This is a genomic window from Janthinobacterium sp. AD80, assembly GCF_002878455.1.
Classification (GTDB): domain Bacteria; phylum Pseudomonadota; class Gammaproteobacteria; order Burkholderiales; family Burkholderiaceae_D; genus Janthinobacterium.
In genome coordinates this window covers 1-56761 of the sequence record NZ_NRDQ01000066.1, presented here as the reverse complement: position 1 = coordinate 56761, position 56761 = coordinate 1, and the positions used below count along the sequence as shown (strand labels likewise).

Below are 56761 nucleotides of genomic sequence, written 5' to 3'. Positions count from 1 at the left end.
GTCGAGGTGGGCTTCGGCCACGTTCACGACCTGCGTGGAAGTGGAGCCGGCAGGAAACGAGGGGAATTGCGTGCTGACGATCTGCGCATCGCCACGCGAGTAGTCGCCCGAAGGGCCCTGTTGCGTGAAATCGTTCTGGCCCTTGGTGACGGCGCCGACGTTGGCGCGCGGCGCGTCCAGCGAACCGGAGCCACCCTGGATGACGCTGACGCCGTTCAACGTTGCCGTGCTGCGCGAAATGGTGGTGCTGTTGGCCACCGTGATCTGGCCCGTTGGTACGGCGATCACCAGGCCGAAGATGTTGTTGTAGGAATAGCCGTAGGCGCCCGCCTGTGCGCTACCGGCCGCGCACAGCATGGCCAGCGCCGCAGCCGCCGGGATCAGTTTTAAATGAGACAGTTTCATTTTGCTTACCTCGTGGTTGAGTGGGACAGGAAGTCTTGCCTGAGCCCTGTGGGCAGGTGCTCATGGCCAGACTTAAGCGACTTCCATGCCAAGACACGAGGTGGCTTATAAATCAAGCACTTGGCGTACTTTTGTTGACGTAATGCAGGTGTTGCCTGGGGCGCTGTAAGAAATGCCGACTTTTCTCAGGGCTGGCCGTCTTGTGGCGTCGTGGCCAGCAGGGCTTGCATGTGGGCGTGCAGGCGCTGTGCCGGAAGAAAGTCGCGGAAGGCGGTGGCCAGTTGGCGTGCCGCCAGGCGGGCTGGGCCATCGTCCAGCAGGCGCGTGGCGGCATGGCGCAGGGCGGTTTCCTGGAAGCGGTCGGCGCGCAGCAGCTGGCCGGCGCCGGCCGCCACGATGCCGTGCATGTTGAGGAACTGGTCGAGGTTGCCGGCGATGCCGATCACAGGCACGCCTGCCGTCAGCGCCTGCTGGCTGGTGGGGCTGCCGCCGTTGCAGATGACCAGGCTGGCGCGCCGGGCAGCCGCGTCACCGGGCAGGAAGGGGGCGACAAAGGCATTCGGCGGCACGGCATCGATGCGGATGGTGCCGGCCGTGGCCGCCAGCACGGTGACGGGCAGGGGCGCCAGCGCGCGCAGTACGCGCGGCAGCAGCGTACCCTGGCCGGAACTGCCCAGGGTGACATAGATGATGGGCCTGCCGCTGCTCAGCTCGGCCCGCTGCCACCAGGGCGGCAGGTCGACCGGCGGCGCCCAGATGACGGCACCCAGGTAGTCGTGCGTGGGCGGCATGGCGTGCGGCGGGAACAGCTGCGGAATATCCGCGTACAGGGTACGGTCCGCATCCGTATAGGTTCGGCGCAGGTCGCTTCCCAGCGATGGCAGGCCGTGACGGCGGCGCACGCGGTTCAGCGGCACGGCGTGCGTCGCAAAGGCCAGCGGGCGGATCAGGCGGAACAGGGGATTGGCCAGCCAGATGGGCAAGACCCCTGTCAGGGGCAGCCTGGGTACCGTGTAGTGCTGGCGCACGTACGGGCTCCAGTAGGCGTTGCTGACGGTGATATACGGGATCTGCCGCAGGCGCGCGCTGACCGACAGCGACAGACGGAAGTCGCCGATCACGAGATCGGGCTTGACGGCCTCGAGCAGGCGCAAGTCGTCTTCCACATACGCTTGCAAAGTGCTTTCCGTGTACAGGGGCTTGCCGCTGGCCAGCGCTTGCAGGAATTGCTGCGTTGACAGACTGTCGATGCGCCAGCGGTGGAATGCTGTTTGCTTGAAGCAAAAGTCATAGCCATCGGCGCAGGCGAAATGGATGTCGTACTGATCTCCCGGCAAGCCAAGCGCCAGGCTCAGGGGGCGGCCGACGTGCGCCAGGGTCACTGCCTCGGCCATGAAAAGAATGCTGGTGCGCGCCATTGGATGGAGTCTTTGGAGTCTTGCGTGGTCTGCGATGATGGACGGCGTTCGCCCGCTGTATGCAGGGTTGGAGTGCGGTCGGCGCATTTGGTTCCCTGTACTTGCGGGCGCCAGGCTTTCCCCGCATCGGCTAAAGTGGCGGCAAAGGAGGTCACCATGCCGCTACAGTCCCGTCATGCCCCGTTGCGTGCGCACAGCACGCCAGAACCCGATATGCCGCCACCGCCGGAAGGCGATCCGCGCATCCCGCCGGCCGAACCGCCGCCACACATCGATCCCGTGCCCGTCGAGGAACCGACGCCGCCACCGCCGCCCGTCAAGATGGCTTGAAGGGGTTGAACGGCAGGCGTGCTGCCAGGCCGCGCGCGCACTTTATTTCCGATTAGAAATGGAATGCGCGGGCGGCGGGATTGCCACGCCATTTAAACAACAAAAAAGCCAATAAATGTTGCCCCTTGGATACAAATCAAAGACTAAGCGCTGAGTGTCATGCGGCTGTCACGATTCTGTTCTTATAATGAGACATCATAAAAATTCTTGTACAGGAGACCATCATGGGCAATTCCTTGCATAACAAAATTTATCTGGGCCGCCGCCCTGTGATTACCAGCAAAAACCTGGTGGCGCTGGCGCTGGCAGGCGCCGTGGCCGGCTGCGGCCTGGCGTGGCTGCTGCTGCGCAGCTACAAATAAGCGCGCTGCGCGCGCCTTTTCAGCGCGCCGTGCGCAGGGCCGGCGGCGACTGAATGACGTTGCCTGTTGCCGATGCGCAGCGGGGCGCGTACCATGGGGGCCGAACACCTGGCCTTTTATGGAAAAGTAATGAAGAACGAGAAATTAACAACCGATGAATATGACGCGCTGGAGCAAGTTGCACGCGGCATCAAGACCGAGCGCCCGAGCGCTTGCGTTGCCCGCAATGCCAAACGCCTGTCCGGCCTGAAGCTGCTCAGCTACGCGCGCGATGGTCGCCTGTCCATCACCGAGAAGGCGCAGCAGATGCTGTTCCTGCGCCGCTGCATCATGGGCTTGCGCGCCGTGGCCGCCGACCCGCTGACCAAGCTGGAGTCGGACGTGGCCTATTTCCTGGGCAAGAAAGCCCATATCGTGGCGCGCGCCGAAGGCGAGGGACACGACATTTCCGACAAGGGCCGCGACTCGCTGGCCGATATCGACACCCTGGGATTGTAACAGCCTGTCCCTGCAACCGGCCCCTGGGGCCGGTTTTCACATCCCCCACTCTTTTATTACTTCCCTCTTGGAGAACACTTTGGACAGCGCGATGAACTGGTCGGCCCACGAACTGACGATGACGGTCCTGATGACGCCCGATATGGCCAACTTTTCCGGTAACGTGCACGGCGGCACCATCTTGAAATATCTCGACAGCGTCGCCTATGCCTGCGCCAGCCGCTACTCGGGCAGCTACGTGGTGACCCTGTCGGTGGACCAGGTGATGTTCCTGCAGCCGATCCACGTGGGCGAGCTGGTGACGTTCCTGGCGTCGATCAACTACACGGGCACGACATCGATGGAAGTGGGTATCCGCGTGGTGACGGAAAACATCCAGCAGCGTCTGGTGCGCCACGCCAACAGCTGCTACTTCACCATGGTGGCGGTGGACGCCAACCGCAAGCCGGTAGCCGTGCCGCCTTTGGTGCTGGAAACGCCGGAGCAGCACGCGCGCTTCGAGCAGGCCAAGCTGCGCAAGCTGTCGCGCCAGAAAGTGTCGAAGAAATAAGCGTGACGGGCATAAAAAAACGGCCACCAGAGTGATCTGGTGGCCGTTTTTCATTGCATGCCGTGAGGCAAGGTCAAACCGCGATTAACGGTCGCCGTAGCTGCGGCGTGCGCCGTCGGTGCTGCGCGGGTTGGAACCCTTGTAGCCGCCGCCGGTGCTTGGCGCGCCGTCTTTGCGTGGTGCGCCCGGCTTGCTGAACGTGCGTTGGCCCGGCTTCGCGCCGCCACGGTTGTCGCCTGGTTTCCAGCCGCCTGGACGGGCGCTCGAACGGGGAGCCGATGCCGTTTTCTTAGGCTCGAAACCTTCGATGACATTGACCGGGATCAATTGCTTGGTGAAACGTTCGATACGCTTGACGTTCATGCCTTCAGCGTGGTTCACCAGCGAGATGGCCAGGCCATTGCGGCCAGCGCGGCCGGTACGGCCGATGCGGTGGACGTAGTCTTCCGGGAACTTCGGCAGATCGTAGTTGAACACGTGGGTGATCGTTGGCACGTCGATACCGCGGGCGGCAACGTCGGTGGCAACCAGCACCTTGACCTGGCCGCGACGCATGCCGTCCAGGGTGCGGTTACGCGCGCCCTGATGCATGTCGCCGTGCAAGGCGGCAGCCGAGAAACCGGCGATGTTCAGGCGGTCGGCGATGGTGTCGGCGTCACGCTTGGTGGCGGTGAACACAACAGCCTGGTCCAGGGTTTCGTCGCGCAGCAGGTGGTCCAGCAGGCGATTCTTGTGCGACAGATCGTCGACGAAGTGCACGCGCTGGGTGATGTTTTCATGCTTGTTGCTCGAGCTTGCCACCTGGATGACCAGCGGGTTTTTCGTGATGCGGCGGGCCATGTTGCCGACCACGCCGTCCAGGGTTGCCGAGAACAGCATGGTTTGACGGCCTTCCGGCGTCGCTTCGACGATTTTTTCGATGTCGTCGATGAAACCCATGTCCAGCATGCGGTCGGCTTCGTCCAGCACCAGGATTTCCAGTTGCGAGAAGTCGATCTTGCCCGAATCCATGTGGTCGATCAGACGGCCAGGGGTAGCGACCAGAATCTCGGGATTCTTGGCCAGCAATTGCATCTGTTTAGGATAAGGCATGCCGCCCAGAATCGACACAGCCTTGATGCGGCGGATGCCGGTGCTGTACTTGTCGGTATTCGTGGTCACTTGCAGGGCCAGTTCGCGCGTCGGCGTCAGCACCAGCATTTTTGGCTGGGCAGCCTTGAAGCGTGGACGCTCGCCACGGGCGCGCGATGCTTGCATTTCCTGGTTTGGCGTCTTGCCGGCGGCGCTTTGTTCGGCGCTGGCCAGTTTGTGCAGCGACGGCAGCATGAAAGCCGCGGTCTTGCCCGAACCGGTCTGCGACGAGACCAGCAGGTCACGGCCTTCGATCGCGGCTGGAATCGCTTGCGACTGTACCGCGGTTGGCGCGGTGTAGCCCGATTCGGTCAGAGCGGCGATGATGGACGGATGCAGGCCTAAGGATTCAAATGTCATTCTTTTCTTTCGTAAAAATCAGCGTTCTTGCAAAAAGCAGAACGCAAAATAGCAACGCCAACCAAAACGAAATGACTCAACTAGAAAGAAATTTCGGCACAAAAGCTTTGCGCCGGGACGGTGTCAGGTGCGACACACAAGGCGGGAGGGCTTTATAAGCGACATCCTGTGGATGTGCTAAGGCTTGCGAAGCTGCTAAGTTTGTAGTGCATCTAACTGCGGTGTTGCCATCGCTTCAAGGGAACATATTGCAGCGCACAACGACACTATACCGTATTTGTCGCCGTTTTGCACTGTCTAAATGGGAAGAAACGAAAGTCCTACCACGTTTTTCGTATGTTTCCTATGTGAAATCAGTAAAGATACGTAGTTTCAGCACGTGCATGCATTGCGTCAGGCGCCGAGCATGGCCGCGATGTCGGCCGGAATTGGCGCTGCCTGCGCCGCTTCTCTGGCGTGGTTGATTTGCCGCGTCGCCTGCGCCAGCTCGATCAGGCTGCGTTCCAGCTGATAGTTGCCCCTGGCGTGCAGCCATGACAGCACATCGGCCAGGTGCCAGATGGTGGCGCTGCCTTCGTGCACGGGCGCGGGAAAACTGTGGCGGTGCTTGTGCATCAGCTTGTGCATGTTTTGCCGGGTCAGGGCGTGATTGCCGGGATTTTTCGGCGTGCTCCAGATGCAGGCGATGCAGAACTCGCCGCAGCGGCAGCCGTCATCGTTGCAGGGGCAATGCATTTTGCCCCAGGCAGGGCTGCCGCCTGTCTCCACGCGCCAGCCCTGGCTTTCCGCGTGGCGTAGCGCCGCTTCGATGTCTTTCTTCGGGTGCGAGAAGCGCCTCGATATCTTGCGGTTGTCAAGTGACAACCGCAAGATAATCGGCCATCATTGGCTCACTCTACTTCGGGATTCACCGCCATCACTTGCGAAAAGCCGCCATCGACGTAGGTAATCTCGCCCGTGATGCCGGACGCCAGGTCGGACAGCAAGAAGGCGGCCGTGTTGCCCACTTCCTCGATGGTGACGTTGCGCCGCAGCGGGGCGTGCTCGGCCACGAAACCCAGCAGCTTGCTGAAATCCTTGATGCCGGAGGCGGCGAGGGTCTTGATGGGACCGGCGGAAATGCCGTTGGCGCGGATGCCGCGCGGACCCAGCGATTCGGCCAGGTAGCGCACGGACGCTTCCAGCGAGGCCTTGGCCAGGCCCATGGTGTTGTAATAGGGCACGGCGCGCACGGCGCCCAGGTAGGTCAGGGTCAGCACCGAAGCGCCCGGGTGCAGCAGGGGCAGGGCGGCCTTGGCCATGGCGGGAAAGCTGTAGGCGGAAATATCGTGGGCGATGCGGAAACTGTCGCGTGACAGGCCGTCGAGGAAGTCGCCGGCGATGGCTTCGCGCGGCGCGAAGCCGATGGCGTGCACCAGGCCATCGAGCTGTTCCCAGTGCTGTGCCAGGTCGCTGAAGACGGCGCTGATCTGCTCGTCGCTGGACACGTCGCAGTCAAACACCAGTTCACTGCCAAATTCCGCCGCGAATTCCGTGATGCGCTCCTTGAAGCGCTCGCCCACATAGGTAAACGCCAGGGTGGCGCCTTCGCGGTGGCAGGCCCTGGCGATGCCGTAGGCGATGGAGCGGTTCGACAGCAAGCCCGTGATGAGGATTTTTTTGCCTTGTAGGAAAGCCATGACGACTCCTGTCTGGGTAGGTGGGCGGGTAAGGCGGATGTGCAACCGGCCGCGACAGCAAAGCTGTGGCGGCCGGTGAGGTGGATCTATATGGATCAGGCGATCAGTGACGGGCCTTGGCGCGATTGCTGCCACCGCCGCGCTGGATGCGCGGTTTTACCAGCGAAATCGGTGCTGCCTGTACCTTGCCGCCCTTGGCGACGCGGCGCACGGCCTTGGCGGCCCGTTCCGGACGGTCCGCTTCCAGCAGCATGGTGGCGCTGTCGGCGATTTCCTGGGTGATGTCCTTGTTCATCGTGGCCGAGGTTTTCGGCACGAGAATGGTGGAGCCGGCGCGCAAACGGGTGCGCTGGGGAATGTTGTTGGCCTGGCGCAGCACGTCGGCCGTGGTGCCGAATTTCGACGCCAGGGTTTCGATGCGTTCACGCGCGTTGGTGATCTTGTGCGTGGTCCAGCTCGACAAGGCATGGCCCCATTGCGCCAGGTTGGTGGTGAACTTGGCGGCGTTTTCCTGCGGCAGCAAAATCTTGGTCTTTTCGCCGCCGATGATGACAGGGCGGTTAAATTGCGGATTCAAGGCCTTGAATTCATCCATCGACAGTTCGGCCAGCTGGGCGGCAACGGTGATGTCGATGTCGCTGGTCTTGTCGATGGCCGTGAAATACGGCTGGTTGTCGACCACCGGCAGTGTCAGGCCGAACTGGGCCGGATTGGCGATGATGTTCTTGACGGCTTGCAGTTTCGGCACGTAGTTGCGCGTTTCGGCCGGCATCAGGTCGGCCAGGCTTTCGAAATCGGTGGGCTTGCCCAGCGCCTGGTTTTTCTTGATGGCGCGCTGTACCGAGCCTTCGCCCCAGTTGTAGGCGGCCAGCGCCAGTTGCCAGTCGCCAAACATGTCATACAGGCGCTGCAGGTACGTCAATGCCGCATCGGTCGAGGCCAGCACGCCGCGGCGCTCGTCCTTGAACATGTTTTGCTTGAGGTTGAAATCGCGTCCCGTGGCGGGCACGAATTGCCACATGCCGGCCGCGTTGGCGCTGGAGAACGCTTGCGGGTTGAAGGCGGACTCGATGAATGGCAGCAAGGCCAGTTCCGTCGGCATGCCGCGCTTTTCCAGTTCCTGCACCACGTGGAAAATATAGCGCGAGGCGCGCGCCGTGGTGCGGGCGATGTAGTCGGGGCGGGTGGCATACCAGTTGACGTGGTTGGCCACCAGCTGGTTGTTGATGTCGGGAATCGCATAGCCGCTGCGGATGCGGCCCCAGACGTCGGCTTCGCGCAGCGGATCGGAACTGTCGCTGAGGTTTTTCAGCAGACGGTCGGTCTTTTGCAGGCGGTTATCGAGGGTGGGGAGTTTCGCCGTGACCTGGGCGGTCATCGGGATCAGGGCAGGCGTGGCGGCGGCGACTGGCGCGTTATCGCTCTCAACACCGGCTTCGTACGCCTGGCTGAGGGCGGGCGCAAGCGCCAGGGCCAACGCCGCCAGGACGGTAGATTTAAAGGAGTTTTCGTGCATAGTGTTCCATTGTTGTCGTCGGAGAAACATCGGACAGACCCATGATTAAGGTGCGAGTGTACGTATATCCACATGCCGGAGTCAAGAATTATGTCAGCATGATGACAGCACATAGGCGGCAATAGCGATGTTTCCATTCGCTAATAGTGCAATTATTGCAAATTTAATTTGCCGGATGCGCGGTTCGGCCGCTGTTATAGCATAGATGGCGCCGACCCTGGCGCAAGCCTGGCAGGCGCCGGGCATGAGGCTGCGCAAAAGTGCGTACAATTTGGCTTTGGCCGGCCATCCAGATTCCGGCTGCCTTATTGATAGAGAGTCATGCATATGAACACCCCGCCGCGTCACGACGACGATAACGCCGTCATCATCGCCAATACCGTTGCCTGGCTGGAAAAGGCCGTGATCGGCCTGAATCTGTGCCCGTTCGCCAAGGCCGTGCACGTCAAGAAGCAGATCCGCTACGTGGTGTGCGAATCGAGCAATCCGGAAGATTTATTGGCGCTGCTGATGGACGAGCTGCAAATCCTCGCCGACACGGACCCCGAGCAGATCGACACGACCCTGCTGATCCACCCGTACACCCTGAACGATTTCCTCGACTACAACGAGTTCCTCGATGTGGCCGACGCGGCAGTGGAAGACATGCACCTGGCCGGCGAATTGCAGGTGGCCAGTTTCCACCCGCACTACCAGTTTGCCGAAACGTTCGAAGACGACATCAGCAACTACACCAACCGTTCGCCGTACCCGACCTTGCATCTGCTGCGCGAAGACAGCATCGAGCGCGCCGTCGAGGCTTTCCCGGAAGCGTCCGAGATCTTCGACAAGAATATCGCCACCCTGGAAAAGCTGGGCATCGAAGGCTGGCAACAACTCGGCTTGCCGAAGGCATCCTGATGGCGGACAAGGAATTGCCGCCGCGTCCCGATACGCCCTGCGTGGCCGTGTGCTCGACCACCTTCGATGAAATCTGCCGCGGCTGCGGCCGTACCGTGGTGGAAGTGGCCCACTGGGTGTCGATGACGGATGAAGAGAAGGAAGTGGTGTGGGTGCGTATTCTGGCGCAGGGGTATCCGCGCAGGAATACTTGATTTAACCCGACTGCAACTGCTGGGGTCAGACGCCCTCACATGTCAGCGATGACTTTTGTGTGAGCGGTATTGAGGGTCTGACCCCGGTACTATTGGCGTCAACTATTAATAGCTGCCGATAAAATCCTTCTTGCCGACTTCGATGCCGTTGTGGCGCAGGATGTCGTAGGCCGTCGTCGCGTGGAAGAAGAAGTGCGGCAGCGCGTAGTGGAACAGATAGGTCTGGCCCGTGAAGTGCTTGGTCTTTTCGCCGCTGCCGGTGGTGATGGCGCGCGTTTCGCTGCCGTCGATGTCCGCTTGCGGCAGGCTTTCCAGGAAGGCGATGGTTTTCACGATGCGCGCTTTCAGTTCGGCAAAGCTCTGCTCGCTATCCTCATAGGGCGGCACGGCCACGCCGGCCAGGCGCGCGCCGCAGCCCTTGGCGAAGTCGGTGGCGATCTGGATCTGGCGCACGAACGGCAGCATGTCCGGGAACAAGCGGAATTGCAGCAGGGCGTTCGGGTCGATTTTCTTGTCTTGCACGTGCGTTTCCGCCTTGTCCAGGATGGCGGCCAGGCTGCCCAGGATCTGTTTGAAGACGGGGATCGATGCGGAATAGATGGAGAAGGTCATGGTGGTTCCTCTAGGTGAAGTGGCGCGATGATAGCAAGCCGCGCGCTTTTCTGCTGGCGCTGGCCGGCTGTGCCATGGAACGTGTGGTTTTTCGGCCCTGTCTATATGACATGAGGTAGCTGCTGGCGTGTGTTTATTGGTGACTTACCCTGCTTTTTCCATGCATAATTGCTTCTGAAAAAGTTTCTTCCCGCCCCGTCCACCCTGATTCCCCCGTAAAGTTCGATGAGCGCTCGCCTGGTCCCTGTTGCCCTGTCCCTGCATGTCTAATTCCCTCTATCAACGCCTGCGTGCCAGCCTGAGCGCCCTGTATGGCTCGTCGATCTATGGCGCCCTGCTGCTGGTGGTGTTTGGCGGCCTGGTCCTGCCCGCCATCATCGGCAGCTATTTGCTGGTGGGCGTGCACGAACGCCAGTCGGCGCGCACCAGCCTGAACGAGGCCCTGCAGCGCAATGTCGACATCCTGGCGCTGGGCATGCAGGAATCGCTGTGGAACATGAATGCGGAATCGGCCCATTCGCTGGTCGAATCGGTGATGCGCGACCGTGCCGTGCTGCTGGTCAAGGTGGTGGGGCAGGGCGACACGGAATTCATCAGCCTGCAGGCGCCGCAGCGCCCGGTGGGCAATCTGTACCGCGCCGAGCGCGATATCCTCGTGCGCGGCGAACGCATCGGCCACGTGGTGGTGGAGATGGACGATGCGCGCAGCCAGCAGGAGTTGCGCGAAAAGCAGGTGTCATATATTTTCGTGCTGGGCGCGCAGCTGGCCATCTCGATGGCGCTGATCGTGCTGTTCCTGAACCGCCGCCTGCTGAAACCGCTGCGCCGCCTGATGCGCTTTTCCGATCGCCTGTCGCATGGCGATTTCGATACGCGCCTGGTGTCGGGCAGCCACGACGAACTGGGACGCCTGGCCGCCCAGCTCGAACAGATGCGCGCGGCCATCCGCCAGCTGTTCGAGGATGTGGGCCAGCGCGAGGAGCGCTTCCGCACCATCGTCACGCAAGTGCCGGGCGCCGTCTTCCGCTATCGGCCCGACGGCCCCATCGATTTCGTCAGCGATGCGATCGAGGAAATCGCCGGCTACTCGGCGCGCCAGTTCATGCGCGGCAGCACGCATGCCTGGGTCGACCTGATCTGCCCTGAAGACCGCCGCGCGCACCGCCGCGCCGTCAAGCAGGCCGTCCTGGAGGTGCAGCCGTATGCGCTCGAGTACCGCATCATCGACTCCTTCGGCACCGAACGCTGGGTGGCCGAGAATGGCCAGCCGCAGGCGGGCGAGCAGGGCGTGACCTGGGTCGACGGCATCATCGCCGACATCAGCCAGCGCAAGCACCACGAAATGCGCATCGAAGCGCTGCTGACCGAGCAGAGCGCCATTCTCGACAACGTGATGTTCGGCGTGATGTTCGTGCGCCACCGCCGCATCATTTCCGTCAACCGCCGCTGCGAAGACCTGTTTGGCTACGATCCGGGCCAGATGATGGGCAAGTCGACGGCCATCGTGTTTACCAGCTCCTACGATTTCGAGGAGGCGGGCGAGCGCCAGTATCCGGCCCTGGCGGCAGGCGGCGACTTCAGCGAGGAGCGCCAGTACCAGCGCCGCGACGGCAGCCTGTTCTGGGCCCTCGTCAGCGGCTGCGCGCTCGATCCGCAGCGGCCCAATGAAGGCAGCATCTGGGTGTACGCCGACATCACGGCGCGCAAGGAAGCCGAGGAAAAGCTGCGCCTGTCGGCCACCGTGCTCGAGCACATCGCCGATGGCGTGATGGTGGTCGACGCGCACGGCATCATCGTCACCGTCAATCCCGCCTTCACGCAGATCACCGGCTATACCGAGGCCGAAGCGGTAGGCCGGCATTCCTCGCTGACGCGTTCGGCGCGCCACGACGCGGGGTTCTACCAGGCCATGTGGGATGAGCTCAAGGCCAGCGGTTTCTGGCGCGGCGAGATCTGGCATCAGCGCAAGAATGGCGAGCTGTACCTGGAGTGGCTGACCATCAGCGCCGTGCGCGACATGCATGCGACCACCACGCACTACGTGGGCGTGTTCAGCGACATCACGCTGATCAAGGAGTCGCAGGAAAAGCTCGACCACATGGCGCACCACGATCCGCTGACGGCGCTGCCGAACCGGCTGCTGTTCCACGACCGCCTGCAGCATGCGCTGCTGCGCGCCGCGCGCGACGACGAGCAGCTGGCCGTGCTGTTCATCGATCTGGACCGCTTCAAGAACGTCAACGATACCCTGGGCCACCACGTGGGCGACGAATTGCTGCAAAAGGTGGCGGGCCAGCTGACGGCGCGCCTGCGCGAAGGCGATACCCTGGCGCGCCTGGGCGGCGACGAATTCATCGTGCTGCTTGAACGCATCGATGGCGAATATGGCGCGACCCAGGTGGCGGAAAAGCTGGTGACCATGTTCGAGCAGCCGTTCACGGTGGCCGGCCATGAATTATTCGTCACCTGCAGCGTGGGCATCAGTCTGTATCCGGATGATGCGCTGGACTTGAACATGCTGATCCGCAATGCCGACGTGGCCATGTACCAGGCCAAGGCGCGCGGGCGCAATGGCTACCGTTTCTATGCGCCGTCGATGACGGGCGAGGGTGTCGAGCGCCTGCGCCTGGAAACCTTTTTGCGCCGCTCGATCGAGAAGCACGAGATTTTCCTCAATTACCAGCCGCAGGTGGAAATCGACACGGGCCGCCTGGTGGGCGTCGAGGCGCTGGTGCGCTGGAACCACCCGGAACTGGGGCTGGTGCCGCCGGCGCGCTTCATTCCGCTGGCCGAGGATAGCGGCTTCATCAACCAGCTGGGGAAATGGGTGCTCGACGAAGCCTGCCGCCAGATGATGCGCTGGCAGGCGCAGGGCTTGCGCGTGCCGAAGATGGCCGTGAACCTGTCCGTGAAACAGTTCGAACGGGGCAGCATCGCCGGCATGGTGGCCGACATCCTGCAGGAAACGGGACTCGAGCCGCAGCGGCTGCAGCTGGAAGTGACGGAATCGGTGATCATGAACACGGGCGACGCGCTCGGTTTCATCAACGACCTGCACGCCATCGGCGTGGGCCTGGCCATCGACGATTTCGGCACCGGCTATTCCTCGCTGGCGTACCTGAAGCAGCTGCCCGTGCAGACCCTGAAGATTGACCGCTCCTTCATCAAGGATATCTCGACCGACGTCAATGATGAAGCCATCGCCATTGCCATCATCCAGCTGGGCAAGAGCATGCAATTGTCCGTGATCGCCGAAGGCGTGGAGACGGAAGAGCAGGCGGCGTTCCTGCTGCGCCACGGCTGCAAGCTGGCGCAGGGTTATTTTTATAGCCGGCCGGTGCTGGCACAGGATATGCTGGAGCGCTGGATCGATCCGCTGGATCCACCATCAACTAATTAAAGGTATGCCATGGCTGGAGAAAAAAACACGTCGCGTCGCCGTTTCCTGCTCGGAGGCCTGGGCCTGGGCGTGGCCGGCGTGGGCGCCCTGGTGCTGGGCTGGGGCGTGCTGCCGCCGCGCCAGCGCCTGAATGGCAGCGCACCGTTGCCCGTGACCGATGGCGCCGTGGCCTTGAATGGCTGGCTGGCCATCGCTACGGACGGCACGGTCACGCTGGCCATGCCGCGCAGCGAGATGGGGCAGGGCGTGCACACGGCCCTGCCGATGCTGGTGGCCGAGGAACTCGACGTGGCTTTGAGCAAGGTGAAGCTGATCCAGGCGCCGATGGACAAGATCTTCGGCAATGTCGCCATGCTTGCCGATGGCTTGCCCTTCCATCCGGACGACCGGGGCCGCGTCAAAGCGCTGGCCCAATGGACGGTGGCCAAGGCGGCGCGCGAACTGGGCGTCATCGTCACGGGCGGCTCGTCGAGCGTGAAGGATGGCTGGGGGCCCATGCGCGAGGCGGGAGCGTCCGCCCGCGCCATGCTGGTGGGGGCTGCTGCCGCGTTGTGGCAGTTGCCGGCCGCGCAGTGCCGCACGGAAAATGGCGAAGTGCTGCACCCGGACGGCCGGCGTGCCAGCTATGGCAGCCTGGCGCAGCGCGCCGCCGCCATCGATCCGGGCACGCCGGTGCTGAAAGCGCCGAAGGATTTCAAATTGATCGGCCAGCCTGCGCCACGCCGCGACACGCCGTCGAAAGTCAATGGCAGCGCGCGCTTCGGCATCGACGCGCGTCCGCCCGGCATGCTGTACGCGGCCCTGCATCTGCCGCCGCGCCTGGGCGATACCCTCGCCGCGTTCGACGCGGCGCCCGTGCTGGCCATGCCCGGCGTGAAAAAGGTCATCGACCTGACGCCGCGGCTGGCGCAGCGCAGTGTGTCATGTGCGGCCGTGGTGGCCGACACCTGGTGGCGCGCGAAACAGGCGGCGGCCGCCTTGCCGACACAATGGCGGGCCGGCCCGCAATCGAATTTGTCCAGCGCCGGCGTCTACGCGGAGTTTGCCCGCCTGCTCGATAGCGAGGCAGGTTATGCCTACCACGCCAGCGGCGAGGTGGAAAGCAAGGACGTGCAGGGCTTGCGCCAGGTGAGCGCCGAATACCGCGCACCCTTCCTCGCGCACGCCGCCATGGAACCCGTCAACTGCACCGCGCAGGTGAAAAATGGCAAGGTGATGCTGTGGGTGTCGACGCAGGCACCCGGCATCGCCGTCGACGTGGCGGCGAAAGTGGCTGGCGTCGATGCGAAGGACGTCGTCATCGAGGTACTGCTGCTGGGTGGCGGTTTTGGCCGCCGCCTGGAAGTGGACATGATCGCGCAAGCCGTGGCCATCGCGCTGCAATGCGATGGCGCGCCGGTGCAACTGGTGTGGACGCGCGAGCAGGATACCCAGCACGATATGTACCGTCCCGCCGCGCTGGCGCGTTTTTCCGCCCGCCTCGATGCGCAGGGCGGCATCGCTTCCTGGGACAACAAATCCGTCAGCGGCTCCATCACGCACCAGTTCTTGCAGCGCAATTTCGGCTTGCCTGGCGCGGGGCCGGACAAGACCACGGCCGAAGGCGAATTCGACATGCCCTACGAAATCGCCAACCAGCGCATCGCCCACGTGATCGCGGACAGTGCCGTGCCGATCGGCTACTGGCGTTCCGTGGGACATTCGCACAACGCGTTTTTCAAGGAAAGCTTCATCGACGAACTGGCGCATGCGGCGGGGCGCGATGGTGTCGCCTTCCGCCGTGGCATGCTGGCGCGGCATCCGCGCCACCTGGCCGTGCTCGATGCGGCGGTTGCCAGGGCGGGCAGCGCGCCGCCCGGCCATGCGCATGGGGTGGCTTTGCACCAGTCGTTCGGCAGCATCGTGGCGCAGGTGGCGCAGGTGGCCGTGGAAAACGGTGAAATCCGCGTGCGGCGCGTGGTGTGCGCCATCGATTGCGGCATCGCCGTCAATCCGAACATCATCGCCCAGCAGATGGAGTCGGCCGTGCTGTTCGGCCTGTCGGCGGCGCTGGGCGGCGAGATCACCTTCAAGGAGGGCAAGGCCCTGCAGGGCAATTTCCACGACTATCCGGTGCTGCGCATGGGGCAGGAGCCGCTGGTCGAGACCATCATCATCGCCAGCGCCGAACATCCGGAAGGCGTGGGCGAGCCGGGCACGCCGCCGATCGCGCCGGCCGTGGCCAATGCCGTGTTCATCCTGACGGGGAAAAGGCTGCGCAGCCTGCCGCTGCGGCTTGGGTAACTACATCAAGCCAAGGTGGCGGCCAGCATGCTGCGCAAGTTGCAGTCGCGCTGCCAGTCGCGCCGCTCCTGGGTGCTGGCCGACAGCGCCGCCAGTTCCGCGGCGCTGAGCGCCTGCTGCGCTTGCAGCATGCGGTGCGCCAGGCCGCCGTCGGGCAGTACGGTGCCGAAGAAGGCGACATCGTCGTCATGCTGGATCAGCAGGGTGGGAAAGTTTTCGATATCGAGGTCGCCCACCACGTCGGCCTGGTCTTCGATGTCGATCCAGACGAAGACCGTGTCCGGGTGGCGCGCGGCCAGTTCCTCGAACGTGGCGCGGTAGGTGCCGCACGTGCCGCACCATAGCGCGCACAGGCAGGCCACCGTCCAGCGCGGGCCGGCCAGGGCTGCCGCGACGTCGCCGCGGTTATCGGTAGTGAGGGTCAGGCTGTGCATGGTTTCTGTATTCTAGGCTGCTGGGCGCCAGGCGCCCGATGCGCGTATTCTACCGCGCCCGGCCACGCCAGTCCCAAGAATGCATGAGCTTGTTTAGCCGGGTTTTTTGATGTAACTCACCTTTCTAGTGGATAATGCTGGTAATTGCGCGCTGATTACGCTGGCCCATGCTGTTTCCTGGCCCCGCAGCCTGACTCCTCCAGTCTGTTTTCATGCCCTGCCCGGTGTCAGCGCTCCCGCCTTTGTTTATTTTTATTATGGAATTAGCCAGCTTATGTTGAGTTACCGCCACGCTTTTCACGCGGGTAATCACGCCGATGTGTTGAAGCATTATGTGCAGATTCAGTTGTTGCAGTACCTGAATCAAAAAGATACCGCCTATAGTTATATCGATACCCACTCCGGCGCGGGCGTGTATGCGCTCGACGGCGGCTATGCCTCGAAAAATGCCGAGTACGAAACGGGTATCGCGCCCCTGTGGGATCGCACGGACCTGCCGGCCTCGCTGGCCGAGTACATGAAGCTGATCAAGGAGATGAATCCGAGCGGCAAGATGCGCTACTACCCGGGTTCGCCGTACTGCGCCGACAAGGTCAGCCGCGAGCAAGACCGTCTGCGCCTGTTCGAGCTGCATCCCGCCGATGCCAAGATTCTGGCCGACAATTTCCGCAAGGTCGAGGCGCATGCGCTGGCCCAGGGCGAGCGTCCGACCGTGCGCGGCAAGCGCGTCATCATCACCAAGGCCGACGGCTTCCAGAGCCTGAAAGCCCTGCTGCCGCCGCCATCGCGCCGCGCGCTGGTGCTGATCGACCCGCCGTACGAAGACAAGATGGATTACCGCAAGGTCAAGGACACCCTGGCCGACGCGCTCGTGCGCTTCCCGTCGGGCATCTACGCCGTCTGGTACCCGGTGCTGCAGCGCATGGAATCGCGGCAGTTCGCCGACAAGCTCAAGCAGTTGCCCAGCTCGGACTGGCTGCACGTGACCCTGACGGTGAACACGCCGTCGCCGGACGGCTTCGGCCTGCACAGCAGCGGCATGTTCATTTTGAACCCGCCATACACGCTCGAGCCGATGCTGCGCGAAGTCATGCCGTATCTGGTAAAAGTGCTGGGCCGCGACGATGGCGCCAAGTTCGTGCTGGAGACGGGCAAAGGCGGACAAAAGAACACGGGCACCCGTCGAGTCTGAAGACACCTGACCAAACCTACTGCGCGTCGGTATAGGCGGCCCGCGATGCTCACCGTACTAGAGTACGGTTGCGCTTCTTAGCCACCTCTCCCTTCCGCTCGCTACGGTTTTGTCAGGTGTCGTAACTATCGTAGTTGAACAAAGTAAATAAACGCCACGGCAAATATTTCCGTGGCGTTTGTCGTTTACTGCCCCAGCAACAGGAACACGGTGGGTTTCTTGTGGAAGTCGGGTGCCTTGCCGGCGGCCAATTGTTTCTTCCACTGTCCGCCATTCCATGTCTGCACGCTTTCCGTGTCCAGGCTCAGGTCGGTGGCGACGCAGATCAGGGTCGATGGCGCGCACTGCGCCACGAGGGCTTCGAGCATGGCGGCGTTGCGGTAGGGCGTCTCGATGAACAGCTGGGTCTGTTTTTCATTGCGCGAACGGCTTTCCAGTTCCTTGATGCGCTTGGCGCGCAGGGCCGCGTCCGTGGGCAGGTAGCCGTTGAAGGCAAAGCTCTGGCCGTTCAGGCCGCTGGCCATCACGGCCAGCAGGATCGACGACGGTCCCACCAGCGGGCGCACGCGGATAGCGTGCTGATGCGCCAGGCGCACCAGGTCGGCGCCGGGATCGGCCACGGCGGGCACGCCCGCTTCCGACACCAGGCCCGCGTCGCGGCCCGCCAGCAGCGGCGCCAGCAGGCCGGCCAGCGCTTGCGCCGGGGTATTCACGTTGAGTTCGGAAATGGTGATTTCCTGCAAGGGCTTGGCCAGCGGATGCTGGTTGCCGATCAGCTTTAAAAAGGCGCGCGCCGTCTTGGCGTTTTCCGCGACGAAATAATCGAGCTGGGACGTGATATGCCTTACTTGTTCGGGAATGATATGGGCCAGCGGGTCGGCCGGGCTGTCGGACAGGCCGAGGTGGTTGGGGATCAGGTACAGGGTGCCGGTCATCTTGTTAGCTTTGTATTGGCCGGGGTCAGTCCCTTCGGGATCGGCGTGCGCTCCACTGGAACGCACTCCCCCGTCGGGTCTGACCCCAGGGTGATTAAAATGTAAAAAACGTCACGCCAGCCTTGCGCAGCATGCCGGTGAGGGCGATCAGCGGCAAGCCGGTGAGGGCGGTCGGGTCGGTGGTGGCTATGCGTTCGAGCAGGGCGATGCCCAGTCCCTCGTTCTTGGCGCTGCCGGCGCAATCGTACGGCTGTTCGATGCGCAGATAGGCGTCCAGTTCGGCGTCGGGCAAGTCGCGCACGGTGACGAGGGTCTGCACGTCTTCCACTTGCGCCACGGGAGGACTCTGGCGGCCATCGAGCAGGCACAGGGCCGTGTGGAAGACGGTCTGGCGCCCGCGCATGGTTTGCAGTTGCAGCAAGGCACGCGCATGGTTGCCCGGCTTGCCGATCTGCGCGCCATCGAGGGTGGCGACCTGGTCGGAACCGATGACGAGGCTGCCAGGATAGCGGTCGAGCACGGCTTGCGCCTTGGCCTGGGCCAGGCGCAGGGCCGTGGTGCTGGGGCTTTCGCCTGGCAGCGGGCTTTCGTCGAGATCGGGCACGGCCACCTCGAAAGGCAGGCGCAGGCGTTGCAGCAGTTCCTTGCGGTAGCTTGAACTCGATGCAAGAATCAAGCGCAATGGGGCGGAAGTTGGTATCATTCGGTAGTGGATGGCGGCCGGCCTGGCCGCGCTGGTCGATGTCAGTGGAATTTCACGCAAATTCCAGGGCGCAGAGCCTATAACTGAGGCTCCATGCGGCATGGCAGTGTTGATGAAATGTCATGTTGATGGCAATGATTGCGTCAAAAAAGATGCTTAGCCTTTGACTCCGTGCTAAAAACCCTGTTATTATCGCAGGTTTTCCGGGGAAATTTTCTACCAATGAATGCTTTTGTGATCGACGCCTTTGATTTTTGTCGTATCAGCGGGAGCCGCGAGGGTGTAACTCCTGTCGCTGAAATGACCCGGTTGACCAAGGATTGTGCAGATGCTTCCGGCGACATCGCCTGGAAGGTCGTTGGCGGCACCAGCAAGCTGGGCTACCCACAACTGACCTTGTCGGTCAACGGCACCGTTCAGCTGGTTTGCCAGCGCTGCCTTGCTCCGTATGCTTACGTAATTGATTCTTCGACTGTTTTGATGCTGGGCAAGGATGACGAGCATGCGGACGAGATCGAAGAAATCATCAACGATGAAACGATCGACGTGATCGTCGGCAGCCGCAACATGGATGCCGCGGCCCTGATCGAAGATGAAGCCTTGCTGGCCCTGCCGCAGGTACCCAAACACGAGGTCTGCCCCGATACGGCGCAGCTCGATGCTCTCAAGACTGAAAAGAAGTCGCCGTTCGCGGCACTGAAGGACTTGAAGCCAGAATAAGTAGTAGTTGCAGTTTATAGGGGGTCTCAAAAACCGCAGGTTGTGAGGTCCCGCTTGAGAACGTGTCAAACGCGTGTTGTAATCGAGTATGGCAAGTGTAGTGAAATGTAGTTGTAATAAACGATGTCGGTCCGGACTATTTTCGGGTAGTCTTTGCCGCTGGGATACTCGATTCGCATGTATTTGCTAATCGAATGTGCTAAAATTTTAGAACTTATGTATTAGGAGTCATCATGGCAGTTCAACAGAACAAGAAAACCCCTTCCAAGCGCGGCATGCACCGTTCGCACGACTTCCTGGTCGCGCCGCAATTGAGCGTTGAGCCAGTTACCGGCGAAACCCACCTGCGTCACCATATCAGCCCTAACGGCTTCTATCGTGGCCGTAAAGTGCTGAAGACCAAAAACGACGAGTAATCGACGTTTTTGTTGGGTAAGATGAAAGCGGTGTTACGTGGTTATTCGGCGTGGCGCCGCTTCTTCTTTTTTATCGGCTGCAATTCATCTTGCACACCCGTCATTTTGAATCAACTTTGCCAGCGCTGTGGTGATATATGCCGCCTTGGTATGCTCCAGTCCGATTCACATCTTGCCGCAAGCCCGCAGCGGTACTGAATCAAACCAAATGACAATCAAAATTTCTATCGACTGCATGGGCGGAGATCATGGTCCCTCAGTCACTATCCCCGCAGCAATTTCCTTCGTAAAACATGAGCCTGAAGCAGAACTGATCCTTGTTGGATTGGAAGACGTGATCCGTGCCGAACTGAAAAAACATAAAGCCGACACGCATCCGCGCCTGTCGGTGCTGCATGCCTCCGAACAAGTTACCATGGACGACCCTCTGGAAGTGGCACTGCGCCGCAAGAAGGACTCGTCCATGCGCGTGGCCATCGAACAGGTCAAGAGCGGCGTGGCGCAAGCCTCCGTCTCCGCCGGTAATACGGCAGCCCTGATGGCCGTGTCGCGCTATGTATTGAAAACCATGTCCGGCGTCGACCGCCCGGCCATCTGCAGCATCTTGCCGAACCAAAAGAACGGCCCGACCTACATGCTGGACCTGGGCGCCAACGTCGATTGCGAACCGCATCACCTGCACCAGTTCGCCATCATGGGTTCCGTGCTCGTGTCCGCCATGGAAGGCATCGCGCGTCCCACGATCGGCTTGCTAAACGTGGGCACGGAAGATATCAAGGGCAATGAAGTGGTGAAACTCACTTCCAAGCTGCTGCAGGCCGACCACGAGCGCGGCGCGCTGAACTTCTACGGCAACGTGGAAGGCAACGACATCTTCAAGGGCACCACCGATATCGTCGTCTGCGACGGCTTTGTCGGCAACGTTACCCTGAAAGCCATCGAAGGCCTGGCGCGCTTCATGAAAGACGTGCTCACTTCCGAATTCAAGCGTAATCCGATTACCATGCTGGGCGCGCTGATCGCCCGCGGCGCACTGAAGGCCATCGGCAACCGCTTGAATCCTTCCCGATATAACGGCGCCAGCCTGCTGGGCTTGCGTGGTCTCGTCTTCAAGAGCCATGGCAGCGCCGATGCCTATTCGTTTGAATGGGCCTTGCGCCGCGCCTTTGATGCGGCAAAAAATGACGTGCAAGCGCACCTGGCCAGCCTGATCGCCGAGCTGATGCCGCGCACGCCAGTACCGGACGAACCTACATCAACAAGCTCTACCATTTAGTGGACGGGTACTTGCATGACTGTTTTTAGCAGAACTTACAGCAAAATTATCGGTACCGGCAGCTACCTGCCGGAGAAGCGCGTCACCAACCAGGATTTGACCGAACAGCTCGCCGCCAAGGGCATCGAGACGTCGGATGAATGGATCGTCTCGCGCAGCGGCATCTCGGCACGCCATTACGCGGCGCCGTCGCAAAATTCCTCGGACCTGGGCGTCGAAGCGGCCAAAAAGGCCCTGGAAATGGCCGGCCTGAACGGCAACGACCTGGACCTGATCATCGTCGCCAGCTCGACCCCGGATTTCTTTGGCAGCTTTCCCAGCACCGCCTGCATCGTGCAAAACAAGCTGGGCATCACGAATAACTGCGCCGCCGTCGACGTGCAAGCCGTCTGCAGCGGCTTCGTGTATGCGGTAGCCACGGCTGACAGCTTCATCCAGTCGGGCATGCATAAAAACGTGCTGGTGATCGGCGCCGAAGTGTTTTCGCGCATCCTCAATTTCGACGACCGCGGCACCTGCGTGCTGTTCGGCGACGGCGCCGGCGCCATCGTCATGACGGCGTCAAAAGAGCCAGGCATCCTGGCCACCAAGCTGCACGCCGATGGTCGCCACTCGAATATCCTCAGCGTCCCTGGCAGCCTGGCCGGCGGCGCGCTCGACGGCAGCGCCTTTTTGTACATGGATGGTCCGGCCGTCTTCAAGCTGGCTGTTTCCGTGCTGGAAAAAGTCGCGCATGAAGCGCTGGAACACGCCAACATGACGCAGGACCAGATCGACTGGCTGATCCCGCACCAGGCGAACATCCGCATCATGAACAGCACGGCCAAGAAACTCGGCTTGCCGTTGGAAAAGATGGTGGTCACGGTGGACCAGCATGGCAACACCTCGGCCGCCTCGATCCCGCTGGCACTCGACATCGCCGTGCGCGATGGCCGTGTGAAGAAGGGCGACAACGTCATGATGGAAGGCGTGGGCGGCGGCTTTACCTGGGGCGCCGTGCTGGCAAGGATGTAAAAACCGAAGGCTGACTTCGGGGTCCGACCTGTCGGGGGAATGCATTCGAGTGGAGTGAATTCCGATCCCGCAGGGACGTACCCCAGCCTTTGCTTTGAGGGTTAAAAGTTACCCTACCCAAATAAAAATTCAAACGGAGTCCCCATGACACAATTTGCATTTGTTTTCCCAGGCCAAGGTTCGCAAGCGATTGCGATGCTCGATGGCTTCGCCGGCAATCCGGTGGTGGCCCAGACCGTGGCCGAAGCGTCGGACGCCCTGCAATTCGACCTGGGCAAGCTGATCGCCGAAGGTCCGAAGGAAGAGCTGGACCTGACCACGAATACGCAGCCCGTGATGCTGACGGCCGCCGTGGCGTTTTACCGCGCCTGGCTGGCAGCCGGCGGCCCCGTGCCGACGGTCGTCGCCGGCCACAGCTTGGGTGAATACTCGGCGCTGGTTGCCGCAGGCGTCATCGACTTCAAGGATGCCGTGCCGCTCGTGCGTTTCCGCGCACAAGCCATGCAGGAAGCCGTGCCCGTCGGGCAGGGCACGATGGCCGTCGTGCTGGGCCTGTCGGACGACGACGTGCGCGCCGTGTGCACGGAAGCGGCGGCGGAAAACCCGGCCCTGGTGGTCGAGCCCGTCAACTTCAATGCGCCTGCGCAAGTCGTCATCGCCGGCCACACGGCTGCGGTCGAGCGCGCCTGCGAGCTGGCGAAAGCCAAGGGCGCCAAGCGCGCCATGAAGCTGCCGGTTTCCGCGCCCTTCCACTCGTCGCTGCTGAAGCCGGCGTCGGACCGTTTGCGCGAATACATGGCCGGCCTGGCCTTCTCGGCGCCGCAGATCGCCCTGATCAACAACGTCGACGTGGCCATCGTCAATGATGTGGCCGGCATCAAGGATGCGCTGGTGCGCCAGGCGGCCAGCCCCGTGCGCTGGGTGGAGACCATGCAGAAGGTCGCTGCCGACGGCATCACGCAAGTGATCGAGTGCGGTCCGGGCAAGGTCCTGATGGGCCTGGCCAAGCGCATCGATCCGGTGCTGGTGGGCGACGCCATCGTCGACCAGGCTACGCTGGAACGCATTTTGACGCAGCTCAAGTAAACAGCGAGCGGCAGGGCAGTGATGCCTGCCGCCAGCCATCTTTAAGGATACTCATGAATTTAGCAAATCAAGTCGTACTGGTCACGGGCGCATCGCGCGGCATCGGCCGCGCCATCGCCACCGAACTGGGCAAGCAGGGTGCCACCGTGGTCGGTACCGCCACCTCGGAAAGCGGCGCGCAAGCCATTACCGATTACCTGGCCGCCGAAGGCGTGACGGGCAAGGGCCTGGTCCTGAACGTGACCGATGCGGCGCGCTGCGCGGCCGTCGTCGACGAAGTGCAGAAAACCTATGGCAGCCTGTCGATCCTCGTCAACAATGCGGGCATCACGCAAGACCAGCTGGCCATGCGCATGAAGGATGAAGAGTGGGACAGCGTCATTTCCACCAACCTGTCGGCCGTCGGCCGCCTGTCGCGCGCCGTACTGCGCGGCATGATGAAAGCCAAAACTGGGCGTATCATTAATATCACGTCGGTAGTTGCCTCGTCGGGCAATCCGGGGCAAATGAATTACGCGGCGGCCAAGGCCGGCGTGGAAGGCATGAGCCGCGCGCTGGCGCGTGAAATCGGCAGCCGCAACATTACCGTGAACTGCATCGCGCCAGGCTTCATCGATACCGACATGACCAAGGCGCTGAGCGAAGAGCAGCACGCGGCGCTGTTGACGCAAATTCCCCTGTCCCGCCTGGGCAAGCCGGAAGATGTGGCCGCCGCCGTGGCCTTCCTGGCGTCGCCGCAAGCGGCATATATCACGGGCACGACCCTGCACGTGAATGGCGGAATGTACATGAATTGATGTGAAAGCTGGACGGGGCGGCCATTTGTGGCATGATTCACTGGCAGTTTTTGTCTATAATCGCATCTTTTAGCAGCAGCTTCGGTCGAATTAGCAGCAGACACCGAAATTAGTATTCGGACGCGCAAACCTGATAAAATGCGCGCACTTTCCGTAACACACACTTTGGAGCCATAACATGTCGGATATCGAACAACGCGTTAAGAAAATCGTCGCTGAGCAACTGGGCGTTGCAGAAGCAGACATCAAAATCGAATCCTCCTTCGTCGACGACCTGGGTGCCGATTCCCTGGACACCGTGGAACTGGTCATGGCCCTGGAAGACGAATTCGAAATGGAAATCCCTGACGAACAAGCTGAAAAAATCACCACCGTGCAACAGGCGATCGACTACGCCACCGCACACGTCAAGGCCTAAGCCTGTCTGACCGACTTCAGGAGAATCGCTTGAGCCGTTCTAAAAACCGTCGCGTTGTTGTCACCGGCCTGGGCTGCGTTTCACCTGTCGGCAATACTATTGCCGACGCATGGGGCGCAATCATTGAAGGTAAATCCGGCATTGCCACGATTACCAAGTTTGATGCACAGCCATTCACCACGCATTTTGCCGGTGAAGTCAAAGGCTTCAATATCGAAGATTACATCTCCGGTAAGGAGGCCCGCCACATGGATACCTTTATCCATTACGGCATGGCTGCGGGCATCCAGGCGATCCAGGACTCCGGTCTGGAAGTCACCGAAGAGAACGCCGAGCGTATCGGTGTCATCATCGGTTCCGGTATTGGTGGCTTGCCGCTGATCGAGGAAACCAAATCCGAGTACGAAAAGCGCGGTCCGCGCCGTATCTCGCCATTTTTCGTGCCTGCCTCGATCATTAACATGATCTCTGGCAACCTTTCGATCAAATATGGTCTGAAGGGCCCGAACCTGGCGATCGTGACGGCGTGTACCACCGGTTTGCACAGCATCGGCGCGGCAGCACGCATGATCGAGTACGGCGATGCCGACGTCATGATTGCCGGCGGTGCCGAATCGACCGTGTCGCCGCTGGGCCTGGGCGGTTTCGCCTCGGCACGCGCCTTGTCGACCCGCAACGACGATCCGGCAACGGCATCGCGTCCGTGGGATACCGACCGCGACGGCTTCGTGCTGGGCGAGGGCGCTGGTGTCATGGTGCTGGAAGAGTACGAGCACGCGGTGGCCCGTGGTGCCAAGATCTATGCCGAAGTGCATGGTTTCGGGATGAGCGCAGATGCTTATCACATGACCTCGCCGCTGGAAGATGGTAGCGGCGGCAGCAAATCGGTGATCGCGGCCCTCAACAACGCAGGCTTGAACCCGGATCAGATTCAGTACCTGAACGCGCACGGCACGTCGACCCCGCAAGGCGACGTGGCGGAAGTGATGGGCATCAAACGCACCTTCGGCGAGCACGCCAAGAATCTGGTAGTCAACTCGACCAAGTCGATGACAGGCCATTTGCTGGGCGGCGCGGGCGGTCTGGAAGCCGTGTTTACGGTCCTGGCGGTACACCATCAGGTGTCGCCACCGACCATCAACATCTTCAACCAGGATCCGGCTTGCGATCTCGATTTCTGTGCCAACACGGCGCGTGAAATGAAGATCGATTATGCAGTGAAAAATTCGTTCGGCTTCGGTGGAACGAACGGCACACTGATTTTCGGCAAAGCGAAATAAGCAGGAACTTTCAAGCGCTCGCTACGGTCAAATCGTAGTGAGCGCTGATTCGCCGCCAACGTTCGTTGGCGGCTGAATTTGCCCGGCATGTTGCCGGCGCGCCTTTTTCTTCCCATGTTGTATGTCCATCGCGATAGCGGCTGTGATTCGTGCGCCTGTCTGTTTGCGTCTGTTGCAAGCGCTGCTGGGCGTGTGCGCCGTGCTGGTCGCCTGGCCTTTGTCCGGCGCGTGGCGCAGTGCGCCTGTGCCCGGTATGGGCGTGGGCGGCTATGCGCTGGGCTGGCTTTGGGCACTGTCGAGTGCGGTTTCGGGCGGCTTTTTACTGGCTTTGCTGCGCTGGCGCAGAAAGCCGTTACGGCTTGATATTTCGCCGGTTGGCCAGTTGCGGCTGGCGGTATATCTGGAGCATGGCGCGGCCCGCTGCGCCGTCACCGGGGCGGTGGCGGCACTGTCCGGGCCGCTGCCTGGGATCTTGCCGCAGGTGCCGCCGGTGCCGACATTGCAGCCGGTAGCGGGCCTGCAGCGCCTGATGCCGGGCTCGACTTTATGGCCGGCGCTGCTGGTGCTGTGCCTGGCCGACGGCGCTGGACGGCGCAGCAGCGTACTGGTGCAGCGCGGACGCGGCTGCGCAATGTTCCGTCCGCTGGCCGTGGCGTGCCGGGCGATCGCGGCGCGGGGAGGGGAAGAATAAAGTGGGGCGAACACTGAACTTCTTGCAGCGGGCCAACTCTATATCCATACAGGCGCCCACGCTGCATGACTACAGGGATAGTGGCCGTGAGGACAGAGCGCGAGTATGACCAGTTACTGGTCGAACGGGTGCAGGCGGGCGACAAGCGCGCATTTGACGTGCTGGTATCGAAGTATCAGCGGCGGCTGATGCGTCTGGTGTCGCGCCTGGTGCATGACCCGGCGGAGGCCGAAGATGTGGTGCAAGAGACCTTTATCAAGGCATATCGGGCGCTGCGCCATTTTCGCGGCGACGCCGCCTTCTATACCTGGTTGTACCGCATCGGCATCAATACGGCCAAGAATTATCTCGTCACCCAGGGGCGGCGTGCCGCCACGTCCAGCGATGCCGACGCCGAGCAGGCGGAGTCCTTCGATGACGGCAATAAATTGCGCGACAACAATACGCCAGAATCGGTGCTGGCCAGCAAGCAGATTGCGGCAACCGTCAATGCGGCCATGGATGTGCTGCCGATCGAGCTGCGCACGGCCATCGTGCTGCGCGAAATCGAAGGGCTGAGCTATGAAGAAATATCGGAGATCATGGCCTGTCCCATCGGCACCGTGCGCAGCCGCATTTTTCGCGCGCGTGAAGTGATCGCGGAAAAGTTGAAGCCTTTGCTGGACATGCCGATTGACAAGCGCTGGTAATCTGACGAGTATGGGGTTGGCATGGCTGCGCCCGCTTTCCGTACCGATCCTCTTTAAATGGCAGGCCTATCATGGATACGCATACACGATTGCACGAGACTATCTCCGCGCTAGCCGACGGCGAACTGGCGGCTGCCGAACTGGAGCTGGCGTTTGCCGCCCTCGATACGGATTCGGGCCGGCAAGTCTGGGACGCCTACCGCCACATCGGCGACGTGCTGCGCTCGGAGCGGCGCGGCCATGTGCTGAGTGCGCAATTCGACGCGCGCCTGGCCGCCCGCCTGGCCCAGGAGGTGCCGCCCCATGCGGAACTGCTGGCATCGCCATCTGCGGCCCTCGTGCCGCCCGGCCTGATCGAACCGCTGGAGGCGGGGCCGCCGGGCCCGCGCTAGCCGGTCTGCCAGCATCCGTTGCCGCGCGCATGCCGGCATCCGGCATGCCCTTCCCGGGGCGCGCCTTACGCGAGGCTTAATGTCGCCGCCATCCTCTTGACACTGGCCTTCGGTACGATTGACACTGTGAACAGGCAATATCTTGCTTTTGCGATATATTGTTGCATGGTTTGCCATGCGTGCTGTCAGGTGTGTCCGCCCTGGGATTTGGCGATGACGGCGAATCATGCACGCAGGCAATCGCCTGATCCGCGTTTTGTTCCGTATATATATTCGAAAAGATCCTCTCCATGAAAAAAAACCTGAGTGCCGCCAGCAAGACGTTTTCAGTGAAGGCGCTTTCCGCCTTATTGTTCGGTACGGCTGGCGTCTTTTTCGCCCCGGCCATGCTGGGCCTGGCGCCGCAGGCGCATGCCGCCGTGCCGGCCGTGAAACTGCCTGATTTTTCGGACCTGGTCGATGCAGTCGGGCCCGCCGTCGTGAATATCCGCACCACCGAGCGCCTGAAAATGGGCGGCGCCGGCGCCGGTGCCGGCATGGGCGGCCAGGACGAGCAGGAAATGCAGGAATTCCTGCGCCGCTTCTTTGGCGGCGCCATGCCCACGCCGCGCCAGCAAGCCCCGCGCGGCGGCCGCCGTGCCGTGCCACAGGAGCAGGAAGTGCAGCGCGGCGTCGGTTCCGGCTTCATCATTTCCGCTGACGGCTATGTGCTGAGCAATGCGCATGTGGTCGATGGCGCCGACGAGGTCTACGTGACCCTGACGGACAAGCGCGAATTCAAGGCCAAGGTGATCGGCGCCGATGCGCGCACCGACGTGGCCCTGCTGAAAATCGAAGGCGGCAACCTGCCGCGCCTGACCATCGGCGACTCGGACAAGATCCGCGTGGGCGAATGGGTGATCGCCATCGGCTCGCCGTTCAACCTGGAAAACACGGTCACGGCGGGCATCATTTCCGCCAAGTCGCGCGACACGGGCGACTACCTGCCCCTGATCCAGAGCGACGTGGCCGTCAATCCCGGCAACTCGGGCGGCCCGCTGATCAACATGCGGGGCGAAGTGATCGGCATCAACTCGCAGATCGCCACCTTGTCGGGCGCGTATAACGGCATTTCGTTTGCCGTGCCCATCGATGAAGCCATGCGCGTGGGCGAGCAGTTGAAGAAGACAGGTAAAGTGGTGCGCGGGCGCATCGGCGTGCAGATTGGCGAAGTGAGCAAGGAAGTGGCGCAATCGCTGGGCTTGCCGAACGCCAAGGGCGCGCAAGTGTCGATGGTGGAAGAGGGCGGTCCGGCCGACAAGGCGGGCATCAAGCCGGGCGACATCATCCTGAAATTCAACGGCACGCAGATCGAACGTTCGTCCGACCTGCCGCGCCTGGTTGGCGGCGCGCCCGTGAATGGCAAGTCCACCGTCACCGTGTGGCGCAAGGGCGCGCAGCAGGACATTCCTGTCACCGTCGTCGAGCTGGAAGGCGACAAGGCGGCCAAGAAAGGTGCCAAGGAGCCGGAAGCGCAAGCCGTCAACGCGCTGGGCCTGAAGGTCAGCGATGTGCCGGCCGCCAAGAAGCAGGAGCTGAAGATCGATGGCGGCGTGCAGGTGGATGATGCCGATGGCGTGGCCGCTCTGGCCGGCCTGCAGCCTGGCGACATCATCTTGCAACTGAATAACGTTGCCGTGAAGGATGCCAAGCAGTTCAACGCGCTGGTGGCCAAGCTCGATCCGAAGAAAACGGCTGCCGTGCTGGTGCGCCGTGGCGACGTGGCGCAGTTCGTTTCCCTGCGTCCGTCGGCGAAGTAACTTTTCAACCCTCACCCAGCAAGGGCTGGGGTCGGTCCCTTCGGGATCGGAATTCAAGCCACGGGCTTGAATTCCCCCGTCGGGACCAGGCGTTCCCGTCTGACCCCAGCCTTCTTCTGCGTCGCGATAAAATATGCACTTCACCCTCTATTCCCGCAGTTATTGCCATCTGTGTCAGGACATGCTGGACGCCTTGCTGCTGCTGCAGCCGCCCGGAAAGCCGTTCACGGTGGATGTGATCGACATTGACGCCGCGCCTGACGCCACCTTGCTGGCGCGCTTTGACGAACTGGTGCCGGTGCTGTTCGGCGATCTGGCGCAGCCGGAGCTATGCCACTATTTCCTCGACGAGGCGGCCGTGCGCCGCCACCTGACATAGCTTAAATATCAATATTGACACCGCATTGCACCATTCTGGTGCTGAAAACAGGCGAAATTGCAGCCTTGCCCCCGTGCCAGCCTCTGAAAGACGGGCTTTCTACTCTGAAATCCGGTAAAATGGGGAGGTCGAAAAAGCTACTGTCCGAGGCAGCAGCTTCTGTCGCTTCAAAAGCGCTCGCCTGGGCATGCAGATGTCCTGCTCGGAGCGCTTTTTTCATCATGAGTGGGGCGCCCGTTTCTGGCCCTGTTTGGCCCGGACATGATCCCCCTGATTCCTGTTAAAGCAGTGTCGTCAACTTCGCACCTATATTAGTTAATGAACAACATACGCAACTTCTCCATCATCGCCCATATTGACCACGGTAAATCGACCCTGGCTGACCGCATCATTCAATTGTGCGGCGGCTTGTCCGACCGCGAGATGGAGGCGCAGGTGCTCGATTCGATGGATCTGGAGCGCGAGCGCGGCATTACCATCAAGGCGCAAACGGCGGCCCTGCACTACAAGGCACGCGATGGCCAGATCTACAACCTGAACCTGATCGATACGCCAGGCCACGTCGACTTCAGCTATGAAGTGTCGCGCTCGCTGTCCGCCTGCGAAGGCGCGCTGCTGGTGGTGGACGCCTCGCAAGGCGTGGAAGCGCAGACGGTCGCCAACTGCTACACGGCGCTGGACCTGGGCGTGGAAGTGGTGCCCGTGCTGAACAAGATCGACTTGCCGAACGCCGATCCGCCGAATGCGATCGCCGAAATCGAAGACGTGATCGGCATCGACGCGGGCGACGCCGTGCATTGCTCGGCCAAGACGGGCCTGGGCGTGCAGGATGTGCTTGAATCGCTGATCGCCAAGGTGCCGCCGCCGAAGGGTGATCCGGACGCGCCGCTGCAAGCGCTGATCGTCGACTCCTGGTACGACTCCTACGTGGGCGTGGTGATGCTGGTGCGCGTGGTCAACGGCACCCTGAAGCCAAAAGACAAGATCCGCCTGATGGCCACCGATTCGGTGCAGCTGGTGGAAGACATCGGCGTATTTTCGCCCCGTTCGCAATCCTTGCCGCAACTCTCCGCTGGCCAGGTGGGTTTCATCATCGCCGGCATCAAGGAACTCAAGGCCGCCAAGGTCGGCGACACCGTCACCCTGGTCAGCCGTCCTGCCGCCGAACCATTGCCTGGCTTCAAGGAAGTGCAGCCGCAAGTGTTCGCCGGCCTGTTCCCCGTGGAAGCGAACCAGTATGACGCCCTGCGCGACTCGCTGGAAAAGCTGAAGCTCAACGACGCCGCCTTGATGTACGAGCCGGAAGTGTCGCAGGCGCTGGGCTTCGGCTTCCGCTGCGGCTTCCTGGGCTTGCTGCACATGGAAATCGTGCAGGAACGCCTGGAGCGCGAATTCGACATGGACCTGATCACGACGGCGCCGACCGTGGTGTATGAAGTGATCCAGCGCGATGGCACCCTGATCAATGTCGACAATCCGTCGAAGATGCCTGATCCGTCGCGCATCGAAGAAGTGCGCGAACCGATCGTTACCGTCAACCTGTACATGCCGCAGGAATACGTGGGCTCCGTGATCACCCTGTGTATCGCCAAGCGCGGCATCCAGATGGACATGAGCTACCACGGCCGCCAGGTCAAGCTGGTGTACGAAATGCCGATGGCCGAGATCGTGCTGGACTTCTTCGACCGCCTGAAATCGACGTCGCGCGGCTACGCTTCGATGGACTACGAGTTCAAGGAATACCGCGCGGCCGACGTGGTCAAGGTCGACATGCTGATCAACAGCGAAAAAGTCGATGCGCTGGCCATCATCGTCCACCGTTCGAACAGCCAGTACCGTGGCCGCCAGGTGGCTGCCAAGATGCGCGAACTGATCCCGCGCCAGATGTTCGACGTGGCCATCCAGGCCACCATCGGCGCCAACATCATTTCGCGTGAAAACGTGAAAGCCTTGCGCAAGAACGTGCTGGCGAAGTGCTATGGCGGCGATATCAGCCGCAAGAAAAAATTGCTGGAAAAACAAAAAGCGGGTAAGAAGCGCATGAAGCAAGTGGGTTCCGTGGAGATCCCGCAAGAAGCATTCCTGGCAATTTTACAAGTGGACGATAAATGAACCTGCAAGTGATCTTAGGAAATTTCGCTTTAATCCTGTTCGTGCTGATGGTGCTGACGGGTCTGGTCTGGTGCCTGGATGTGTTTTATTTGTCCAAGCAGCGCCGCCTGGCGGCCGACCGGGCCTTGGCCGAGTTCGATGCGCGTCAAGCGAAGTCGTTGGCTGAAGGCATCAAGTCTGATGGCAGCAGTAGCAGCCGCCGTGCCACCATCGAGGCCGATCTGTTGCGCCAGCCGACCTGGGTCGAGTATTCGGGCAGCTTTTTTCCCGTCATCGCCCTGGTCTTTTGCCTGCGCTCCTTCCTGTACGAGCCGTTCAAGATCCCGTCGAGCTCGATGGTGCCGACCCTGCTGGTCGGCGACCTGATCCTGGTAAACAAGTTCACCTATGGCATCCGTTTGCCGATCGTCAACAAGCGCATCATTGAAGTCAACGATCCGCAGCGCGGCGACGTGATGGTGTTCAAGTACCCGAAAGATATGTCGCAAGACTACATCAAGCGCGTGATCGGTGTGCCCGGTGATAAAATCACCTATGAAAACAAGCGCTTGACGGTGAATGGCAAGGAAGTGCAGTACACGCCGCTGGACGACTACCTCGATGACGAAAGCACCGTGTACCACAAGCAGCTGGAAGAAAACCTGACCGGCGTCAGCCACCGCATCCTGAACGACGATCCGGCTCCTACCTTGAACTTGCGTGAAGTCAAGGACTTCCCCCACAAGGATGCCTGCAACTATAACGAAGACGGCTTTACTTGCGTAGTACCGGCAGGCAACTACTTCATGATGGGCGATAACCGCGACAATAGCGCGGACAGCCGCTACTGGGGCTTCGTGCCGAACGAAAATATCGTCGGCAAGGCTTTCCTGGTGTGGATGAACTTCAGCAATCCGAAAAGAGTGGGCGGCATACACTAAGCCGCCCGCATGGCTGCCGCGCCGATTCCCCGCGCGGCGGCCAGCCGAATCAATCAGATGACACAGAAACAACAATGAATCTTCAGCTATTGCAAACCCGTTTAGGCTATACGTTCCAGGATGCTGGCCTGTTGCAGCAAGCCTTGACGCATCGTAGCCACAGCAGTTTGCATAATGAGCGGCTGGAATTCCTCGGCGACTCCATTCTCAACTGCGTGGTCGCTTCCATCCTGTACGAACGTTTCAAGTCCATTGACGAAGGCGACCTGTCGCGCCTGCGCGCCAATCTGGTGAAACAGCAGTCGCTGTATGAAATCGCGCAAAAGCTGGAATTGTCGCAATTCCTGCGCCTGGGCGAAGGCGAACTGAAATCGGGCGGCTTCCGCCGTCCATCGATCCTTGCCGACACCCTGGAAGCCTTGCTGGGCGCCATTTTCCTCGACACGGGTTTCGATGCCGCCAGCACGGTGATCCGCGCGTTCTACATCCCCATCCTTGACTCGGTGGATCCGCAGACCCTGGGCAAGGATGCCAAGACTTTGCTGCAGGAATTTTTGCAAAGCAAGAAAATTTCGCTGCCACAGTACAATGTGGTGGCCACCCACGGCGCCGCCCACAGCCAGGAATTCGAGATCGAATGCCTGGTGCCGAAATTGAATATCCAGGTTTACGGCCGTGGCGGAAGCCGCCGCGCCGGTGAGCAAGCCGCCGCCAAACTGGCGCTGGACGTGGCCGAGCAGGCGCTGCTGAAGTCGCCTGCCGCCAGCCGCAAGCCCAAACCGCGCGCCGCCCAGCTCAAGCTGGCCGGCATTGCCACCATCCAGAGCGACGACGCGCCAGCCCCTGCGGCCCCGGCGATCGCCGCTCACACTAAACAGAATCGACACTAGCATGACTGCCACCAAAATGCCCGACAACTTCCGCTGTGGCTATATCGCCATCGTGGGCCGCCCCAACGTGGGCAAATCGACCCTGATGAACGTGCTGATCGGCGCGAAGGTCAGCATCACTTCGCGCAAGGCGCAAACCACGCGCCACCGCATCACGGGTATCCAGACGGTGCCGGACGCGCAGTTCATCTATGTCGACACGCCTGGCTTCCAGACGCGCCACTCGAACGCGCTGAACAAGACGCTGAACAAGACCGTCACCAACACCCTGATTTCCTCGGACGTGATTTTGTACGTGATCGAGGCGGGCACGTTCGGCCCGGCCGACCAGCAAGTGATGGACCTGCTGCCGAAGGAAGTGCCATGCATCCTCGTCATCAACAAGTCGGACCGCGTGAAGGACAAGGCCGTGCTGCTGCCGTTCGCGCAAAAGATCGCCGCCATGCGCGACTTCGCCGCCATCGTGCCCGTGTCCGCCAAGCTGCATTTCCAGCTGGAAGGCTTGCAGAACGAGATCAAGCGCTTCCTGCCTGAAAACCAGCCGATCTTTGGCCCGGACGACATCACCGACCGCAGCGAGAAATTCCTCGCTTCGGAAATCGTGCGCGAGAAACTCTTCCGCTTCGTCGGCGACGAGCTGCCGTATACGAGCACCGTGCTGATCGAGAAGTTCGAGCAGGAAGGCGACTTGCGCCGCGTGTTCGCCGCCATCCTGGTCGAGCGCGATACGCACAAGTCCATGATCATCGGCAACAAGGGCGCGCGCCTGAAAGAAGTCTCGACCCAGGCCCGCCTGGACATGGAAAAGCTGTTTGGCGGCCCCGTGTACCTGGAAATCTGGGTCAAGGTCAAGTCGGGCTGGGCCGACAACGAGGCGGGCTTGCGCGCCTACGGCTACGAGTAATCCGCAACCCGGGGGCGACGCCACACGCATGAGCACCACCACGCCAGCGCAGCACGATCCTGCGCCAGCCTTATCTGCCGCCTCTGCATCGGTTCCCGCGCCGGTGGCCATCGCGCCGCCGGCCGCACCTTCCGTCCCTCCTGCCGCGCCGCGGCGCAGCCGTCCGCCCGCGCGCGACGGCAAGGTCACGGGCCAGCCAGCCTTCGTGCTGCACAGCTATCCGCACAAGGAAACCAGCCTCATCGTCGACGTGTTTACACGCGAATATGGCCGCATCGCGCTTGTCGCCAAGGGCGCCAAGCGGCCCCATTCGCAGTTGCGCGGCGTGCTGCAGACCTTCCAGCCCCTGCAGGCTGGCTGGACGGGCAAGTCCGAGCTGCGCATCCTGACGGGCGCCGAATGGGTGGGCGGCATGCTGCCGCTGGAAAAGACCGCCTTGCTGTGCGGCTTCTATCTGAACGAATTGCTGGTCAAACTGCTGGCGCGCGACGACCCGCATCCGGTGCTGTTCGACCACTACGTTGCCACCTTGAATCAACTGGCGCACAATGAGCCGCCGCCCATCGTGCTGCGCAAGTTCGAGCGCGCCCTGCTCAAGGAAACGGGCGTGGCGGCCGACCTGACGCGCTGCACAGGCACGCGCCAGGCTGTCGAGGCGGGGCAGGTGTATGTGGTCGACCCGGAGCGGGGCCCGCGCCCGGCGCGCGCCGCCGATGCCTGGCCCAAGATCACGGGCAAGACCCTGCTCGACATGGAGCGCGAAGAATATACGGATGTGGCCACGCAGGCGCAGAGCAAGCTGCTGATGCGTTTTTTGCTGGCCCATCAGCTGGGCGGCGCCACCTTGAACACGCGCCAGATACTGATCGATTTAATGCAGCTATAGTAGTGCTTTACCGCATTACGGCACTTTACGGATACCATCACCATGAGCTTTTTGCAGCCTTCCGGCCCCGTCATCGACCTGGGCGTCAATATCGACCACGTGGCCACCTTGCGCAATGCGCGCGGCACGCAGTATCCGGACCCGGTCCGCGCGGCCCTGCTGGCCGAGCAGGCGGGCGCCGACGCCATCACCCTGCATTTGCGCGAAGACCGCCGCCACATCAAGGATGGTGACGTGATCGCCATCGCGCCGCAATTGCTCACGCGCATGAACCTGGAAGCGGCCGTCACGGCCGAGATGATCGATTTTGCCTGCCGCATCAAGCCGGCGGACGTCTGCCTGGTGCCGGAAAAACGCACGGAAGTGACGACGGAAGGGGGCCTGGACGTGGTGCGCTACTTCAAGGAAGTGCAGGCGGCGGTGAAGCAATTGCAAGGCGAGGGCATCCGCGTCAGCCTGTTTATCGATGCCGACGAGCAGCAGATCGCCGCCGCCGCCGAGTTGGGCGCACCCGTGATCGAACTGCACACGGGGCGCTATGCGGACACCGAGGGCGCCGAGCAATTGGCGGAGCTGGAGCGCATCAAGGCGGGCGTGCTGTTCGGCGTGGGCCGTGGCTTGAAGGTCAATGCGGGCCACGGCTTGCATTACACCAACGTGCAGGCGATCGCCGCCATTCCCGATATTAGCGAACTGAACATCGGCCACGCCATCGTCGCGCATGCCGTGTTTGTCGGCTGGGAAAACGCCGTGCGCGAAATGAAGGCCATCATGGTGGCCACGCGGCTCGGCCACCGGGCTTGACCACAGATAGCAAGGAGGCGGCATGATCTACGGCATCGGTACCGATATCTGCAAGATTCCCCGCATCGAGGCGGCGCTGGCGCGGCACGGCGAGCGTTTCGCCAGGAAGATACTGGGACCGCAGGAGCTGGAGAAATTCCGCGCCCGCAGCGCCAAGAATGCCGTGCGCGGCGTGCGCTTCCTGGCCACGCGCTTCGCGGCGAAAGAGGCGTTTTCCAAGGCCATCGGCCTGGGCCTGCGCATGCCGATGACCTGGCCCGCCGCGCAGATGCTGAACCACCCCAGCGGCAAGCCGATGATCGTCTGCAGTGGCGTGCTGGCCGAGTTTATGGAAAAAAACCGGCTGAGCGCGCAAGTGACCATCAGCGATGAAGAAGAATATGCGGTGGCGTTTGTGATTGTGGAGCAAGCGCCGTAATGCAGACGACTGCCGGGGTCAGTCTTTTCGATCAGAATGCGTCCCGCTGGGACGTATTCCCCCGGCGGGTCTGACCCCATTTAAGAGCCAGCAATGACCGAAGCAAGCCCAGAACCAACCCTGCAACAGACCGTGGCGGAAACGCCGCCCGACCCGCGCGCGCAGGTGCTGGCCACCGTTGCCAAACTGCCGAACCTGCCCGGCGTGTACCGCTATTTCGATGCGGCCGACAAGGTGCTGTATGTGGGCAAGGCGCGCGACCTGAAAAAGCGCGTCTCCAGCTATTTCCAGAAGAACCTGGCCAGTCCCCGCATCGCCATGATGGTCGAGCGCATCGCGCGCCTGGAAACCACCGTCACGCACAGCGAGGCGGAAGCGCTGATCCTGGAAAACAACCTGATCAAGGCACTGCAGCCGCGCTACAACATCCTGTTCCGCGACGACAAATCGTATCCGTATTTGAAAATCACCAATGGCGATGCGCCGCGCATGGTGTATTACCGGGGCGCGGTGGACAAGAAAAACCAGTATTTCGGGCCGTTCCCCAGTTCCTGGGCCGTCAAGGAATCGATGCAGATCCTGCAGAAGGTCTTTCTGATCCGCACCTGCGAGGACAGCGTGTATGCCAATCGTACGCGGCCGTGCCTGCTGCACCAGATCGGCCGCTGCAGCGCGCCGTGCGTGGACCTGATCAGCAAGGAAGAGTATAAAAACGACGTGGAAAACGCGGCGCGCTTCCTGCGCGGGCGCCAGAGCGAAGTGCTGGCCGACCTGGAAAAAAAGATGCACGCGTTTGCCGCCGAACTGAAATTCGAGCAGGCCGTGGTAGTGCGCAACCAGATCGCCTCGCTGTCGCGCGTGCTGCACCAGCAAAGCATGGAAACGACGGGCGACGCCGATGTCGATATCATCGCCGTGCTGGTGCAGGGCGGACGCGCCTGCGTCAACCTGGCCATGGTGCGCGGCGGGCGCCACCTGGGCGACCGCGCCTATTTCCCCAGCCAGCTCAGCGATGCGGCGGCGATTGCCGAAGAGCCCATCGAGGTGGAAGTGCTGGCCGCTTTCCTGGCCCAGCACTACACGGAAAAATTCATTCCCGGCACCCTGATCCTGAATATCGAATTCGACCAGCCGGCCCTGATGGTGGCCCTGATGGAGCAGTGCGGCCACCGCATCAACCTGATCTTCCAGCCGCAGGGGCAGCGCCGCCAGTGGCTGGAAATGGCGCAGAAGGGTGCCGAGATTTCGCTGGCGCGTTTGTTGTCGGAGCAGGGCTCGCAGCAGTCGCGCACGCGCGCGCTGGCCGAAGCGCTGCGCCTGGAAACGGAAGACCTCGACAGCCTGCGCGTGGAGTGCTTCGACATCAGCCACACGCAGGGCGAGGCGACGCAGGCGTCCTGCGTCGTGTTCCACCACCACGCCATGCAGAACGGCGAGTACCGCCGCTACAACATCAACGACATCACGCCCGGCGACGATTACGCTGCCATGCGCCAGGTCTTGATGCGCCGCTATGAAAAAGTGGCGAATGGCGACGGCGTGATGCCCGACGTGGTCCTGATCGACGGCGGCAAGGGACAGATCGAAATGGCGCGCCAGGTGTTCGCCGAGCTGGGGCTCGATATCAGCTTGATTGTCGGCGTGGCCAAGGGGGAGGGGCGCAAGGTGGGGCTGGAAACCCTGCTGTTCGTCGACGGCCGCGCGCCGCAGGAACTGGGCAAGGAGTCGGCGGCCCTGATGCTGATCGCGCAGATCCGCGACGAGGCGCACCGCTTCGCCATCACCGGCATGCGCGCCAAGCGCGCCAAGACGCGCCAGACGTCGCGCCTGGAAGAGATAGAAGGCATTGGCGCCAAGCGCCGGCAGAAACTGCTGTCGCGCTTTGGCGGCTTGCGCGGCGTGGTCGATGCCAGCGTCGAGGATCTGATGTCGGTGGAGGGGATTTCGACTCAACTTGCGGAAGAGATATATAAGCAGTTGCATTAATGCTCTAACGGGCGCGCCAGACCTCGCGCCTGGAAGAGATCGAAAGGGGCACAATGCGGCGCCAAGCGCCGCCAGAAACTGCTGTCGCGCTTTGGCGGCTTGCGTGGCGTGGTCGACGCCAGCATCGAGGATTTGATGTCGGTGGAGGGCATTTCGACTCAACTTGCGGAGGAGATATATAAGCAGTTGCATTAATGATCGAACGGGCGCGCCAGACCTCGCGCCTGTAAGAGATCGAAAGGGGCACGATGCGGCGCCAAGCGCCGGCAGAAACTGCTGTCGCGCTTTGGCGGCTTGCGTGGCGTGGTCGATGCCAGCGTCGAGGATTTGATGTCGGTGGAGGGGATTTCGACTCAACTGGCGGAAGAAATCTGCAAGCAGTTGCATTGATGAATGGATGGCCCGGTCCGGCGCCGCGGCAACCGGACTAGGCTAATACCCCTGGGCCATGTAGACTAGTGGCGCTTTCTTCACGCTTTCTTCATGTTCAATTTACCCGTCGGCCGATTGCTTTCCTATGCCTTTTAATATTCCCATCCTCCTGACCTGGCTGCGCGTGGCGCTGATTCCGCTTGTCGTCGGCGTGTTTTACCTGCCGCCGTCGATGCTGCTGCATGGCGACCAGAACCTGGTTGCCACCCTGGTCTTCATCGTTGCCGCCGTCACCGACTGGTTCGATGGTTTTCTCGCGCGGCGCTGGAACCAGACGTCGGCCTTTGGCGCCTTCCTCGATCCGGTGGCCGACAAGCTGATGGTGGCGGGCGCTCTGCTGGTGCTGGTGCAGCTGGACCGCGTCAATGCCGTGCTGGCTTTCATCATCATCGGCCGCGAAATCACGATTTCCGCGCTGCGCGAATGGATGGCGCAGATCGGCGCCTCGAAATCGGTGGCTGTCAGCTCGATCGGCAAGATCAAGACGGCCGCGCAAATGACGGCCATTCCCTTGCTGCTGTACCACGAAGTGATCTTCGGCGCGATCGACACCCACGTGTGGGGCGAGAAGCTGCTGTGGATCGCCTGCGTGCTGACGGTGTGGTCGATGTTCTATTACCTGCGGCTGGCATGGCCGCTCATCAAGGAAAAGGCCGGCAATCTGCATTAAGGCCGCTCCGCCTAGCTACTGCGCAGCGCACTCTCGCGTCTCCGTTGCTCGCTGTACCTTCGTACAGCTCCGCTACTCAACACGATATTGCGCTTGCTCGCTACGCTATTCGGAGGACCTTAAGACGGTATTGGCTACTTTCTGCGGAATATTTTGCAAAACACCAGATATTGCCCGTTGACAGCCCCTGTAATCCCTCTATAATGCTGGCCTGTTGTTGATGACGCGGGAGTAGCTCAGTTGGTAGAGCGCAACCTTGCCAAGGTTGAGGTCGAGAGTTCGAGACTCTTCTCCCGCTCCAGTTTTCTGGATCGTGTCATAGGTAAAAACAGCAAATGCAGTAAAAAGTAGTACTGGCGATGTAGTAGAGCTTCTGATACAATGTTGTGCACTGCGGGAGTAGCTCAGTTGGTAGAGCGCAACCTTGCCAAGGTTGAGGTCGAGAGTTCGAGACTCTTCTCCCGCTCCAGTGAATACTGGATCAGCAGTAAAGCAGCACTGGTAAACGGTAGCAAAAAGCAGTAAAATAGTGGTTCGTATGCGGGAGTAGCTCAGTTGGTAGAGCGCAACCTTGCCAAGGTTGAGGTCGAGAGTTCGAGACTCTTCTCCCGCTCCAGCGAATGCTGAAGCAGTACAGCAAGATGGCAGTATCAGGCAGAAAATAGAAGCTCCAATGCGGGAGTAGCTCAGTTGGTAGAGCGCAACCTTGCCAAGGTTGAGGTCGAGAGTTCGAGACTCTTCTCCCGCTCCAGAATTCTAAAGGGAAGCTAAGCTGGCTTCCTTTTTTTATCCGCCATGATGCGTGGCGCGATTAAGTGGTACCAAGCTCCAATGCGGGAGTAGCTCAGTTGGTAGAGCGCAACCTTGCCAAGGTTGAGGTCGAGAGTTCGAGACTCTTCTCCCGCTCCAGTTTTCAAGATGGGCCGCAAGGCGCATCCAAGCAGTTCCTCTGGCGAGGTAGCAAAGAGGTTATGCAGCGGCCTGCAAAGCCGTTTAGACGGGTTCGATTCCCGTCCTCGCCTCCAGATGAAAAAAATAGCCCACTTTCGAGTGGGCTATTTTTTTGTCCGAGGCGCATCTTGTATAATGTTGACAGGCTCAGCCGCACCGCGCCGTGCGCTGATGAATCTTCCCCTTTCCGCCATACCGATGTAGTCACTGACGACTTTCCTGCTCCGTTCAACCTCAGCACGGCTTTTCCGTGACGCCCGCTGGCATGGCTGCGCCTGCTGGCTCCGCGTCAGGCGCGCATTTCTCTGTTCCGACCCTGGATGTGACTCAATGATCAACGTAACTTTTCGGGACGAGTGGTTCCCGAATATACAAAAGAATTTTCTTGCGGGCCTGACCACCTCGTTTGCCCTGGTGCCCGAATGCATCGCCTTTGCCCTCGTGGCGCAGTTGAATCCCCTGATGGGCCTGTATGGCGCCTTCATCATCTGCGCACTGACGGCCGTCTTTGGCGGGCGCCCCGGCATGATTTCGGGCGCGGCAGGTTCCATGGCCGTCGTCATCGTGGCACTGGTGGCCCAGCATGGCGTGCAATATTTGCTGGCCACCGTGGTGCTGAGCGGCATCATCATGGCGCTGTTCGGCATTCTGCGCCTCGGTAAGCTGATCCGCATGGTGCCGCATCCCGTGATGCTGGGCTTTGTGAACGGCCTGGCCATCGTCATCGCCATGTCCCAGTTTGAACATTTCCGCCTGGCCACGCCACACGGTGCAATCTGGCTGCAGGGCACGCCTCTGTATGTGATGGGCGCGCTGGTGCTTCTCACCATGGCCATCGTCTACGTGCTGCCGCGCCTGACCAAAGCCGTGCCGCCGGCGCTGGTGGCCATCCTCGGCGTGGGCGTGCTCAGCCATTTCTTGCACCTGCCCACGCGCACCCTGGGCGACCTCGCGCACATCGCCGGCGGCTTGCCGGCCCTGCATTGGCCCACCGTGCCGCTGGACATGGCTACCCTGCACATCATCTTCCCGTATGCGGCGCTGATGGCCATGGTGGGCTTGCTGGAAACCTTGCTTACTTTTAATCTCACAGATGAGATAACGGAAACGCGGGGCCAGCCGAACCGCGAATGCATCGCCCTGGGCGCGTCGAATGTCGTCTCGGGCCTGTTTGGCGGCATGGGCGGCTGCGCCATGATCGGCCAGACCATGATCAACCTGAGTTCGGGCGGGCGCTCGCGCCTGTCGGGCGTGACGGCGGGCGTGATGATACTGCTGTTCATCCTCTTCCTGTCGCCGCTGATCGAGCGCATTCCGCTTGCCGCGCTGGTCGGCGTGATGTTCGTGGTGGCGCAGCAGACGTTTGCCTGGGGTTCGCTGCGGGTGCTGGGCAAGGTGCCGCTGCAGGATGCGCTGGTGATCGTCGCCGTGACGGTCATCACGGTCTTCACGGACCTGGCGATGGCAGTGCTGTGCGGCATCATCATCGCGGCCCTGAATTTCGCCTGGCAGCATGCGCGCGAGATGCGCGCCGAACTGGACGACAGCACGCCGGGCGTGCGCGTCTACCTGCCGCATGGCACCTTGTTCTTCGCCTCGACCACGCATTTCCTGGAACTGTTCCGGACGGCGGCGGACCCGGCCCGCGTCATCCTCGATTGCCGCCATCTGCACATGGCTGACCACTCGGCCATTGCCGCCATCGAAGCCCTGTATGAGCGCTATGAAAAGGCCGGCAAGCATTTGCAGGTGACGCATCTGTCCAGCCGCAACCAGGCGCTGCTGCAGCGCGCGGGCGTGGATGTGCGCGTGGCGTAAAATAGCCGCAAGTGTCCCGCGCCATTGCCCGGCAATGGGCGCGATTGTTGAATGTCTGTGGAGTATGAATGCTGTCGAACGAACAAGAGCAATTGCTGCAACAAAGCCAGGCGGATTTCGACGCCTACTATGACGCGCTGGGTACCTCGCTGGTGAATTTTGTCGAGCGCCTGGGTATCCAGCCGGCGCACGAAGTATTGACCAACGCGGCCGAATACCTGCCGTATATTGATGCTGCCATGCGCACCATCGTCATCCGCGACGAAAGTTGGCAGTGGGTGAAAACCATGCTGGGCTATTTTATCGGCGAGTATTTCGTGCAGGGCCATGCGGGCTGCTGGTACGTGGAAACGCGGCCGGCATCGCCGCACTTCTGCCGCACCATGGTGGGCGGCTTCGAGCACGGCTTGCCGGCGGACGCCGCCCTCGACCCGGAGGCGCTGGCACTGGCATTCCTGGGGCAGTCCGTGCCGCGCGAACTGGCGGTATTGATACACGAGACGCAAGCCGGCCTGGCTTGACAGCATCAGCAAGGAGAAAAAACGGAAGCGGCGTTGCACCTGGCGGAAATCCCGTACGAGACGGGCGAATTGCGGTTCCGGTATACGCCATGCTGTCGGACGACGGCACGCGCTGGATACGCCATGGCCTGTTTTGCGAATCCCACCGCAACGGCACGGTCATTTCAGAAGGGCATTACGCGCATGGCCGCGAGAGCGGCTTGTGGCGCGACTTTGACGAAACGGGCGCGCCAGCCGCCGAAGGGCACTGTCTCGATGGTACCGAGACGGGCGAGTGGCGCTTCCGGGATGCGGCCGGCAAGCCCGTGACGCGCAGCTGAGCGCCTGCTTGCGTGAATGCCGGGCCACCTGGCCGCTGCATGGCAGCGATTGCCACGCAGCAGCCTTGACTTGACACCTTGTTGCTTTAAAACTCTTCCCACTCGCCTTCGGCAGGGCTCGCTACCTTGCCGCTCTTGCGCACGGCTGGCAAGCGCAGGGCAGGGGCCGGGCGCACTGCTGCGGCTGGCGTGGCCGCCGGCGCGCTGCGCTGCGCCGCCTTGACGCTGAAGCGGTCGGTCGCCGCCGCGTTGGCGTCCAGGCGGAACACGCTGACCACTTGTGCCAGCTCGCTCGCCTGTTCCTGCATCGCTTCGGCCGCTGCCGACGCTTCTTCCACCAGGGCCGCATTTTGCTGGGTTACCTGGTCCATTTCGGAAATGGCCTGGTTGACTTGCTCGATGCCCGCGCTTTGCTCTTCGCTGGCGTTGCTGATTTCGCTCATGATGGAGGTGACGAAGCCGATGCTTTGCACGATTTCTTCCATCGTCTTGCCTGCCTTGTCGACCAGCTCCGTGCCGACGTCGACTTTTTGCACGGAGTCGTCGATCAGGCCCTTGATCTCTTTCGCCGCCGCCGCCGAGCGCTGTGCCAGGTTGCGCACCTCGGTGGCCACCACGGCGAAGCCGCGGCCCTGTTCGCCGGCGCGCGCCGCTTCCACGGCCGCGTTCAGCGCCAGGATGTTGGTCTGGAAGGCAATGCCGTCGATGACGGAAATAATGTCGACGATTTTCTTCGACGAAGTGTTGATGTCGCCCATGGTAGCAACCACTTCGGCTACCACGGCGCCGCCGCGGCTGGCGATGCCGGCCGCGTCGCCGGCCAGTTTGTTCGCTTGGCGCGCATTGTCCGCATTCTGTTTCACGGTGCTGGTCAGCTCTTCCATCGACGAGGCTGTCTCTTCCAGCGAACTGGCTTGCTGTTCCGTGCGCGACGACAGGTCCTGGTTGCCGGCGGCGATCTCGGCCGATGCCGTGGCGATGGTATCGGTGCCGCTGCGTACCTGGCCGACGATGGTCACCAGGCTGTCGTTCATGGTTCTCAGTGCATGCATGAGCTGGCCCGTTTCATCGCGGCCTTGCGCCGTGATGACGCTGCTCAGGTCGCCCGCCGCCACGGTTTCCGCCACTTTCACGGCGTCGCGGATGGGGCCGGTGATCGAACGCGTGATCCACCACGCAAAACCGATGCCCATCAGCACGGCCAGCACGCCCATGGTGATCAGGAAAACGCGGGTGCCGCTGTAGGCTTCAATGATGCTGTTGCCGACGCCGTCGGCGGCCTTGATCTGCATGGCGGCAAAGCGTTTCACTTCCGCCAGGTAGGCAACAGTAATCGGCGCGACTTCCTTGTCGAACACCAGCTTGGCGCCCGCCACGTCGCCGTCGGCCTTCATCTTGAAGGCACGGCCGCGTGTCGTCACGTAGTCGGTACGCACCTTGCGCACCACCTTGAATTGCTCGATCACGGCAGGGTTGAGCAGGGATGCGACGATGTCGTCCTGCAGCTTGCTGGAACGCTCCGCATCGACGCGCAAGTCTTCCTCGATCTTCGCGCGCACGATCGGGTCGCTGATTTCGAACGAGGCCACGCCGCGCACGCTGTTGACTTCAATGATCTTCGACCATTCGGCCACCATGCGCTGGTTCTTGATGCTGGTATTGATGAGGCGGTAAGTCAGGTCGCTGGCCGTTTGCATGCGCACCAGGGCGGTGATGGTCACGGCGGCAAGCAACAGCAATACGACAGCAAAGCCGACGCCAAGGCGGCTGCCGATGTTCAGGTTTTTCATGTAGTTCCTAACAATGTAATAGTCATGATCGCCGCCGCCAGCAGGGGCGGACAGGCGCCGCAAGGCGCAGGGGATCGGGGTCTTCGGGTGCCGCGTGATGGCTGTGCGACGCGCCACGCTGAGCGTGACGATGGAGGTAAAGCAAGGGGCATATCGATCAGGCTGACCGCTGCCCAGCAAGCCGCAAGTATAGCATTGACGCAGGGAAATAGTTTTTCAAAGCAATTTTAATTCTTTTTTGATATTGATTTCCTGTTGCTTTTTTACATCAAGTCGCGTGTCTATAAGTACTACCACTTACATTTCACCTTACTTTGCGCAGGGCCTCCTGATAAAATACTAATGATAATCATTCGCATCATTATTTCACTATCAAGGAACTGTATGCCGTCGCGTCACAAGCCTGAACTGTCCTGCATCACCTCCGCCGTCCTGGGTGCCCTGGCATTTGCCGCCCTGCTGCCGGGCATTGCCGCGGCGCAGGAAACCCTGCCCGCCGTTACCGTTACGGCCGCGAAGGACAAGGACGGCTATGCCGCCTCGACTTCCGCCGGCGCGACGAAAACGGACATGGCCCTGCGCGACGTGCCGCAGACGATCAACGTGGTGCCGGCCGCCGTCATCCGCGACCAGCACGCCACGTCGATCCAGGACATTATGAAGAATATCCCGGGCGTGGGCCTGTCCACGGGCGATGGCCAGCGCGACCAGGTCTTCATCCGCGGCTTCACGGCCATCGGCGACCAGTTCGTCGACGGTTTCCGTGACGATGCCCTGTATTTCCGCGACCTGTCGAACGTCGAGCGCCTGGAAGTGATCAAGGGGCCGGCCGCCGTGCTGTACGGCCGCGGCTCCTCGGGCGGCCTGGTCAACCGCGTCAGCAAGAAGCCGGGCGCGGACGTCACCGACGTGGCGCTGAGCCTGACGAATACGGCCGGCCGCCGTGGCGAAATCGACGTGGGCCGCGCGGGCGAGAGCGTGTCGTGGCGCCTGACGGGCGCGCGCGAGGAATCGGACAGCTACCGCGCGCAGCAGTTCATCGACCGCACGGCGCTGGCGCCTTCCGTGGCCATCCGTTTTTCCAGCGATACCAAGCTGCTGCTGCAAGCCGATTACCTGGAAGACCGTCGCCTGACGGACTTCGGCATCCCGTCCTATCAAGGCCGTCCCGTGGCCGTCGATGCGCGCACGTATTTTGGCGCGGCGAACGCCAGCGAGGCGGACTTCAGCCAGTCGCGCGTGGTCTCGACCAGTGCCACCCTGACGCACAAGTTCAGCGATTCCTTGTCGCTGCGTAATGCCTTCCGCTATTACGACTATCAGCTGAACCGCAACAACACGAATATTTCCGGCAACGTCAACGAGGTGAAAGGCACGATGAGCCTGGGTCACGCCAAGCTGGACCGTGATGAGAGCGGCTGGTTCAATCAGACGGAACTGACGCAAAAGCTCGTCACCGGCCCGGTGCGCCACGAGGTGCTGTATGGCGCCGAATTCGGCAAGCAGGACAAGGATGCCAATAGCTGGGCCGCGACCGTGGTGGCGACCAATGTGTCGATCTTCCAGCCCGTGCTGCCCGTGGTCGACCCGCGCAAGCTGGGCGCCCGCAGCGATACCTTCGGCACCTATGATACGGCCGCCGCCTATGTGCAGGATGCCATCAGTTTCAGCGACGAGTGGAAGGCGCTGGCCGGCCTGCGCTATGACCGCTACAAGCAGCAGTCGCGCCTGGCCAATGCGGCCGGCGTGACCACCGCCAATCTGTCGCGCGCGGATGCCGCCTTCAGCCCCCGCGCCGGCCTCGTCTGGCAACCGGGCGCGGCGCAATCGTATTACGCGTCGTGGAGCCGTTCCTTCCAGCCAAGCGGCGAGAACTTCGCCCTGGCCGCCAACAATGCCGACCTGTCGCCGGAAAACACGCGCAACACGGAAGTGGGCGCCAAGTACGACCTGTGGGGCGGCCGCGCGAACGCCACCGTGTCGCTGTTCCGCCTGGAACGCGACAATATCAAGACCAGCGATCCCATCACGAACCGTATTGTGCCGGTCGGCAAGCAGCGCACGGATGGCCTGGAACTGACCTTCAATGCGGACTTGCACGATGGCTGGAAAATGATGGCCGGCTACGCTTATCTGGACGCCACCATTACCGATTCCATCGCCGTCGACCGCAGCGTGAATGCGCCGGGCACGACGACGGCCGCACCCGTCGCCATCAAGGGCAAGCGCGCCACGTTGACGGCGCGCAATACGGCCAACCTGTGGCTGACGAAAGACCTGGGCCACGGCTTCACGGTGGGCGGCGGCGCCAATGCCGTCGGCAGCCGCTTCGCCAATCCCGGCAACACGGTGGTGCTGCCCGGCTACGTGACGGCCGATGCCATGGCCGCTTACCGCACGGGCCGCTACGAAGTGCAGCTGAATATCAACAATATCGGCGATACGCGCTACATCGTCTCGGGCCACGGTTCCAGCCCGAACCTGAGCTTGCCTGGCGCGCCGCGCAACGTGGCACTGACCTTGCGCTACAGCCTGTAAGTTCTGCTGCCGGTTCCGCATACAACCAGACCCGCTCGCGAGCGGGTTTTTTCATGCTAGTCGCCGTTGCCGTGCTTGCCCGTGTCCAAGCCGGGCCGCCGCCGCATGGATGGGGCGGGATTGCCGGCCATATTGTTTAGAGTAAGCCTTCGGTACCGACAGATTAATGTTGACTATGAGTAATTTTTTCCGGCGGACTAAGCCGTGAAAGTGTTTGGCGAGTAAAATACGGCTTATATGGCACAGGCATGGTGCTTATATCTTATTGATATGACACCGTCATGACGTTGTATGACTTTTTATTTACTCACATCATAGAGGTCTGATATGGTTCAGATATCCAGGCGCCAGTTCCTTCGGGTAACAGGCGCCACGATTGCTGGCTCCAGCCTCGCCTTGCTCGGTTTCGCACCGGGACAGGCGCTGGCCGAAGTAAGGCAATACAAGCTGGCTCGCACGACCGAGACCCGCAATACCTGTCCTTACTGTTCCGTAGGCTGCGGCGTTCTGCTGTATGGCCTGGGCGATGGCGCGAAGAATGCCGTCTCCAGCATCATCCACGTGGAAGGCGATGCCGATCATCCGGTAAACCGCGGCACCCTGTGCCCGAAAGGCGCCAGCCTGGTCGACTTCATCCACAGCCCCAATCGTTTGAAAGTTCCCGAGTACCGCGCACCGGGCGGCACGGAATGGCAACCGATCTCCTGGGATGTGGCGCTCGACAAGATCGCGCGCCTGATGAAGGATGACCGCGATGCCAACCTGATCGAAAAGAATGCCGACGGCAAGACCGTCAACCGCTGGCTCTCCACCGGCATGCTTGCCGCGTCCGCCGGCAGCAACGAGGTCGGGTATCTGACCCACAAGACAGTGCGCAGCATGGGGATGCTGACCTTTGATAATCAGGCGCGTGTATGACACGGACCGACGGTGGCAGGTCTTGCCCCGACGTTTGGCCGTGGCGCGATGACGAATCATTGGGTCGATATCAAGAATGCCGATGTGATTTTGGTCATGGGCGGCAATGCAGCAGAAGCACATCCTTGCGGATTCAAATGGGTAACGGAAGCGAAGGCGCATAACAAGGCCAAGCTGATCGTTGTCGATCCGCGTTTCACCCGTACCGCATCCGTGGCAGATTACTACTGCGCCACGCGTACCGGCACGGACATCGTCTTCCTCGGCGCGATCATCAATTATCTGCTGACGAACGACAAGATCCAGCATGAGTACGTGCGCAACTACACGGACATGCCCTTCATCGTGCGCGAAGACTATGCGTTCGAGGACGGCCTGTTTTCGGGTTACGACAAGGAAAAAGGCAAGTACACCGACAAGGCCACCTGGGATTACGAGATCGGCGACGATGGCTATGCCAAGATCGATCCGACCATGGAGCACCCGCGCTGCGTCTACCAGATGATGAAGAAGCACTACGCGCGCTACACGACCGAGATGGTCGAACGTACGTGCGGCGTGTCGGCCGACAAGTTCCACAAGGTGGCAGAGGCGCTGGCCTCGACCGCCGTGCCGGGACGCGCCGGTACCATCCTGTACGCGCTGGGCTGGACGCACCACTCGACGGGCGCGCAAACCATCCGCACGGGCGCCATGGTGCAACTGTTGCTGGGCAATATGGGCATCGCCGGCGGCGGCATGAACGCCTTGCGCGGCCACTCGAACATCCAGGGCTTGACCGACCTGGGCCTGATGTCGAACTTGTTGCCGGGTTATATGACCCTGCCCAACGAGGGCGAGCAGGACTTCGACGCCTACATCGCCGCGCGCGCCACCAAGCCGCTGCGGCCGAACCAGCTCAGCTACTGGAGCAATTACCGCAAGTTCCACGTCAGCTTCATGAAGACGTGGTGGGGCAATGCGGCGACGGCGGAAAACAACTACGCCTACGACTACCTGCCCAAGCTGGACAAGCCGTATGACTTGATGCAAGCCATCGAGAACATGCACCAAGGCAAAATGACGGGCTATATCTGCCAGGGCTTCAACGTCATCGCGTCCGCGCCGAACAAGCAGAAGGTCACGGAAGCGCTGTCGAAGCTGAAGTTCCTCGTCATCATGGATCCGCTGGCCGTGGAAACGGGAGAATTCTGGCGTCCGCATGGCGAGTTCCATGAAGTCGATCCGACCAAGATCATGACGGAAGTGTTCCGCCTGCCAACCAGCTGCTTCGCCGAAGAGCGCGGTTCGCTGGTGAGTTCCTCGCGCGTCTTGCAGTGGCACTGGCAAGCGGCAGAACCGCCGGGCCAGGCGCGCAGCGACCTGGAGATCATGTCGGGCCTGTTCCTGCGCATGCGCACCATGTACCAGAAAGAGGGCGGCAAGTTCCCGGACCCGATCGTCAACCTGACGTGGAATTATGCGCAGCCGCATAACCCGCAGCCGGAAGAGATCGCCCGTGAATTCAACGGCAAGGCGCTGGCCGACTTGTACGATCCGAAGGATCCGGCCAAGCTGCTGGTCAAGAAAGGTGAACAGCTGGCCTCGTTTGCGCAATTGCGCGACGATGGCACGACCACCAGCGGTTGCTGGATCTTTGCCGGCAGCTGGACGCAGGCGGGCAACCAGATGGGCCGCCGCGACAATAGCGACCCGACGGGCATCGGCCAGACACTGGGCTGGGCCTGGGCATGGCCGGCCAACCGCCGCGTGCTGTACAACCGCGCCTCGTGCGACCTGAAGGGCAAGCCGTTCGACCCGACGCGCAAGCTGATCGAGTGGAATGGCACGAACTGGAGCGGGGCCGATATTCCCGACTTCAAGGTCGACGAACCGCCGGAAAATGGCATGGGTCCGTTCATCATGCTGGGCGAGGGTGTGGCGCGCTTCTTTGCGCGCGGCGCCATGGCCGAGGGACCGTTCCCCGAGCATTACGAGCCGTTTGAAAACCCGCTGGGCTATAACCCCATGCACCCGAAAAACCCGCGCGCGACCACCAATCCGGCCGCCCGCGTGTTCGACGGCGACCGTGCGCTGTTCGGTACGCATGAGGAATACCCGCACGTGGCCACCAGCTACCGTCTGACCGAGCATTTCCATTACTGGACCAAGCATGCACGCCTGAATGCCATCATCCAGCCGGAACAGTTCGTGGAAATCGGCGAAGAACTGGCAGCCAGCATCGGCGTGGTGGCCGGCGGCAAGGTCAGAGTCAGTTCCAAACGGGGCCACATCATCGCCAAGGCCGTCGTCACCAAGCGCATCAAGGCCTTGAAGATCGAAGGCAAGCAGGTGCATACCGTGGGCCTGCCGCTGCACTGGGGCTTCACCGGGGTGGCCAAGCCGGGGTATCTGATTAATTCCCTGACACCGGGCGTGGGGGATGCGAATTCGCAGACACCGGAATTCAAGTCCTTCCTCGTGAAGGTGGAAAAAGCATGATGGGAGATCGATAATGGCACTGCAATCCTTAGATATCCGGCGCCTGTCCGCCACCACGGTGACGCCGCCGCAAGCGCGTACCCCGGTGACGGGCACCGTGGCCAAGCTGATCGATGTGTCGAAATGCATCGGCTGCAAGGCTTGCCAGACGGCGTGCATGGAATGGAACGACCTGCGTGACGAGGTCGGCGAAAACCACGGCACCTACGACAATCCGACGGACCTGACGCCGCAATCGTGGACGGTGATGCGTTTTGCCGAACACGAAAGCAACGACGGCAACCTCGAATGGCTGATCCGCAAGGACGGCTGCATGCACTGCGAGGACCCGGGCTGTTTGAAAGCCTGCCCGGCGCCGGGCGCCATCGTGCAGTACACCAACGGCATCGTGGACTTCCACCAGGAAAACTGCATCGGCTGCGGCTACTGTGTGGCCGGCTGTCCTTTCGACGTGCCGCGCATTTCGAAAAAGGACGACCGCGCCTACAAGTGCACGCTGTGCTCGGACCGCGTGGCCGTGGGCCAGGAACCGGCCTGCGTGAAGACCTGCCCGACGGGCGCCATCGTGTTCGGCACCAAGGAAGACATGAAGGTACATGCGGAAGAGCGCATCGTCGACCTGAAGTCGCGCGGTTTCGAGAACGCGGGCCTGTACGATCCGCTGGGCGTGGGCGGCACGCACGTGATGTACGTGCTGCACCATGCCGACAAGCCGCGCCTGTATTCCAACCTGCCGGACAAGCCGAGCATCAGCTTGATGGTGGGCTTCTGGAAGGGCTGGGCCAAGCCGCTGGCCGTGGCCGGCATGGCGGCGACCGCGCTGGCGGGCCTGTTCCACTACACGCGTGTCGGTCCGAACGAAGTGAGCAGGGATGAAGAACGCGAAGCCCTGGACGAGGCCAAGCGCATCAAGGAGGATCAGCATGAATCATCATGAACAGCACAGTGATCTTCACGATGGCAAGCTGTATGACAAGGATGGCAACCCGCTGATCCAGCGCTACAACCCCAACGAGCGCACGAATCACTGGGTCACCGCCATCACCTTCGTCATGCTGGCCCTGTCCGGCCTGGCCATGTTCCATCCGTCGATGGCGTGGCTGGCCAACCTGTTCGGTGGCGGCCAATGGACGCGCATCCTGCATCCGTTCGCCGGCCTGGTGATGTTTGTCTCGTTCGCGATCCTGGTGGTGCGCTTCTGGCACCACAACAAGTTCGAGGACGGCGACAAGCAGTGGCTGAAACAGATGGATGATGTGCTCAACAACCGCGAAGAAAAGCTTCCGAAGATCGGCAAATACAATGCCGGCCAGAAGATCCTGTTCTTCGTGCTGCTGGCATGCATGGCCGGCCTGCTGTTGTCGGGTATCGTGATCTGGCGCGCCTACTTCGCGTTCTACTTCCCGATCCCCGTCATCCGCGCGGCGGCCCTGCTGCACGCCGTGTGCGCGTTCGGCATCATCTGCGCCATCATCGTGCACATCTATGCGGCCCTGTGGGTCAAGGGCTCGATCGGCGCCATGGTGCGCGGCACCGTCACCTACGGCTGGGCGCGCAAGCACCATCCGAAGTGGTTTGAAGCGACGGTGCGCAACACGAGAAAGTAGGTAACAGGGTAGGTCGGCTTAGCTTCGCGTAAGCCGACATGCCCGGCCAACGGCGTTTTTGCATGCCAGCGGCGACCAGGGCCAGTCCCCCAGGACTGGCCCCTTTCTTTTTATCGTTTAGAATACTTTGACAGCATGGCCACACCCGCTGGCCGTGCCGTGCTTTTTTTGATGGGAAAACTCCATTGGTACAACGCATACTCCAGCCAGGCGAAATCGAAGGCCTGGACCATAACGCGATTCCGCGCCTGCTGCTGCCGCAGCCTGGCAGCCTGTTTACGGCGCGCGCCTTGCGCTTGCGCGAGCTGGCGCAGGGCAAGATCAAGGGCATCCCCGTCGACGCGGGCATGCAGGGCTACCTGGTGCTGATGGCCGCGCTGGCCGATGCGCAGGCTGCCGTTGTCGCCAGGCTGGCGCCCGGCGCCGTGCCTGCCGCCGATCCCGACGCGCTGCGCCGCGCGATCCAGCACCGCATGCCGGTGCTGCCCGTCAGCGGTGCCCGTCCACCCGTCTGGCGCGACATTTTTGCCAGCCTGCTCAATGAACTGGCTGCCACGGCGGCCAGCCAGCCGGCCTTGTCCGGCGGCCTGACGCAGGTGCTGGCCCAGCTGCGCGCGCTTGACGCGCCAGCGCTGGACGCCTGCGCCGATGCCGTGCTCGACGAAAACGGCGACCACCTGAACCCCATGCATGCGCCGTTTGTCGCCGCCGCCCTGCAAATCCTGTGGTCGGTATCGGCCAGCGAACTGCGCGCCGCGCGCGTGCCGGACCTGGAAACGGGGACCTTGTGCCCCGTCTGCGGTTCGCACCCGGTCGCCAGCGTGATCCGCATCGGCGGCCAGTCGCAAGGCTACCGCTACCTGCACTGCGGCATTTGCGAAAGCGAATGGCACATGGTGCGCGTGAAATGCTCGACCTGCGAACAGAATGGCAAGATCGCCTATCAGGGCCTGGATGCGGCCGACGCCGCGCCGTTCGACCCCGTGACGGCGAAGGACGACAAATTGCCGAACAAGGCGAATGACCCGAAAAAAGTGGCGCGCGCGGAAACCTGCGACGATTGCCATACCTACCGCAAAGTCTTCAACCAGGAGCACGACTACAACGTCGAACCGCTGGCCGACGACCTGGCCAGCCTGATGCTCGACTTGCTGGTGGGCGAGGCGGGCTACCAGCGCGCCAGCGGCAATCCGTTGCTGTGGCTGGGCAAGAGCGCGGAACAGCAGTCATGACGACGGGGCAAACCGTGCGCCTGCCATCGGTAGACCGCATACTGGGCGACGCGGCTTGCCTGGAACTGATCGCGCAATATGGCCGCGTGCAGACCCTGGCCTGCGCGCGCGCCGTGCTGGCCGAACTGCGCACCGCCATGCTGGCGGGCGCAGGGTTTGGTGAATGCGGCGAGGAGGGCGCATCGATCGCCGCCATCGTCGCGCAAGCGGGTGAACGCCTGCAAGCGCAGTCGCGCTCGCATTTGCGCGCCGTCTTCAACCTGACGGGCACGGTGCTGCACACCAACCTGGGCCGGGCACTGCTGCCTGACGCCGCCGTGCAAGCCGTGGTGGAAGCGCTGCAGTGGCCGATGAACCTGGAATTCGACCTGGAAACGGGCAAGCGGGGCGACCGCGACGACCTGGTCGAGGAACTGCTGCGCGAACTGACGGGGGCCGAAGCGGCCACCATCGTCAACAACAACGCGGCCGCCGTGCTGCTGATGCTCAACACGCTGGCGCAGGGCAAGGAAGTGATCGTCTCGCGTGGCGAACTGGTGGAAATCGGCGGCGCCTTCCGCATCCCCGACGTCATGACGCGCGCCGGCGCCGTGCTGCGCGAAGTGGGCAGCACCAACCGCACGCACCTGGCCGACTACGAGCATGGCATCAACCAACATACGGCCCTGCTGATGAAGGTCCATTGCAGCAATTACGCGATTACCGGTTTCACCAAAAGCGTGGAGCTCGACACGCTGGTGCCCCTGGCGGCGCAGCACGCGATTCCCACGGCCGTGGACCTGGGCAGCGGCACCCTGGTCGACCTGGCCCAGTATGGCTTGCCGCATGAAACCACGGTGCGCGAAAGCATCGAAGCGGGCGCCGACCTGGTGACCTTCAGCGGCGACAAATTGCTCGGTGGTCCGCAGTGCGGCGTCATCGTCGGGCGCGCCGACCTGATCGCGAAGATCAAGCGCAACCCCCTGAAACGCGCGCTGCGGGTCGGCAAACTGACCCTGGCGGCCCTGGAGCCGGTGCTGCAGCTGTACCGAGCGCCGGACTTGCTGGCCGAGCGCCTGACCACCTTGCGGCTGCTGACGCGTCCCGCGGCCGCCATGCGCGAGCAGGCCGGCGAGCTGCTGCCGCGGCTGCAGCTGGCGCTGGGGCGCCGCCTACGTGGTGACGGCCGAAGCGATGAAAAGCCAGATCGGCAGCGGCGCCTTGCCCGTCGACCAGCTGCCCAGCTTTGGCCTGGCCATCCGCAGCGCGCCTGGTTCGCGCCTGAGCAATCCGCTGGGCGTGCTGGAGCAGCGCCTGCGCGCCTTGCCGCGCCCCGTGATCGGGCGCATCGGCCAGGATGCCTTATGGCTCGACCTGCGCTGCCTGGAAGCGGCGCACGAGACGGCCTTCATTGCGCAGCTCGCCGAGTTGACGGCATGATCGTCGGCACCGCGGGCCATATCGACCATGGCAAGACGACACTCACGCGCGCGCTGACGGGCGTCCACACGGACCGCCTGAAGGAAGAGCAGGCGCGCGGCATTTCCATCGAACTGGGCTACGCCTACCTGCCGCTGCCGGACGGCACGGTGCTGGGCGTGATCGACGTGCCCGGCCACGAAAAATTCATCCGCACCATGGCGTCCGGCGTGACAGGCATCGACTTCGCGCTGCTGGTGGTGGCGGCCGACGACGGCATCATGCCGCAGACGCACGAGCACCTGGCGATTTTGCAGCTGCTGGGCGTGACGCGCGGCGCCGTGGCGCTGACGAAGATCGACCGCGTCGACAGCGCCCGTGTGGCGCAGGTGGAGGCCGATATCGAGGTACTGCTGCAAGGCACGCCGCTGGCCGGCAGTCCCATCTTCCCGACGGCCGCCAGCGTGGACAACGATCCCGGCGTGGCGGCCCTGCTCGCCCATCTGACGCAGGTGTCGCGCAGCCTGCCGCAACGCGATGAGCGGCGTTTGTTCCGCCTCGGCGTGGACCGCGTGTTTACCTTGTCGGGGCAGGGCACGGTAGTCACCGGCACGGCGCTGGCGGGCATGGCGGCAACGGGCGATACCCTGCAGCTGGTGCCCGGCGATGCGCAGGCGCGCGTGCGCAGCATCCACGCGCAGAACCGCGCGGCGGAAACGGGCATGGCGGGCCAGCGCCTGGCACTGAACCTGGCCGGCATCGCCCGCGAGCGCATCGAGCGCGGCAACTGGATCGTCGCACCCGCGCTGGCGCAGTGTTCCGAGCGCCTCGACGTGACCCTGACCCTGCTGCCCGACGCGGGCGTGCACCTGAAAGCCTGGTCGCCGCTGCACGTGCACCTGGGCGCCGCGCACCAGCTGGCGCGCGCCGTCATGCTCGATGGCGAGACGCTGTCGCCGGGCCAGACGGGCAGGGTGCAGCTGGTGTTCGACGCGCCCATGCATGGCGTGCCGGGCGACCGTTTCGTCGTGCGCAATGCGCAAGCCACGCAGACGGTGGGCGGCGGCATGGTGCTCGACCCGTTCGGTCCCGCGCGCAAGCGCCGCAGCCCGGCCCGGCTGGCCTGGCTCGATGCCCTGGCCACGTTTGTATCGCAGGGCGACACGGCGGCCCTGCTGGCGCAAAGCCCGCTGGGCTTGCGCGCATCCCTGCTGGTGCGCCTGTCGCTGCTGCCGGCGGTCGCCATCGCGCTGCCGCCCGACACCCGGCGCATCGGCCTGCGCGGCGATGACGCCCTGCTGCTGGC

52 protein-coding genes, 6 tRNA genes and 3 pseudogenes (1 of these 61 cut by a window edge) are annotated in these 56761 nt (G+C 62.1%); 49 read left to right on the top strand and 12 right to left on the bottom strand.

Annotated features, from left to right (window positions below; all coding sequences use genetic code 11):
* Both JaAD80_RS14385 and JaAD80_RS14380 read right to left on the bottom strand, forming a co-directional pair.
* Window positions 1-405 carry the beginning of an EDSAP-1 family PEP-CTERM protein gene (locus tag JaAD80_RS14385; RefSeq protein WP_102294950.1) on the bottom strand. The gene continues 576 nt to the left of window position 1, outside the view, so only the first 405 of its 981 coding nucleotides appear in the window; it begins with the start codon at window positions 403-405; the stop codon falls past the left edge of the window.
* A gap of 185 nt (window positions 406-590) precedes the next feature.
* Window positions 591-1823 carry a glycosyltransferase gene (locus tag JaAD80_RS14380; RefSeq protein ID WP_102294948.1) on the bottom strand — a complete coding sequence of 411 codons (1233 nt, stop codon included), beginning with the start codon at window positions 1821-1823 and terminating at the stop codon, window positions 591-593.
* 156 nt (window positions 1824-1979) lie between these two features.
* On the opposite strand from JaAD80_RS14380, the gene JaAD80_RS30725 reads away from it, so the two are divergent.
* From JaAD80_RS30725 to JaAD80_RS14370, 4 genes are all read left to right on the top strand, one after another.
* Window positions 1980-2153 (top strand): hypothetical protein, encoded by a 174-nt coding sequence (locus JaAD80_RS30725; protein ID WP_180979423.1) that lies wholly within the window; start codon window positions 1980-1982, stop codon window positions 2151-2153.
* A gap of 224 nt (window positions 2154-2377) precedes the next feature.
* A complete protein-coding gene (locus JaAD80_RS30720; RefSeq protein ID WP_180979422.1) occupies window positions 2378-2515 on the top strand; it encodes a hypothetical protein in 138 nt (45 codons plus the stop codon).
* Window positions 2516-2644: 129 nt separating this feature from the next.
* The gene (locus tag JaAD80_RS14375; RefSeq protein ID WP_102294946.1) at window positions 2645-3013 is read left to right on the top strand and encodes a hypothetical protein; all 369 of its coding nucleotides are present in this window, start codon (window positions 2645-2647) and stop codon (window positions 3011-3013) included.
* Window positions 3014-3104: 91 nt separating this feature from the next.
* Entirely contained in the window at window positions 3105-3563 is a 459-nt protein-coding gene (locus JaAD80_RS14370) for an acyl-CoA thioesterase (RefSeq protein WP_034750191.1), read from the top strand.
* 84 nt (window positions 3564-3647) lie between these two features.
* Here JaAD80_RS14370 and JaAD80_RS14365 read toward each other — a convergent pair whose 3' ends face one another.
* From JaAD80_RS14365 to JaAD80_RS14350, 4 genes and pseudogenes are all read right to left on the bottom strand, one after another.
* Window positions 3648-5054: a DEAD/DEAH box helicase gene (locus JaAD80_RS14365; RefSeq protein ID WP_077406752.1), complete on the bottom strand. Its 1407-nt coding sequence runs from the start codon at window positions 5052-5054 to the stop codon at window positions 3648-3650.
* A 642-nt stretch (window positions 5055-5696) separates the two neighbouring features.
* Window positions 5697-5897, bottom strand: a pseudogene (locus JaAD80_RS31230) (hypothetical protein); the annotation flags it as partial.
* 47 nt (window positions 5898-5944) lie between these two features.
* Entirely contained in the window at window positions 5945-6733 is a 789-nt protein-coding gene (fabI, locus tag JaAD80_RS14355; protein ID WP_102294944.1) for an enoyl-ACP reductase FabI, read from the bottom strand.
* Between the two features lie 103 nt (window positions 6734-6836).
* Window positions 6837-8249, bottom strand: coding sequence for a transglycosylase SLT domain-containing protein (locus tag JaAD80_RS14350; RefSeq protein WP_102294942.1), 1413 nt, complete (start codon window positions 8247-8249; stop codon window positions 6837-6839).
* A 321-nt stretch (window positions 8250-8570) separates the two neighbouring features.
* Between JaAD80_RS14350 and JaAD80_RS14345 the strand changes: the two genes are divergently transcribed.
* Window positions 8571-9149: a DUF1415 domain-containing protein gene (locus tag JaAD80_RS14345; protein WP_374755246.1), complete on the top strand. Its 579-nt coding sequence runs from the start codon at window positions 8571-8573 to the stop codon at window positions 9147-9149.
* Complete coding sequence (locus tag JaAD80_RS14340; RefSeq protein ID WP_034749680.1) at window positions 9149-9343, top strand: DUF1289 domain-containing protein; 195 nt, start codon at window positions 9149-9151, stop codon at window positions 9341-9343. Before JaAD80_RS14345 ends, JaAD80_RS14340 begins: the two co-directional genes overlap by 1 nt.
* A gap of 105 nt (window positions 9344-9448) precedes the next feature.
* Here the strand turns inward: JaAD80_RS14340 and JaAD80_RS14335 are convergent, their stop codons facing one another.
* Window positions 9449-9955, bottom strand: a complete 507-nt coding sequence (locus tag JaAD80_RS14335) for a DUF1993 family protein (RefSeq protein ID WP_102294939.1) — start codon at window positions 9953-9955, stop codon at window positions 9449-9451.
* A gap of 262 nt (window positions 9956-10217) precedes the next feature.
* On the opposite strand from JaAD80_RS14335, the gene JaAD80_RS14330 reads away from it, so the two are divergent.
* Together JaAD80_RS14330 and JaAD80_RS14325 are read left to right on the top strand one after the other, a co-directional pair.
* Window positions 10218-13355 (top strand): EAL domain-containing protein, encoded by a 3138-nt coding sequence (locus JaAD80_RS14330; protein ID WP_102294937.1) that lies wholly within the window; start codon window positions 10218-10220, stop codon window positions 13353-13355.
* A gap of 9 nt (window positions 13356-13364) precedes the next feature.
* Complete coding sequence (locus JaAD80_RS14325) at window positions 13365-15638, top strand: xanthine dehydrogenase family protein molybdopterin-binding subunit (protein ID WP_180979421.1); 2274 nt, start codon at window positions 13365-13367, stop codon at window positions 15636-15638.
* A 5-nt stretch (window positions 15639-15643) separates the two neighbouring features.
* Here JaAD80_RS14325 and JaAD80_RS14320 read toward each other — a convergent pair whose 3' ends face one another.
* Window positions 15644-16072 carry a thioredoxin family protein gene (locus tag JaAD80_RS14320; protein WP_102294935.1) on the bottom strand — a complete coding sequence of 143 codons (429 nt, stop codon included), beginning with the start codon at window positions 16070-16072 and terminating at the stop codon, window positions 15644-15646.
* 274 nt (window positions 16073-16346) lie between these two features.
* On the opposite strand from JaAD80_RS14320, the gene JaAD80_RS14315 reads away from it, so the two are divergent.
* Entirely contained in the window at window positions 16347-17264 is a 918-nt protein-coding gene (locus JaAD80_RS14315) for a 23S rRNA (adenine(2030)-N(6))-methyltransferase RlmJ (RefSeq protein ID WP_102294934.1), read from the top strand.
* 185 nt (window positions 17265-17449) lie between these two features.
* Here JaAD80_RS14315 and JaAD80_RS14310 read toward each other — a convergent pair whose 3' ends face one another.
* Entirely contained in the window at window positions 17450-18199 is a 750-nt protein-coding gene (locus JaAD80_RS14310; RefSeq protein WP_102294932.1) for an SAM-dependent methyltransferase, read from the bottom strand.
* Window positions 18200-18293: 94 nt separating this feature from the next.
* Entirely contained in the window at window positions 18294-18902 is a 609-nt protein-coding gene (locus tag JaAD80_RS14305; protein WP_102294930.1) for a Maf-like protein, read from the bottom strand.
* A gap of 222 nt (window positions 18903-19124) precedes the next feature.
* Between JaAD80_RS14305 and JaAD80_RS14300 the strand changes: the two genes are divergently transcribed.
* The 13 genes from JaAD80_RS14300 to JaAD80_RS14240 all read left to right on the top strand — a co-directional run bounded on the left by JaAD80_RS14300 (window position 19125) and on the right by JaAD80_RS14240 (window position 29859).
* Window positions 19125-19622 carry a DUF177 domain-containing protein gene (locus tag JaAD80_RS14300; RefSeq protein WP_102294928.1) on the top strand — a complete coding sequence of 166 codons (498 nt, stop codon included), beginning with the start codon at window positions 19125-19127 and terminating at the stop codon, window positions 19620-19622.
* Window positions 19623-19855: 233 nt separating this feature from the next.
* A complete protein-coding gene (gene rpmF / locus JaAD80_RS14295; protein WP_010399517.1) occupies window positions 19856-20038 on the top strand; it encodes a 50S ribosomal protein L32 in 183 nt (60 codons plus the stop codon).
* A 208-nt stretch (window positions 20039-20246) separates the two neighbouring features.
* On the top strand, window positions 20247-21314 hold the full coding sequence (plsX, locus tag JaAD80_RS14290) for a phosphate acyltransferase PlsX (protein WP_102294926.1): 1068 nt from the start codon (window positions 20247-20249) through the stop codon (window positions 21312-21314).
* Between the two features lie 15 nt (window positions 21315-21329).
* Window positions 21330-22328: a beta-ketoacyl-ACP synthase III gene (locus JaAD80_RS14285; RefSeq protein ID WP_102294924.1), complete on the top strand. Its 999-nt coding sequence runs from the start codon at window positions 21330-21332 to the stop codon at window positions 22326-22328.
* Window positions 22329-22472: 144 nt separating this feature from the next.
* Complete coding sequence (gene fabD, locus JaAD80_RS14280; RefSeq protein ID WP_102294923.1) at window positions 22473-23414, top strand: ACP S-malonyltransferase; 942 nt, start codon at window positions 22473-22475, stop codon at window positions 23412-23414.
* Window positions 23415-23467: 53 nt separating this feature from the next.
* Entirely contained in the window at window positions 23468-24211 is a 744-nt protein-coding gene (gene fabG / locus JaAD80_RS14275) for a 3-oxoacyl-ACP reductase FabG (protein ID WP_034749638.1), read from the top strand.
* 178 nt (window positions 24212-24389) lie between these two features.
* Complete coding sequence (acpP, locus tag JaAD80_RS14270; protein ID WP_008449912.1) at window positions 24390-24629, top strand: acyl carrier protein; 240 nt, start codon at window positions 24390-24392, stop codon at window positions 24627-24629.
* A 29-nt stretch (window positions 24630-24658) separates the two neighbouring features.
* A complete protein-coding gene (fabF, locus tag JaAD80_RS14265) occupies window positions 24659-25909 on the top strand; it encodes a beta-ketoacyl-ACP synthase II (protein ID WP_102294921.1) in 1251 nt (416 codons plus the stop codon).
* A gap of 163 nt (window positions 25910-26072) precedes the next feature.
* The gene (locus tag JaAD80_RS14260) at window positions 26073-26600 is read left to right on the top strand and encodes a hypothetical protein (RefSeq protein WP_146012390.1); all 528 of its coding nucleotides are present in this window, start codon (window positions 26073-26075) and stop codon (window positions 26598-26600) included.
* Window positions 26601-26665: 65 nt separating this feature from the next.
* Window positions 26666-27289, top strand: a complete 624-nt coding sequence (rpoE, locus tag JaAD80_RS14255; protein WP_180979420.1) for an RNA polymerase sigma factor RpoE — start codon at window positions 26666-26668, stop codon at window positions 27287-27289.
* A 71-nt stretch (window positions 27290-27360) separates the two neighbouring features.
* Window positions 27361-27681, top strand: coding sequence for an RseA family anti-sigma factor (locus tag JaAD80_RS14250; protein ID WP_102294918.1), 321 nt, complete (start codon window positions 27361-27363; stop codon window positions 27679-27681).
* Window positions 27682-27971: 290 nt separating this feature from the next.
* Complete coding sequence (locus JaAD80_RS14245) at window positions 27972-29480, top strand: DegQ family serine endoprotease (RefSeq protein WP_102294917.1); 1509 nt, start codon at window positions 27972-27974, stop codon at window positions 29478-29480.
* Between the two features lie 133 nt (window positions 29481-29613).
* Entirely contained in the window at window positions 29614-29859 is a 246-nt protein-coding gene (locus JaAD80_RS14240) for a glutaredoxin family protein (RefSeq protein WP_102294915.1), read from the top strand.
* 1 nt (window position 29860) lies between these two features.
* On the opposite strand, the gene JaAD80_RS30340 is transcribed toward JaAD80_RS14240, so the two are convergent.
* Complete coding sequence (locus JaAD80_RS30340) at window positions 29861-30079, bottom strand: hypothetical protein (RefSeq protein ID WP_146012389.1); 219 nt, start codon at window positions 30077-30079, stop codon at window positions 29861-29863.
* A gap of 98 nt (window positions 30080-30177) precedes the next feature.
* Here JaAD80_RS30340 and lepA point away from each other — a divergent pair, with 98 nt between their 5' ends.
* The 20 genes and pseudogenes from lepA to JaAD80_RS14140 all read left to right on the top strand — a co-directional run bounded on the left by lepA (window position 30178) and on the right by JaAD80_RS14140 (window position 43491).
* Window positions 30178-31971, top strand: coding sequence for a translation elongation factor 4 (gene lepA / locus JaAD80_RS14235; RefSeq protein ID WP_102294914.1), 1794 nt, complete (start codon window positions 30178-30180; stop codon window positions 31969-31971).
* Window positions 31968-32891 carry a signal peptidase I gene (gene lepB, locus JaAD80_RS14230; protein WP_102294912.1) on the top strand — a complete coding sequence of 308 codons (924 nt, stop codon included), beginning with the start codon at window positions 31968-31970 and terminating at the stop codon, window positions 32889-32891. The genes lepA and lepB overlap by 4 nt, the downstream gene beginning before the upstream one ends.
* A gap of 89 nt (window positions 32892-32980) precedes the next feature.
* The gene (gene rnc, locus JaAD80_RS14225; protein ID WP_258002994.1) at window positions 32981-33781 is read left to right on the top strand and encodes a ribonuclease III; all 801 of its coding nucleotides are present in this window, start codon (window positions 32981-32983) and stop codon (window positions 33779-33781) included.
* Between the two features lies 1 nt (window position 33782).
* On the top strand, window positions 33783-34685 hold the full coding sequence (era, locus tag JaAD80_RS14220) for a GTPase Era (protein ID WP_034749612.1): 903 nt from the start codon (window positions 33783-33785) through the stop codon (window positions 34683-34685).
* Between the two features lie 28 nt (window positions 34686-34713).
* Complete coding sequence (gene recO, locus JaAD80_RS14215; RefSeq protein WP_102294910.1) at window positions 34714-35571, top strand: DNA repair protein RecO; 858 nt, start codon at window positions 34714-34716, stop codon at window positions 35569-35571.
* Window positions 35572-35613: 42 nt separating this feature from the next.
* Window positions 35614-36375, top strand: a complete 762-nt coding sequence (pdxJ, locus tag JaAD80_RS14210; protein WP_102294908.1) for a pyridoxine 5'-phosphate synthase — start codon at window positions 35614-35616, stop codon at window positions 36373-36375.
* Window positions 36376-36397: 22 nt separating this feature from the next.
* A complete protein-coding gene (acpS, locus tag JaAD80_RS14205) occupies window positions 36398-36793 on the top strand; it encodes a holo-ACP synthase (RefSeq protein WP_102294906.1) in 396 nt (131 codons plus the stop codon).
* Between the two features lie 93 nt (window positions 36794-36886).
* A complete protein-coding gene (gene uvrC, locus JaAD80_RS14200) occupies window positions 36887-38779 on the top strand; it encodes an excinuclease ABC subunit UvrC (RefSeq protein ID WP_102294905.1) in 1893 nt (630 codons plus the stop codon).
* An 11-nt stretch (window positions 38780-38790) separates the two neighbouring features.
* Window positions 38791-38974: pseudogene (locus JaAD80_RS32000) on the top strand (hypothetical protein); the annotation flags it as partial.
* 108 nt (window positions 38975-39082) lie between these two features.
* Window positions 39083-39169, top strand: a complete 87-nt coding sequence (locus tag JaAD80_RS31995) for a hypothetical protein (RefSeq protein WP_374755247.1) — start codon at window positions 39083-39085, stop codon at window positions 39167-39169.
* 127 nt (window positions 39170-39296) lie between these two features.
* Complete coding sequence (gene pgsA / locus JaAD80_RS14185) at window positions 39297-39881, top strand: CDP-diacylglycerol--glycerol-3-phosphate 3-phosphatidyltransferase (RefSeq protein WP_034749601.1); 585 nt, start codon at window positions 39297-39299, stop codon at window positions 39879-39881.
* Window positions 39882-40106: 225 nt separating this feature from the next.
* Window positions 40107-40182: transfer RNA gene (locus JaAD80_RS14180), tRNA-Gly, on the top strand.
* Between the two features lie 92 nt (window positions 40183-40274).
* A tRNA-Gly gene (locus JaAD80_RS14175) sits at window positions 40275-40350 on the top strand.
* A gap of 71 nt (window positions 40351-40421) precedes the next feature.
* A tRNA-Gly gene (locus tag JaAD80_RS14170) sits at window positions 40422-40497 on the top strand.
* Window positions 40498-40556: 59 nt separating this feature from the next.
* Window positions 40557-40632, top strand: a tRNA-Gly gene (locus JaAD80_RS14165).
* Between the two features lie 82 nt (window positions 40633-40714).
* Window positions 40715-40790: transfer RNA gene (locus tag JaAD80_RS14160), tRNA-Gly, on the top strand.
* Between the two features lie 42 nt (window positions 40791-40832).
* Window positions 40833-40906 (top strand) — tRNA-Cys (locus JaAD80_RS14155).
* A 256-nt stretch (window positions 40907-41162) separates the two neighbouring features.
* Window positions 41163-42650, top strand: coding sequence for a SulP family inorganic anion transporter (locus tag JaAD80_RS14150; protein ID WP_102294903.1), 1488 nt, complete (start codon window positions 41163-41165; stop codon window positions 42648-42650).
* Window positions 42651-42718: 68 nt separating this feature from the next.
* The gene (locus tag JaAD80_RS14145; RefSeq protein WP_102294902.1) at window positions 42719-43171 is read left to right on the top strand and encodes a hypothetical protein; all 453 of its coding nucleotides are present in this window, start codon (window positions 42719-42721) and stop codon (window positions 43169-43171) included.
* 89 nt (window positions 43172-43260) lie between these two features.
* On the top strand, window positions 43261-43491 hold the full coding sequence (locus JaAD80_RS14140) for a toxin-antitoxin system YwqK family antitoxin (protein ID WP_258002993.1): 231 nt from the start codon (window positions 43261-43263) through the stop codon (window positions 43489-43491).
* 86 nt (window positions 43492-43577) lie between these two features.
* On the opposite strand, the gene JaAD80_RS14135 is transcribed toward JaAD80_RS14140, so the two are convergent.
* Window positions 43578-45281, bottom strand: coding sequence for a methyl-accepting chemotaxis protein (locus tag JaAD80_RS14135; protein ID WP_102294900.1), 1704 nt, complete (start codon window positions 45279-45281; stop codon window positions 43578-43580).
* 384 nt (window positions 45282-45665) lie between these two features.
* Between JaAD80_RS14135 and JaAD80_RS14130 the strand changes: the two genes are divergently transcribed.
* The 7 genes and pseudogenes from JaAD80_RS14130 to selB form a co-directional block, all read left to right on the top strand.
* A complete protein-coding gene (locus tag JaAD80_RS14130) occupies window positions 45666-47819 on the top strand; it encodes a TonB-dependent siderophore receptor (RefSeq protein ID WP_102294898.1) in 2154 nt (717 codons plus the stop codon).
* Window positions 47820-48146: 327 nt separating this feature from the next.
* Window positions 48147-51218: a formate dehydrogenase-N subunit alpha gene (gene fdnG, locus JaAD80_RS14125; protein ID WP_102294896.1), complete on the top strand. Its 3072-nt coding sequence runs from the start codon at window positions 48147-48149 to the stop codon at window positions 51216-51218.
* 13 nt (window positions 51219-51231) lie between these two features.
* The gene (fdxH, locus tag JaAD80_RS14120; RefSeq protein WP_102294895.1) at window positions 51232-52155 is read left to right on the top strand and encodes a formate dehydrogenase subunit beta; all 924 of its coding nucleotides are present in this window, start codon (window positions 51232-51234) and stop codon (window positions 52153-52155) included.
* Entirely contained in the window at window positions 52142-52825 is a 684-nt protein-coding gene (locus JaAD80_RS14115; RefSeq protein ID WP_180979419.1) for a formate dehydrogenase subunit gamma, read from the top strand. Before fdxH ends, JaAD80_RS14115 begins: the two co-directional genes overlap by 14 nt.
* 185 nt (window positions 52826-53010) lie before the next feature.
* Window positions 53011-54057, top strand: a complete 1047-nt coding sequence (gene fdhE / locus JaAD80_RS14110) for a formate dehydrogenase accessory protein FdhE (RefSeq protein WP_102294893.1) — start codon at window positions 53011-53013, stop codon at window positions 54055-54057.
* Window positions 54054-55476 (top strand): annotated as a pseudogene (gene selA / locus JaAD80_RS14105) (L-seryl-tRNA(Sec) selenium transferase). The gene fdhE and the pseudogene selA overlap by 4 nt, the downstream one beginning before the upstream one ends.
* On the top strand, window positions 55473-56761 hold a 1289-nt coding region (gene selB, locus JaAD80_RS14100; protein ID WP_102294891.1), incomplete at its 3' end, for a selenocysteine-specific translation elongation factor. The pseudogene selA and the gene selB, both read left to right, overlap by 4 nt.

Excerpts from the sequence above, each read along its gene's own strand:
- JaAD80_RS14320 (WP_102294935.1), bottom strand. The coding sequence starts at position 16,072 with ATGCACAGCCTGACCCTCACTACCGATAACCGCGGCGACGTCGCGGCA.
- JaAD80_RS14340 (WP_034749680.1), top strand. The coding sequence starts at position 9,149 with ATGGCGGACAAGGAATTGCCGCCGCGTCCCGATACGCCCTGCGTGGCC.
- JaAD80_RS14365 (WP_077406752.1), bottom strand. The coding sequence starts at position 5,054 with ATGACATTTGAATCCTTAGGCCTGCATCCGTCCATCATCGCCGCTCTG.
- lepA (WP_102294914.1), top strand. The coding sequence starts at position 30,178 with ATGAACAACATACGCAACTTCTCCATCATCGCCCATATTGACCACGGT.
- JaAD80_RS14145 (WP_102294902.1), top strand. The coding sequence starts at position 42,719 with ATGCTGTCGAACGAACAAGAGCAATTGCTGCAACAAAGCCAGGCGGAT.
- uvrC (WP_102294905.1), top strand. The coding sequence starts at position 36,887 with ATGACCGAAGCAAGCCCAGAACCAACCCTGCAACAGACCGTGGCGGAA.
- acpS (WP_102294906.1), top strand. The coding sequence starts at position 36,398 with ATGATCTACGGCATCGGTACCGATATCTGCAAGATTCCCCGCATCGAG.
- lepB (WP_102294912.1), top strand. The coding sequence starts at position 31,968 with ATGAACCTGCAAGTGATCTTAGGAAATTTCGCTTTAATCCTGTTCGTG.
- recO (WP_102294910.1), top strand. The coding sequence starts at position 34,714 with ATGAGCACCACCACGCCAGCGCAGCACGATCCTGCGCCAGCCTTATCT.
- JaAD80_RS14285 (WP_102294924.1), top strand. The coding sequence starts at position 21,330 with ATGACTGTTTTTAGCAGAACTTACAGCAAAATTATCGGTACCGGCAGC.
- JaAD80_RS14140 (WP_258002993.1), top strand. The coding sequence starts at position 43,261 with ATGCTGTCGGACGACGGCACGCGCTGGATACGCCATGGCCTGTTTTGC.
- JaAD80_RS14245 (WP_102294917.1), top strand. The coding sequence starts at position 27,972 with ATGAAAAAAAACCTGAGTGCCGCCAGCAAGACGTTTTCAGTGAAGGCG.
- JaAD80_RS30725 (WP_180979423.1), top strand. The coding sequence starts at position 1,980 with ATGCCGCTACAGTCCCGTCATGCCCCGTTGCGTGCGCACAGCACGCCA.
- JaAD80_RS14150 (WP_102294903.1), top strand. The coding sequence starts at position 41,163 with ATGATCAACGTAACTTTTCGGGACGAGTGGTTCCCGAATATACAAAAG.
- JaAD80_RS14315 (WP_102294934.1), top strand. The coding sequence starts at position 16,347 with ATGTTGAGTTACCGCCACGCTTTTCACGCGGGTAATCACGCCGATGTG.
- JaAD80_RS14380 (WP_102294948.1), bottom strand. The coding sequence starts at position 1,823 with ATGGCGCGCACCAGCATTCTTTTCATGGCCGAGGCAGTGACCCTGGCG.
- fdxH (WP_102294895.1), top strand. The coding sequence starts at position 51,232 with ATGGCACTGCAATCCTTAGATATCCGGCGCCTGTCCGCCACCACGGTG.
- JaAD80_RS14305 (WP_102294930.1), bottom strand. The coding sequence starts at position 18,902 with ATGATACCAACTTCCGCCCCATTGCGCTTGATTCTTGCATCGAGTTCA.
- JaAD80_RS14115 (WP_180979419.1), top strand. The coding sequence starts at position 52,142 with ATGAATCATCATGAACAGCACAGTGATCTTCACGATGGCAAGCTGTAT.
- JaAD80_RS14250 (WP_102294918.1), top strand. The coding sequence starts at position 27,361 with ATGGATACGCATACACGATTGCACGAGACTATCTCCGCGCTAGCCGAC.
- rpoE (WP_180979420.1), top strand. The coding sequence starts at position 26,666 with ATGACTACAGGGATAGTGGCCGTGAGGACAGAGCGCGAGTATGACCAG.
- JaAD80_RS14330 (WP_102294937.1), top strand. The coding sequence starts at position 10,218 with ATGTCTAATTCCCTCTATCAACGCCTGCGTGCCAGCCTGAGCGCCCTG.
- JaAD80_RS14310 (WP_102294932.1), bottom strand. The coding sequence starts at position 18,199 with ATGACCGGCACCCTGTACCTGATCCCCAACCACCTCGGCCTGTCCGAC.
- acpP (WP_008449912.1), top strand. The coding sequence starts at position 24,390 with ATGTCGGATATCGAACAACGCGTTAAGAAAATCGTCGCTGAGCAACTG.
- rpmF (WP_010399517.1), top strand. The coding sequence starts at position 19,856 with ATGGCAGTTCAACAGAACAAGAAAACCCCTTCCAAGCGCGGCATGCAC.
- JaAD80_RS14325 (WP_180979421.1), top strand. The coding sequence starts at position 13,365 with ATGGCTGGAGAAAAAAACACGTCGCGTCGCCGTTTCCTGCTCGGAGGC.
- fabI (WP_102294944.1), bottom strand. The coding sequence starts at position 6,733 with ATGGCTTTCCTACAAGGCAAAAAAATCCTCATCACGGGCTTGCTGTCG.
- JaAD80_RS14240 (WP_102294915.1), top strand. The coding sequence starts at position 29,614 with ATGCACTTCACCCTCTATTCCCGCAGTTATTGCCATCTGTGTCAGGAC.
- JaAD80_RS14350 (WP_102294942.1), bottom strand. The coding sequence starts at position 8,249 with ATGCACGAAAACTCCTTTAAATCTACCGTCCTGGCGGCGTTGGCCCTG.
- era (WP_034749612.1), top strand. The coding sequence starts at position 33,783 with ATGACTGCCACCAAAATGCCCGACAACTTCCGCTGTGGCTATATCGCC.
- JaAD80_RS14345 (WP_374755246.1), top strand. The coding sequence starts at position 8,571 with ATGCATATGAACACCCCGCCGCGTCACGACGACGATAACGCCGTCATC.
- JaAD80_RS30340 (WP_146012389.1), bottom strand. The coding sequence starts at position 30,079 with ATGAAAAAAGCGCTCCGAGCAGGACATCTGCATGCCCAGGCGAGCGCT.
- plsX (WP_102294926.1), top strand. The coding sequence starts at position 20,247 with ATGACAATCAAAATTTCTATCGACTGCATGGGCGGAGATCATGGTCCC.
- fabD (WP_102294923.1), top strand. The coding sequence starts at position 22,473 with ATGACACAATTTGCATTTGTTTTCCCAGGCCAAGGTTCGCAAGCGATT.
- JaAD80_RS14375 (WP_102294946.1), top strand. The coding sequence starts at position 2,645 with ATGAAGAACGAGAAATTAACAACCGATGAATATGACGCGCTGGAGCAA.
- fabG (WP_034749638.1), top strand. The coding sequence starts at position 23,468 with ATGAATTTAGCAAATCAAGTCGTACTGGTCACGGGCGCATCGCGCGGC.
- JaAD80_RS14335 (WP_102294939.1), bottom strand. The coding sequence starts at position 9,955 with ATGACCTTCTCCATCTATTCCGCATCGATCCCCGTCTTCAAACAGATC.
- JaAD80_RS14135 (WP_102294900.1), bottom strand. The coding sequence starts at position 45,281 with ATGAAAAACCTGAACATCGGCAGCCGCCTTGGCGTCGGCTTTGCTGTC.
- JaAD80_RS14370 (WP_034750191.1), top strand. The coding sequence starts at position 3,105 with ATGAACTGGTCGGCCCACGAACTGACGATGACGGTCCTGATGACGCCC.
- pgsA (WP_034749601.1), top strand. The coding sequence starts at position 39,297 with ATGCCTTTTAATATTCCCATCCTCCTGACCTGGCTGCGCGTGGCGCTG.
- JaAD80_RS14300 (WP_102294928.1), top strand. The coding sequence starts at position 19,125 with ATGAATGCTTTTGTGATCGACGCCTTTGATTTTTGTCGTATCAGCGGG.
- pdxJ (WP_102294908.1), top strand. The coding sequence starts at position 35,614 with ATGAGCTTTTTGCAGCCTTCCGGCCCCGTCATCGACCTGGGCGTCAAT.
- JaAD80_RS30720 (WP_180979422.1), top strand. The coding sequence starts at position 2,378 with ATGGGCAATTCCTTGCATAACAAAATTTATCTGGGCCGCCGCCCTGTG.
- JaAD80_RS14130 (WP_102294898.1), top strand. The coding sequence starts at position 45,666 with ATGCCGTCGCGTCACAAGCCTGAACTGTCCTGCATCACCTCCGCCGTC.